Origin of the sequence: Mycolicibacterium komossense, from assembly GCF_025822605.1 — a bacterium.
Taxonomy (GTDB): domain Bacteria; phylum Actinomycetota; class Actinomycetes; order Mycobacteriales; family Mycobacteriaceae; genus Mycobacterium; species Mycobacterium komossense.
The window spans coordinates 1-54,981 of sequence record NZ_JACKTY010000050.1; the positions used below are offsets into that span (position 1 = coordinate 1).

Sequence of the window (54,981 nt, forward strand, 5' to 3'; positions counted from 1 at the left end):
TGATCGACACGACGAACACGTGATCGACACGACGAACACGGGGTGGATACTTTTATCTGGCCAAAACTGGATACCTCGACTTGGCCACCAGTGGATACCTTTTCATGGCCACGGACAGGAGGCAGACGGCAAATTGGTCTTCGGACTACCCAAGGATTACGAACGCCGCTCTGTGCCGTTCTCTGACTTCTTAGGCGACGAACTCGCGGCGATGATGGAAGGGCAAGGCACCGGATGAACTCGTGTTCACCGCGCCCGCTGGGGGAGTTCTACGCGTCTCTACGTGGCGACCGAGGATCTTCGACAAGGCCCGCGACGGGATAGAGGATTTCCCCGCGATCACGCCACACGACCTACGGCACACCTGCGCATCGCTCGTGGTGTCCGAGGGCGGGAACGTCCTAGCCCTGGCGCGCATGCTGGGCCACGAGGACCCGAGTGTGACGCTCAAGACCTACGCAGATTTGTTCGATACCGATCTCGACGCGCTAGCCGATGTGCTCGGAACAGCGCGTACCAAGGCGCTCACTCAACCGTCATCGACCGACACCGACAGTGATCCGGCCGGGAAAAACGTACCGGGTACGCAGAAGGCCCCGGCCGGATAATCCGGTCAGGGCCTCTACTTGCACTTACGCGAGTCGGGGTGGCGGGATTCGAACCCACGACCTCTTCGTCCCGAACTCCACGTCCTGGGCGTTTGCAGATGCAAACTGCGTTGGTTGAAGTGAATAACTCCAGCTCAATACGTTGTTGGTGTTGGCTAGTAAGGGGGAGTCGTGAAAGTGCTGCGGGCCAACTGCGGGCGATTGGGTTGCTTCTGCCCGGCTTGTGACCCTGACGTGAATCGTGAGGCGGCGGGCAGAGCATTGCGATTGCCGACACCATTAGCGCTGTAGCCCTAACATGTTGCGGACCGGTCAAAGCGAACCAGGGGGAGCGATGGGGCCGACGATGCGAATCGCCATATGTTGAGGAGTGGGGCCTGGTCGTTGTGAGCGCAGATGGCGGACAGGCGCTCGAAGTGGGTGGTGATGATTTCGACCCATCAAACGTCGCGGCGGTGACTCCCGCAGTTCAGGCGATGCGGGAGATTATCGCGGCGGAGGTCGTGCACAAGGACTCTCTTCAGGCGCACGCCCTCACGGCCGAGTATGCAGAGGTTCACGGCCGTTACCTCGTATATGCCGGCGCCACATTCATCGATTGTCACGCGACAGACGAGGCCACCCCGGACCTGGCCGAGGACCGCTTCCACTACCTGCTGACCCGGATTGGCAACATGGTGAACCTGCTAGCTGACCGTGCTGGTGCTGATGAAGCGACCGTGTTGCTCGATGTCTTGTCATTTCTGGACCGGGCCTCCAAACACGTTGGCGAGCCCGGCGCGACGGCGCTCCGAGCCGCCCAGACTTGCCTTGTATCGCACTCCCTCGTCAGGCGTGGACGGACCCCCTGGGGCATCCAGCGGAGCCTCAATCGCACCGATATGCTTGTTGCTAATCGAGCTCTCGGCAATGTTCTGGTCATTGTCGCGTGCACCAGTGACCCTGAGTGTTGGGTCGACGTCGTTGCAGTGCTACTCCAAGAAGCCGGGCACATTCTGCGCGGGCAGGCCCGTGCTGCAGCCGTGAGTATCGAACACCTGGTCGAGCAATATTTTCTTGCGCTAGCTGCGCGCGAAGCTTGTGGCACCTAGCTAATCGGCGGCCCGGGAATCGCACTGGCGCTCTTGTCACGATTGACAGTAGTATCGTACGTACGATCTTAGATTGGAGTGATTATGCCTGCCACGTGCGCCCGGATATACCAAGCATCCGACCTCGCCGGTAGCGCCAGGAAGGAGTTCATTGCGGACGCCCTCCGTAACCGCGCGCGCCTACGGAGTACAGACGGCGACTCGCTCGTCATGCTTCGCGAAGCCCGCCTGGAACACGTAGCAGCGATCCGGGACTACGCCGTCGCGTACCTCACGCTCGACACCGCCATGAAGCGTGCACGGGGTGAGCGGCGCACCAGCGACTACGGCCCATGGGCGTTCATCAGCGTTTTCGATGACGACGACATCGACGAGTTCCTGCAAGAAATCAACGATGCGATCGTGCGTGCCGCTTCGGGAGAAGACCACTCAACTGTTGATGAGCTGATCCACCAGTGGCAAATGGGTGCACGCACACTGTCAGACCCCGTTGCGCGGGAGATCCTGTCAGGAACGACTGACACTTCCGACTGGCTTGAGGTTGAGGATCAGGACTGACCTAAGTTGTCCGACCCCAAACCGAAGGCCTACCGCCCGTTTGTCGCTGCCCGGTACCCGGCTGAGGGCCGGCCAACGGAGCGGCCAAAATGGCGCCTCCTCGTGCACCGGAAGCACGTCGATGAGTGGAACCGGATCTGCGAGGTGTGCGGGGAGAGCAACGCAACAGAGCTTTGGAGGCATCTATCGATGCAACCTGACCAACCGCCACAGCTGGGGACGGTCACTCCAATGAAAGGCGGTCATGTCGGTGCCAGCGGCGGGATGTCGCGTGTCTACCATTACGAAATCACCGGCGGTGCACGACTCGACTACCGATATAACGCCGAATACAAAACCGGTGCCGGAGGCGATGCCCACCAAGTGGTGCAAGTAGTCAGCATCGACCTTGGTGGACACTGAATATTGCTCCGAGGTTATCGGCGTCACGAAACCGCGAACCCCTCGAACAGTTCGTGTTTGATACGCATTATTAGTCCGCTAAGCCATTCGTGGCTGCTGGGCTAAGTGACAGCCACGGATTTATGGCCTACAACTGACAGATCGGCCCGCCAACGCAATCTCCACGTTGGCGGGCTTCGAAATCCAGGTATCGAACGTGCACCTCTGTGATAGGCAAAGTCCCTTCAAGCTGGGTAAATCATGGGCCGGGGGTTCTAGTGTCAGATGAGGTCGACAACGGCGGTAGACCGCCAAGGTTCTCCCAGCGTCACGGGTACACCGAGTACTCGACTGCGATACAGCATCGAAGCCTCGACGAGCGGACCCGGACAGACTTGTGGAACGTCATCGAATTGATGTTCCTAGACGGGAGCGGCCAGTTTGCGGCCCTGGTCGACGGTCAGAAGGTATGGACAAATTACCTCGGGAAGATATGGACCGGGTACTCCTCGCAGCGGTATCGGGATGCGTTGTGGCGCACAATTTTCGATGAAGAGTGGTACCGCGTTTGCGACTTGATCGAGGCGTTGGTGCAGATGACGAGTGGTGACTCTCAAGGCTTGTTTGTCGAGTTCGCGAACCGTCAACTGAAACTCAACAGGGCCGGTTGCCGAATCGTCGGCGAGTACGTCACCGAAATAACCGACGACGCCGAAATCACGTCCGTCGAGACGGCCATCGAGCAGTCATCCACCGAAGCCCGCACCCATCTGCGCAATGCCATTTCTCTACTGGCCAACCGCGACGATCCCAACTTCGGGAAGTCCATCAGCGAATCGATGGCCGCTGCGGAGGCAGCTGCCCGCGAGATGGTCGGAAACCCAAAAGCTCAACTCAACGAAGCGCTTAAGAAGATTTCGCGAGCCGAGACGCCTGGCGGGTTTCACCGGGCTCTGGTCGACGGATGGATCAGTCTGTACGGATTTGCAGGCGACGAAGGCGGCATCCGTCACGCAATTCGAGAAGGGTCCGTCACCCCATCACAGGAACTGGCGCAGTACTTCCTGGTCATCTGTTCGGCGTTCGTCAATTTCGTCACAACAACCATCGCCGAAGGACGCCGCGCTTGACCGGGAGTGGCGACCGGGCAGTTCACTGCCATTTCTTGGACGGATAGACCTTGTGTGAGTGGTCCCCACCAGAGCACAAAGAACTCGGTCCGATCGTCAGACAGCAGACCGTACAGCCGCACCAGGTTGCCGACGGCTACGCGGGCGATCTCCGTTGCGTCATCGAGCTCAAGTTCTTCGAGCCGGCGGCGGGATTCCTGCGTCGGCAGATCCTCGACCCGATAGACGACCCCCACTGACTCACCCGGCGTGAACACCTCACCGGCAGTCATCGTCTCCAGGCCCGACAGCCGTTCCAGAAGAGTCGTCAGAAGGTGCTGGTAGCGACAGTGCCGACTCGATCGGCGAGCCGTTTGTCGACCCACTCATGCAGGCCGGGGAGTGCGGCCGTGATCGCGTCGTATATGGGTTCGATTTGGTGGTTGTACTCGGGGTCTTCGATATCGAGGTCGTCCGGTGATTGTGGGTCGAACGAGCGCAGAAGCCTGAGCCGTTCAGCCGGTACGCCCAGCCGTGTGAGAGTGCCGACGTGATTCCCGGCCGCCGCGACGACCAGGTCGGCGCCGAGATGGTCGGCATTAAGTTTGGTCGCGCAGTGCCTTGTTGGGTAGCCGTGAGACAGCAGTAGGCGAGCGGTCGTCGTCTCGATTGCCCTGCCGATGCCCTTGGTGCCCCAGCGGGGATCGTCGAACGTGCCGGCGCTGGACACCCTGACCTGATCGGACAGGCCTCGCTCATGGATCTGGTGGGCGAAGATGTTCGCGGCCATGGGTGAGCGGACGAAGTTGTTGGTGCAGACGAACGTCACGTGCAGCGGTGGTACGAAATCTATGGCATTTTCACGGAGGAGCCCAACATCACCCCAGCGATAGTCCGGAGACGTTGTACGCGCGTCCCAGTCGGCCAGGGTGAACCGCGGCTCCGCAGCTTCGACAGGCACCCCATATCGGCACTGCAGCTCGATCTCCATAAAGCGGTCGGGCGGCCCGTCACAAACCCAAAGGCGTCTGATGGTCGCCTCTGAGCCTCTGATCTCATCGACATAGCGATCGAACGGATCCTTCTGAAACATTGGGCTTTTGACCTCGACGCGCCCCACGACGAGGCGGAGCTCAGAGCTGGGTTTGTAGACCTGTGGGATCAACTTTCCTTGGTATAGCAAGTCGAGTAGGTTTCTGCTGGCGTGGACCCCGCACCGACAATCCGTTTGGGGGACAACATGTTCAGCATCCATGGGGCAGAAAGCAACGTATCGCTGGTCCTCCCAAACATGCCCGTCATCAAGAGAACCTGCGTGCGCCCATCTGAACGGGGAAATGAGCTTGTGCTGACCATTGGTGGTCGCTGGCTGCAGCCACCAGTAGCGCCACGCCTCCACGTTCATGCTGTCCGCCCCAACACGGCGAGTAGTTTGTCCCCGGCGCTCTGATCATCCCATCGGGCAGCGATCACCGGCACGTCATACTTCCGACGAAGATCCTGAACCACGCGGCCGGCTATCGCAGGACTCACCATCAGCCCACGGATGGCGAATCCCGCGGCCCGACTGGGATGTTCATCACCCCATCCCCCGCGCAGCAGAGTGTGATCATCGCAGCTGGCGTTCCGATCGGGCATGGAGTGCCCGATCGGAACGCCAACCGAAACAACGATGCGCTGATGGAGGGAACGGTAAGAGTCTCGGATTGTCGAAGATCGAAAGAACGCGGTCTTGCTGACGACGTAATGCAGACCGCAGTCACACGACGCGACCGGAGGACTATTCCCGTGCGAGCAACAGGCAGAGAAATGCTGCCCGTCGTTGTTCATCGGACCCCACCCAAAGGTGGACCCGGGATCGAGGAGTCGAACTAAGGGCCAAAGTTTCCACGCCAGCATCGAATTAAACCTCCTTCTCCCCTGGGCCATCAATCCGATAGCCCAGCGCAGCCCTGAGGTCCGACTGCGGACCCACCCGGGGGACCTCCCAGGCAACCCCGACCACCGCCCCTCAGGGTCTTCGAAGCCATCGGCGATCACGACCTCCGTAAGGGGGGAAAGAAAAAAAATGGTCGGGGGGAGTAAGCGCCTATGCCCTGAGAGGCAAGCCGTGACCCCGCAGGGGGGGCATCCCCCTGGGGCACCTTTCGACCGGCCACGGTGGGCATAGGGGCTGCCTGTCTGTACGAAACTCGAATCGTTTTGGAGCTGGGGGTTTTGCACAGTGGCACCGGCCCCACCGGGAGCCCCCGCTCGGGACCGACCCATTCGCCGCTCGGGGCACCCCAGGGGGGAGCCCCCCGAGGCCCCCGCCGCCCCGCCCCTCAGGGCATAGGCATGGCGAGAGGGAGCGTCTTTCTTTTTTTTCTGGGGTGGGCGGCGGCGTGACGCAGGTACTTCTCTGGCAGTGCTAGCAGTTGGCCGTCGTGGAAGTCCTTGCCCTGAAAGGAGTGCTATGTAAGTGGGTTTGACGCCTGCCGCCGCTGGTCTGTTAGGTAGTGGCGGGTCGCCCGGTGTCTCGGATGCGTTGGAGCGCGGCCTCGAACTCGGCGTCGGTGAGGTCGGCGAGCCATGCGTCGAAGTTGAAGCGGATCAGCTCAGTGCGTGACATGCCGGTGGGCTTGATGACTTGGGCCATGCGGGTCGTCCTTACTTGGCTTAGGCGACGAACGATCGGGTGGATCGCTTGATGGGTAGTTCGACGTCGACGGTGATGCCGAGGGCGTTGAGTTGGTCCGCGCACTGTACGAACCAGTCGGTGGTGTCTGCGGTGATGAGCTGGTCGGCGAGGCGGCGTGCTTCGCCGATGACGTCGCCGTCTGGAAGCCACGGTTGGGCTTCGTCGGCGAGGGTGAGAAGCCAGTCGACGGGCCGGTATTGGTGCGGCCAGAGGCTCTGACGATTGACGTCCTCGGGGACGAATGGCATGGCGGTTGTGCTGAACCACGCCCGGATGGCTGCCGTGGTGTTGGTCGGGCCGTGGCTGGTGGCGCGCAGATGCTGCCAGTGGGGTTCGACTGCAAGGAAGCGGTGGGTCTGTCCGATCAGGGCGAAACCGGTGCCGGAGGTGATGTCGCGGTTCTGCATCACGGCGTACTTGCGGGCCTCGGCTCGCACTTCCTCGTACCTTTGGAGTAAGCCAGTGACGAGATCCCATCGGGCGGCGCCGTCTGGCTGGTGCAGTGCGGCTTCGGCATTGGCGGGGTGGTTAACCATGATGTCGCGGTGCGTGCGTACGTCGGCGTATAAGGCGCTGAGTTCGGTGCGTAGGTAGTCGAGGGCTTCGTCGGCGCCCGCGGCCTGGATGAGCGTGAGGTCGGCGCGAGCGCGCTCGGCGGCGTCTCGGACGAGCAGCGCGAAATGCCCGCGGGATTGGCCGGCGGCGCGTTCGGTGACGTAGGCGTTGCGTAGATCATCGAGGTTGGTTGCACCTGCATCAATTGCGGCCGTGATCTTGGTGGCGTAGGCGCGGTCCAGTTCTGTTAGCCACTCGCCTTGGTTGACGAGATCCGCGGTGAAGGGGATGAGGCGGCGATGCCGTTGGATGGCTTCGGGGTAGCCGGTGATGTGGGCTAGTACGCGCTCGGCCAGGTTCGTGGCCGGACGGGTGGTGTTGCGTGCCATCAGGACCACCGCCCCTGCGTCATCTGCTCGGCGCCTTCAACGGTGATGCTCTTGCCGTGTTGCTTGTTGTAGAGGGCAGCCCCCGCTGCCAGGCTGTCGGGTTCGCCTGGCGGGTCGCCGCTGCCGGGTGTGGCGGTGGCGCCGACTTCGCTGATGAGGGAGTCGCGTTCGGCGGCAGGTAGTTCGGTGATCCATTGTCGGATGATGTTGCGTAAGACGGGGTCGGTGTCGGGCATTTATGCGCTCCTTGCTTCGGCGTACTCTTCGACGGTGCGGCGGCTGAAAAGCCAGCGGCCGGTGAGGCTTTCGCCTTCGAGGTCGGCGGCGAGGCGGCGGACGTGTCTGCTGCTGCATCCGAGGATCGTGGCGGCTATTTCGGTGTCGATCAGGTCGTCGCGGTCCTGTTTCAATGGTGCTGCAGGAGAGTCGATTCGATGTCCGCCTGTGGACATGTAGGTGAATAGGTGGCGGACCCGATCAGGGATCGGCTGGCCGGCGCGTTGTCGGCGCACCACAGCTTCCATCGCTAAGTCCCGGAGCAGACGGGCCTGCCCTTCGTCAAAGTGCAATTACGACACCTCCTCGTTGCGCGAAGCGATGCGCCACATGGACCGAGGCCCGGTGTTGGTCGACTCGATCACGGGGTCGGTGGATTTGAGGCGGGCACCTTTTAGGGCATCTCGGGTATGGCCTTCTGCGATGCCTGCGGCGTATACCTGGCTAACTGCGACCCACCCGTCTGGCCCTGCGTGGTCGCCGATGTAGGCCTGGATGAACGACAGGGCGTTCCTCTTCGGCGCGGGGCGTTCGGAGTCGTGCGACCTGCGAGTATCCAGATCAGTGACAGTACCTGCGGGTTCAGGGCTGAACTTTGGGTTCAGCCCATTTGACCTGCGATTATCGGCCCTGAACTCGGGTTCAGGGCTGAACTCCGATATCGACTCGAAATGCACACCGCCCTGCGTGACTTCGATCCGCCGAACCAGACCTTCAGACTCCAGCTCAGCTACCGCCGCTTCGAGCAGCTGCCGGTATTCCTGCTTGCCCATCCGGGCACGAAGTTCTCCGCGGGCAATGCGACCACCGGACAGCACCTTGACCACCCGCCGCTTCACGACATCGAGGCGGCGTTGGTCAACGAACTCTTCGCCCACGGCGCGGGACAGCGCCCGATCACGAACCTTCGCCCTGGCAGCCTGGCGGGCTTGCTCGACGATCCAGTCCCGCGTGCCGTCGGATACCCGCATCACTGTCTCGGACAGCTGCCAGTCGAGCTCTGAGACCACTGACCGGTGGTGCATGATCGCGATCACCGCCGCGACCTTGCAGCGCGTCAGCAGGGCGTGACCGTCCAGCGCTTCGGCCGTGCCGCGCTGGCGGGCCAGGTGGGCTTCGATGACCGTCTGCGCGATCTCGTCGGGGCCGTAGCCGATCTCGACGACACCGTTATCGCCGGCCCACATGGGCAGCGCAATGTCCAGCGGATCCGGGTCGGTCGCCCGGACTGCCGGCATGTCGGGGTCGGTGGTGGGGAACCACAGGAACCGCTGCGGTGTACCGCCGCTGGCGTCGCCGAAGATGACGTCGCAGTGCCCGGGTTGGGCGCCGACCGATAGGCAGCACCGGTAGGAGTGCGCCGGGATGATGCGGGTGGTGGCGTCACTGGCGTTCGACTGTCCGAGGAGTTCACCCATGGCCATGGACTTCAGCTGCGCCAGCAGGATTGATCCTTGCCGGGACGCAATGCCAGCCAGGGTGTCGATCTCGGGCACCGAAAAGATGGCAGCGGTGATCGGTGCGACGCCTTCTTTCTTCGGGGGTACGAACGTGGCGGCGATACCTTCACCGGAGCCGATGGGGCGTTCGATGATCGGGGCCGGCCAAGCGAGGCGGGCCACCTTGTCGGAAACGCCTTTACCGCCACCGGATGCGGACACGAACGCGCACAGCAGGTTGAGTGAGGCGCGGCCGCCGATGAGCCCGGGGAGTTGCACGTGAGGGCCGACGCTGGCGGCGACACGGAGCAGGACTGCACCGAAAACGGCCCATGGTGCGGCGTATCGGGCTCGTGCCCATTGGTAGATGAGGGTGAGTTGGTCGGTGGCGGCGAAGAAGTCTTCGTTGACTTCGGTGGTGGTGGTGGTGGTGGTGGTCAAGCTGATCTCCTGATGTAGGACTTCCCGCGGTTGGCGAGGAATCGGTGGTCGTCGCTGATCCACTTGGCGGCCTGCGAGACATCTCGCGATGCCTCTCCCAGCTGCTCTTGCACGGTGTCGTGGGCGAGTGCTTCGCGGACGCCGCCGAGGACCAGGGCGAGCAGCTTTCGAGCGTCGTCGTCGGACATGCCGCACCAACTCGGAGTGCCGGGGATTGGCAGGTTGTCCAGCACGACATCGTGATTGGTGGCGTATCGCTCTGCAAAGGTGAAGGTGGTGTACCAACTCACCTGGCGGGAGGGGGGAGTGCCCCCGCCAGGCTGGGCGGGGGACTCCTCGTCGGAACTTCGGAATTCCGAAGTTGGTTCGGCGGTCAATGGACACCTCCGTGCCGCGAGCACTTCGGCCCGATGCGGAGTGCTACTGATGCCGGGTCGGTGAGCCATGAGCCACAGACTTTGCAGCGCACCGCAATACGCTGCTCTTCGTCTTCAGGCTTCAGTTCCTCGGCGGAGGCGGTCATTGGTTCGAGTCCTCAGACTTAACCGCATCGCTGCGCTGGTTGATCGCCTCGAACGCTTCGATGAGCGCGTCGACGACACGTAGACCTATCTTCTTCGGATACCCGCCCTCCTGATCGGCGAGAAGATCCGCCAGGAACTGAGTCAGTTTCCCGGAGAGGACGTCTCGACGTTGAGCTAACAGTTCGAGGTGCCAGACCCGTAGGCAGTCAACGCAATCCAGTTCGGTCCACCACAAACCGGTCTCGGAGTCCTCGTACTCCTGGTCACGCACCTGGGCGGGTTTGATCTGACGGTCGTCTTGGCGCCGCTCGTCCCTGCCTTTCGATGCCGGGCCCGAGGGGTCACGGTCCACGGGTATTTGCTCACCGCAAAGTGCCTTCACGGTGGGCCGCCCCGCGTCCCACGCGGCTTGAGCGTCGGATCCGTAGCGGAAGTGATTCAGTTCCGGGTTGCGGGGGAAGCCTTGCCGGAACTTGGTGGCCACCTCGTCGAACTGCTGCTGATTCTTGAAGTGCCCGTGGCTGTTTCCGGTGGCGACTCTCTGCATCATCTCGGCGTGATCACGCCAGTTGTCTCCCTCGGGGAGCAGCAGCGCGTGGGTCGTAATCCGGCCGCACTCCTCACACTTGAGGTCGCCGGTTTCACGATGCCAGTCGAGGTCGATCGGCTTGGACAGCCAGTAGTTTTCGGCCCGGTGGTTACGTGGGCGCCGGCATTCCCGGACTGAACCGCAGGTGCAGCAGAGCGCCTTCATGAACGATGTGCTCACAACTGCACCGCCGTCCACTGCTCGGCGACCTGTGCCCCAGCGAGGAGCAGTGCTGCTAGCTCTCGCGCCTGGGCGACGGACAGGCCAGCACGAGCGTCGACGTCGATGTCAATCGCTCCGAGAGAACCGTCGCGGCGCTGCTCGGCGATGACGGTAACCGCGGGGCAGCGCAGAAGATCCGGGCTCGTAGCGACATGGCCGATCTGGTTGTAGACGTCGCGGACTCCGGTGGCCGTCCAGAGGCCTGGGGTGCCGCCAGTCGGGACCGGCAACTCCATGACGGTGATTTGTGGTTTCATTGTGTTAGAACTCCTCATTTGCGTGGTGGTGGTTCGAATCGCCCTCGGCGGTGTTGGCGCACCGTCCGGGGGCATTTTTTGTCGGACGTAGATCTTCGGTCTGGTCGTCGTCGACGATCCCGATATCCGCGAACTGCTCCTGCGGGTAGATCCGCATCAGGCGGCACCGCCGCGCCTGGTCGCCTGCTCCTGATCGGCGATCCAGCGCTCAACCTCACTGCGGCGGTAGACAACACGGCCTCGCCGGCCCTGTGGACCAAGGGTGAACGACGCCGGTCCCTCGTTGTTGTGGCGCCAGTAACGCATCGTCCCTGGATTGAGTGCGGGGTATTGCTCGCACACCTGGGTCGTGGTGAGTAGGTCGTCCGATCGGTCCATGGGCATCTCCTTCGTGGTGTGGTTCAGTAACGTCATGACTGAACCACAACGGGAGCAACGTTGTCAACGGTGATCCACACGTGTCACGATGGTCAACGTGGCGAAACTGAGCACGACGCACGGAGGCGGCGATTACACGAAGATCGGACCCGGACTGGCGATCGTGGTGCCATTCACCGGAACAATCGACCTGGATTCAGGCGACGCGTTCGGCGCGGAGGTAGCCCAGGTGGTCATGGACATCGACCTGGTTGAGGGGATACTTCAACCGACCAGAGTCGAGGTCATTGGTCGAGGTGGGCATCCTGTAACGGGCACAACGCTGCGTCAAGTACCGGTAAAAGGAATGGCATCCCACCTCATCCAAAATGCGATCGCAGCGCGCGAGGATATCGGTGGCGGCACCAAAGTTACCCATGGTCGCCGCAGTCCGATCGAGCTGGACGAGCAAGAAAAAGCCCGCTTGCGCACCCAAGGCCCGGTCGAAGAGTCACTGCGCGCCGTCGCGAACTTCTATGAGTTCGGTCGAGTCACCGGATATCCGCCAGCCAAGTTCGTTGAAGACAATCTCGAAATGCCGCGCACCACAGCATCGAAATGGATTCGCAGAGCACGAGAGGCAGGGCTTTTGGATGCCCCAGACACGTAACCGCCGCGCTGGCGTCGAGGACCGGTGGGCGGATCTGACGAAGCCGCGCCAGGACCGCAACGCTGATGGAACACCGATGCTCAGCGCCGACGGTGAGCCTGTTATGACAAGTCGACCTGTCAAGTACGGCAAGGGATCTCGCTGGCGCGCACGCTACGTCGATAGCAGGGGAATCGAACACGAAAAGCTGTTCGCCCGCAAGGCCGACGCGAACGCGTGGATCGAGAACATCACGTCCACCATCGTCACCGGAACATACGTCGCACCGAACGCCGGAATGGTGCCAGTCGGTGTGATTCACGAACAGTGGTTGAAAAATCAAGCGCACGTGAAGGATTCAACCAAGGCTGCGCGAGCCTCAGCGTGGTCTGTCCATGTCCGAGATCGCTGGCAGGACATCGCTGTAGCTGAAGTGCAAACCTCCGAGATTCGAGCGTGGGTCACCGAGCTATCCGAAGGTGGGGCTGCGGCCGCGACGATTGAGAACGCGCTCGGTGTGCTACGGATGGTTCTCGCTGTCGCCGTTGAAGATAAGCGGCTGCCGGCCAATCCGTGCGACAAAGTGAAGGCGCCGCGACGGGAACACTCGATACGGGCCTACCTGACCCATCAGCAGGTCGCCGAGCTGGCTGACGCGATGACCCGAGACGGCCTGGTCGTGCGGTTCCTCGCGTACACGGGCCTGCGATACGGCGAGATGGCCGCGTTGAAAGTCCAGAACTTCGACATGCTGCGTCGGCGGGTGAACATCAGGGAATCGGTGACTGAGGTCGTCGGGAAGCTCACCTGGTCGACCCCGAAAACTCACGAACGGCGATCAGTGCCTTTTCCGCGATTCCTCGCCGAAGATTTGGCCGTCCAGATGCAGGGCAAGCGGCGCACCGATCTGGTTTTCACGGCGCCGGCCGGCGGGGTGCTACGGATCAACACCTTCCGAACCCGCGTGTTCGGCCCGGCGGTCGACAAACTGCAGGGTCTAGACGACGACGGTCAACCAACCACCGACTGGCCGCGCCCCACTATGCACGACCTCCGGCACACTGCGGCGTCGCTGGCGATCAGCGCGGGGGCCAATGTGAAGGCGGTCCAGACGATGTTGGGGCACAAGTCAGCGGCTATGACACTGGACACCTACGCAGACCTGTTCCCTGATGATCTCGACGCCGTCGCGGATGCTTTTGATGCGGCAGTCGCCGCGCTGCCGAAAACTGCTGCGGGCCAACTGCGGGCCACTGGCGGTCCAGACTCGTAACAGCAAGAAGCCCCGACCATGTCGACCGTGGTCAGGGCCTTCTCACTCTGTCGGGGTGGCGGGATTCGAACCCACGACCTCTTCGTCCCGAACGAAGCACGCTACCAAGCTGCGCCACACCCCGCGTGAAGCTCCGTCAGCCTATCGCACCGCCCCGCCCGGAAGCCAAACGCGTATCCCGGCCACCTGTTGGGTAGGCAACACGCGGTACCGGGATGGATCTGGCGTGTCGGTGACGTTGTGGAGGTAGGCGATTAATTAGCATTTCATGAGGAAATGGAGACGACTATGACTGCTTTGGGAGCCACCCTGTACGTAGGGCTGTTCGCCCTGGCCGCGCTCTGGCTGTTTCTGACGGCTGAGGGCCCCGTCGGCGCCGAGAAGGGCACTGCAGGTCAAGGCCAGCGACAGGACTTTTCGAACTCGACGAATCGGTCAACCGATTCAGCGGGATCGATACCCATGCTGGCCAGCCAGTCGTCGTCGAAGTAGGTATCGGTGTAGCGGTCGCCGCTGTCGGCGAGCAGCGTGACCACCGAACCGCATCGGCCTTCGGCCACCATCTCCGTCAGCAATTCGAACGCGCCGCAGATATTCGTGCCCGTCGACGGACCCACCTTGCGGCCCAGTACCCGGCTGATGTGCCGCGCTGCCGCCACCGACGCCGCATCGGGCACCGAGATCATCCGATCGACCACACCAGGCAGGAACGATGGTTCCACCCGGGGGCGACCAATCCCTTCGATGCGTGACGAGGCCCCTGTGACCACGTCTTTACCCTGGACATAGGACGGGTAGAACGCGGAATTCTCCGGGTCCACCACGCACAGTCGTGTGCTGTGTCGGCGATATCGGATGTAGCGGCCCACAGTGGCGCTGGTGCCGCCCGTGCCCGCGCCCACCACGATCCACTCCGGTATCGGATGTTCTTCGTCGCGCATCTGCTGATAGATCGACTCGGCGATGTTGTTGTTTCCCCGCCAGTCGGTGGCACGTTCGGCGTTGGTGAACTGGTCCAGGTAATGGCCGCCGGTCTCGGTCGCCAGCCGTTCGGCTTCGGCGTAGACCAAGCTGGACTTTTCGACGAAATGGCAGCGTCCGCCCTGCGCCTCGATGAGGGCCACCTTGGAGGGGCTGGTGGATGACGGCATCACCGCGATGAATGGAAGCCCGAGCAGAGCAGCGAAATACGCCTCGGACACGGCGGTCGATCCTGATGAGGCCTCCACCACCGTGGTGGTCTCGTCAATCCAGCCGTTACACAATGCGTAGAGGAACAGGGACCGGGCCAACCGGTGCTTGAGACTTCCGGTGATGTGGGTCGTCTCGTCTTTGAGATAGAGCGCAACGCCACAGTCGCCCACCCATGACGCGGGAAGTGGGTAGCGAAGAAGGTGCGTGTCTGCGCTACGCCTGGAATCAGCCTCGATCAACCGGACGGCGTTATCGGCCCAGGCCCGTGAGCGACTGCGGTCCGTGGCCGCGGTCACCGCACCGCGGCCGTGGGGGACGAATGGCTGCGTCGGCGATCCCCTGCGTCCGGTCCGCCGATCGGGGCGGCGACGAGCGTCAGCAGGGTGGCCTCCGGACGGCAGCAGAACCGCATCGGGGCGAACGGCGACGTGCCGATACCCGCGGACACGTAGAGGCCCATATCGGCACCCCACCGCGACGGCCCCTTCACCCGAGACCGGTCCAGGCCGCAGTTGGTCACCAGGGCGCCGTAGAACGGCACGCACAGCTGACCGCCGTGCGTGTGACCGGCCATCACCAGCTGGTAGCCGTCGGCAGCGAACCGATCCAGCACCCGGGGTTCGGGGGAATGCGTCAGCCCGAGCCGAAGGTTCGCCGCCGGACTGGCCGGTCCCGCGATCGTGTCGTAGCGGTCGCGATCGATATGCGGATCGTCGACGCCGGCCGCGGCGATCGTCAGGCCGCCGACCTCGAACTCCCGCCGGGTGTGCGTCATGTCCAGCCAGCCGCGTTCGGTGAACGCCGCCCGGAGGTCCTGCCACGGCAGCGGCTCGCCGTGGATGCGGGCCTCAGGCTTGATCAGATAGTTGGCCGGGTTCTTCATCCGTGGCCCGAAGTAGTCGTTGCTGCCGAACACGAAGACGCCGGGTACCGACAGCAGGTCTCCGAGGGCCTGCACGACGGCAGGTACGGCCTTGGGATGCGACAGGTTGTCGCCACTGTTGACCACCAGGTCCGGTTCCCAGCTCGCCAGCTCCCGGATCCACGCCTGTTTGTGGCGCTGGTTGGGGCGCATGTGCAGGTCGCTGATGTGCAGCACCCGCAACGGCGTCGAGCCTGGGCTGAGCACCGGCATCGTCACCTCGCGCATCACGAACGCATTGCGCTCGATGATCGAGGCGTAGCCGATCCCGGCGATGGCAGAGCCGAGGGTGACTGCGGCGGCGCTTTTCAGAACAGGCAATGCGGCAGGCATGTGCAAAAGCCTACTGCGCCCTTCCGCCATCCAGCGCGCCTCACCCGTCCGGCGCTGCGTGACTACGGCGGCGGAGGAGGTGGCGGTGGCGGCGGCAACAGCACCGGCACTGTGATGGGGGGCAGGCCGGGGATCTCGACGACCGTCTGACCGAACTCCGGCGGAGCGCCGTCGATCGGCGGCAACCCGACGGGCGGCGGCGGTGGTGCCGGGGGGATCCCGTTGCTGATCTGAATGGTGATGATCGATCCCGGCACCGTCTGCCCGTTCGGGGAGGTGCCGACGACGGTGCCGAACGCGGAACCGCTGTTCACCGGATTGGCCTGGTCGGCGACCTGGAATCCGGCATCCTTCAGGCGCTGTCGGGCGGCGTTCTGGTCCAGCCCGGCGACGCTGGGCACCCGCGAACCGGGCGCGCCGTCGACATAGCGCGGATCGGTCGGCGGCAGGCTGACATCGCCCCAGTTGTTGGCGATCGGCGTCATCGCCGTGTACCAGGTTCGGGCCGGCTCGTTACCGCCGAACAGGTTGCCGTCTCCGCACTGGCGCAGCGGGAACGAGCAGAGCTCGCCCGGGGTGGTGGAGTCGTCGTAGATGTAGTTGGCGGCCGCATAGTGGTTGGTGAAACCGAGGAAGCCGGAGGATCGGTGCGCCTCGGTGGTCCCGGTCTTACCCGAAACCGGCAGATTCCAGCCGACCGAACCGGCCGCGCCGGCTGACGTACCCGAGCCGGTGTCGTCCTTGCTCAGCGCGTTGGCCAAGGTGTTCGCCAATCCCTGCGGAACCACCTGCTGGCAGGTCTCGGTGGTCACCGCGACCTCGTTGCCGTTGCGGTCGTAGACCTTGTCGATCGGGTTGGGCGGGCACCAGGTGCCGCCGGAGGCCAAAGTGGCAGCCACATTGGACAGCTCGAGGGCATTGACGGCGAGCGGGCCCAGCGTGAACGAGCCGAGATTCTGCCGTTTGACGAAATCGGCCAGGCTTTCGTTGTTGTCGGGGTCGTACGACCGCGCCGTCCCCGGCTGCGCGTAGGAGCGCAGGCCCAGTTTGACGGCCATATCGACCGTGCGCTGCACGCCCACCTGGGAAATCAATTTGGCGAAAGCGGTATTGGGCGACGTTGCTAGGGCGTCGGTGACGCTCATCGTGCCGCGATAGTTACCGGCGTTCTGTACACACCAGGTTTCCTTCGGGCAGCCCTTCGCGCCGCCACTGCCGAGGCCTTTCGCCTCGAACCGGGCCGGCACGTCGAGCGTCGCGTTGATGCCCATCCCCATGTCCAGCGCGGCGGCGGTGGTGAAGATCTTGAAGATCGACCCGGCGCCGTCGCCGACGAGGGAGAACGGTTGCGGTTGCATGGTCTCGCCGGCGTCGAGATTCAGGCCGTAAGTGCGGTTGCTGACCATCGCCATCACCGGGTGCGATTCCTTGCCGGGGGCGATGATGCTCATCACGCTGGCGACGCCGGAGAGGTCCGGGGCGGCGATGCTGTCCACCGCCGCCTTGGTCGAATTCTGCACGTCGGGGTCCAGGGTGGTCTTGATCAGGTAGCCGCCCTTGGCCAGTTGGTCCTTACTGATGCCGGCTCGCGCCAGATACTCCTGAACGTAGTCGCAGAAGAAGGCGCGGTCGCCGGCGGCGATACAGCCCCGTGGCAACTCGTTGGGCTGCGGGAGGATGCCGAGGGGCTGTTCCTTGGCCGCCCGCAGTGCGTCAGCATCTTGCGGGATGTTCTCGATCATGGTGTCCAGCACGACATTTCGTCGCTCCAGAGCGCCATCGGGGTTGGTATACGGGTTCAGGGTGCTCGTCGACTGGACCATGCCGGCCAGCAGCGCTGCCTGCTGCCAGTTCAGGTCGGTCGCGTTGATCCCGAAATAGGTCTGCGCCGCGTCCTGTACGCCAAAAGCGTTGTTGCCGAACGACACCAGATTGAGGTATCGGGTGAGGATCTCGGGTTTGGTGAAGGTCTTGTCGAGCGTCAGCGCCATCCGGATCTCGCGCAGCTTGCGCGCCGGGGTGGTTTCGATGGCCGCCCGCTTCTCGGCGTCGGTCTGGGCGATGACGAGTAATTGATAGTTCTTGACGTACTGCTGCTCGAGCGTGGAACCGCCGCGGGTCTGCGCATCGCCTGAGGCGTAGCCGGCCAGACCAGTCAGCGTGCCTTTCCAGTCGACACCGTTGTGTTCGGCAAACCGTTTGTCCTCGATCGAGACGATTGCCAGTTTCATCGTGTCGGCGATTTTGTCGCTCGGCACCTCGAAGCGGCGTTGCGAATACAGCCACGCGATCGTGTTGCCTTTGGCGTCGACCATCGTCGACACCGCGGGGACCTGACCTTCGACCAGCTGGGCCGAACCGTTGGCCACGACGTCCGAGGCTCGGTTGGAGACCAACCCGATCCCGCCGACCATCGGAAACAGGAATGCCGCCACAAGAACACTGGCGAGCAGGCAGCACCACGCCATCTTGATGACGGTGACTGCGACCGGGGGGCGGTCTGACATGCCCTACAGAGTAACTATGCCGTCTGCACGTCCATCGCCCATGCGGCTACGCAAAGAACTGACTGAGAACAACCTGGTAGCAGGCTGAGGAGCGCTTCACACGGTTTTTCGGGATTGACGGCACGGCCGTCCCAAAAAAGTGGGCCGGAGACTGTTGCGCAAACGACACCTGACCACCTAACTTAGACAGACAGTGCGACACAGGTAACAAAGACCTGCGCAATGTGGCGTAGATCGCATAGGCGTTCTACACCCGTGGACAGTGCCACCGGAAGGTGGCTTGAGCGAAGGGGAGCGCTGATGTCCGGTTCTCAGCCCGCACCGCGCAGAACGACCGCAGTGATGACTCAGAGTGCTGTGCAGAGTGCCGAAGCCGAGGCGCGAATCGCGTGGGTATCCCAAGCCAGATGCCGCGGTGCCGACCCGGATGAACTGTTCGTCCGCGGAGCCGCCCAGCGCAAGGCCGCGGTGATCTGCCGGCACTGCCCGGTGATCGCCGAATGCGGTGCCGACGCCCTGGACAACCGCGTCGAGTTCGGAGTCTGGGGTGGGATGACCGAACGTCAGCGTCGGGCGCTGCTCAAACAGCACCCCGATGTGGTGTCGTGGTCGGACTTCTTTTCTGCCCAACGCAAGCACCGCAGCGCTGGCTAACTTTTAGCCGAAGTAATCTGATCGGCGATGGCCCGCAGCGCGTCAAGATCAGACACGTCGAACGGCAGTGACGGCACACCGACGATGGCCACCGATGGGTTGGCGCCGGTGAAGCGTGACAGCAGCCGCACCTCACGCTTCGCCGTCAGTGCCCGATCGGCATGAACCCGCAGGACAGCCGCAGGTAGTGACTGTGGGTCCGTCGCTTCGAGAGCTTCGGCGCCGTCGACCGCGCGTTCCACCGACAACATGCACAAAGTTGGGTGGGTGCGGTTCAGGATCAGGCCCGCCAGCGGCATGCTCTCCTGCGATAACCGGTCGATGAAGAATGACGCCTCCCGCAGCGCGTCCGGCTCGGCGGCGGAGACCACGACGAACTGAGTACCGCGGCGCTTGAGCAACTCGTACGTCCGGTCGGCCTTCTCCCGGAACCCGCCGAACGTCGAATCCAACGACTGGACGAACGCCGAGGCGTCGGAGAGCATCTGGGAGCCCAGGATCGTCGACAGAGCCTTCATGGCCAGGCCGACCGCACCGGTGAGTAATTTGCCGATACCTCGACCGGGTGCCAACAGCAACCGCCACAGCCGGCCATCCATAAAACTGCCGAGCCGTTTGGGTGCGTCCAAGAAATCCAACGCATTGCGCGACGGTGGGGTGTCCACGACCACCAGGTCCCAGCGATCCTGGGCAAGTAGCTGGCCGAGTTTCTCCATAGCCATGTACTCCTGCGTTCCCGCCAAGGAGGTGGCCACGGTTTGATAGAACTGATTATCCAAAATCGCTTGTGCGCGTTCAGTTCCCGAGTATTCGGTGACCATCTCGTCGAACGTCCGGCGCATGTCGAGCATCATCGCGTGTAATTCGCCGGTCACCTCGGGGGCCAGCGGAACCCGTTGCGGTGTATTGCCGAGATCCTTGATCCCCAGGGCTTGGGCGAGGCGCCGCGCCGGGTCGATCGTCAACACCACCACCGTGCGGCCGTATTCCGCGGCACGCAATGCCATCGCGGCGGCCGTGGTGGTCTTGCCGACGCCACCTGCGCCACAACACACCACCACCCGGTTGGTGCGGTCGGCCAGGATGGACGCCATATCGAGCGTCTGCGGTGTCGTGCTCATGGCTACCTGACTCCTTGCTGGGCGAGCGCTTCCGCAAGCTCGTAAAGGCTGCCGAGATCGATCCCGTCGTTGATGGCGGGCAGTTCGAGCCGGGGTACCTTGATCTCGTCGAGCTGTTCTGCGCTCTCGGCGCGGGCGCGAACCCGCGTGGCATGCTCGATGGTCTCGGTCAGCAGGCCCGCGAATTCGTTGTCGGGCAAGGTGATTCCGGCCTGGGTCAGCCCGGCCCGGACGGCATCGGCGTCGATGTCGCCTTCGGCCGCCTTGGCCAGGTCGTCGGGCGGCAGGAACAGGGGGATGTTCCGGTTGACGATGACACTGCCGATCGGTAGGCCCAGTCCCTGGAGTTCTTCGATCGCCTCGACCGTCTCCTGAATCGGTAGCGCCTCGAGCAGAGTTACCAGGTGGATGGCGGTCTGCTCCGAATGCAGGAGTTTGACCACACCCTCGCTCTGCGAGTGGACCGGGCCACCCTTGGCCAGGTCGGCGACGGCTTTGGTGACGTCGAGGAACCGGGAGATGCGCCCGGTGGGTGGGGAATCGACCACGACCGCGTCGTAAACCGGGCTCTTGGCCCCCTTGTTCGTGCGGACCACCGACTCCTTGATCTTGCCGGTGAGTAGCACGTCGCGCAGCCCCGGCGCGATCGTCGTGGCGAACTCGATGGCCCCGACCCGCCGCATGGCGCGGCCGGCGATACCGAGGTTGTAGAACATGTCGATGTATTCGAGGAACGCCGCCTCGGTGTCGATGGCCAGCGCGTTGACTTGACCGCCACGTTCGGCAGTCGCGATCTTGACCTCTTCATAGGGCAGCGGCGGGACGTCGAAGAGCTGGGCAATGCCTTGGCGCCCTTCGACTTCCACCAAAAGGACCTTGCGTCCGCCGGCGGCCAGCGTCAGCGCGAGAGCCGCCGCGACAGTCGATTTGCCGGTGCCGCCCTTACCCGTGACGAAATGCAGCCGGGCCTTCGCCAAGCGGGAGGGCCAGCCGACATTCATCCCGCCGTTGGGTGTGGTCGCCATGTGTGCATGCTAACCGTGCGGCCCGCAAGGTTAAGCTCTGCCCATGAGCGAGCTGACCACGTGGGAATACGCCACGGTCCCACTTCTGACCCATGCGACCAAGCAAATCCTCGATCAGTGGGGTGCCGATGGCTGGGAACTGGTGACCGTGTTGCAGGGCCCGACCGGAGAGCAGCACGTCGCGTACCTGAAGCGACCCAAATGACCGTCTCGGCCCGCCTGACCGAGCTCGGTATCGAGCTACCGCCCGTCGTCAAGCCGGTGGCCGCCTACATCCCTGCCGTGCGGACCGGCAATCTCGTCTACACCTCAGGGCAGCTCCCGATGGTGGACGGCGCCCTGCCGGCCACCGGCAAGGTGGGCGCCGAAGTCAGTGCGGAGGACGCCAAGGAGTTCGCCCGCACGTGTGCCCTCAACGCGTTGGCGGCCGTGGATTCGGTGGTCGGCATCGACGCGGTGACCCGCGTCGTGAAGGTCGTCGGATTCGTGGCCTCCGCCCCGGGCTTCGGTGGGCAGCCAGGGGTGATCAACGGGGCTTCGGAGCTTTTCGGCGAGGTGTTCGGGGACGCAGGCGCCCACGCCCGATCCGCGGTCGGGGTTTCCGAGCTGCCGCTCAACGCACCGGTGGAAGTCGAGCTGATCGTCGAGGTGCAGTGACGCCACCCAGCGTCCCGACCCACCCGGCGTACGGCCTGCTCCGACCGGTCACCGAGACCGCATCGGTGCTGCTCTGCGACAACCCGGGCGTCATGACACTCGAGGGCACCAACACCTGGGTGCTGCGGGGGCCTGGCAGCGACGAGATCGTCATCGTCGACCCTGGCCCCGACGACGAGGCGCATATCGACCGGCTGGCGGCTCTGGGGCGCGTCAGCCTGGTGCTGATCAGCCATAAGCACGGCGATCACACCGATGGGATCGACATGCTGGTCGAGCGCACCGGTGCGGTGGTGCGCTCGGTGGGCAGTGGCTTCCTCCGCGGCCTGGGCGGACCACTGACCGACGGCGAGGTGATCGACGCGGCAGGACTGCGGATCACCGTGCTGGCCACCCCGGGGCATACCGCTGACTCGGTGTCGTTCCTGCTCGACGACGCGGTGTTGACCGCGGACACGGTGCTGGGCCGCGGAACCACCGTCATCGACAACGAAGACGGCAGCCTGCGTGACTATCTGGAGTCGCTGCGGCGCCTGCACGGACTCCGTGGCCGCACGGTGCTGCCCGGGCACGGCCCCGACCTTGCCGATCTGGAATCGGTCACCGCGATGTATCTCGCGCATCGCGAAGAGCGACTCAACCAGGTGCGTGACGCGCTGCGCGAGCTGGGGGAAGATGCCGCGGCCCGCACAGTTGTCGAGCACGTCTACACCGACGTCGACGAGAAGCTCTGGGACGCCGCCGAGAAATCGGTGCAGGCGCAGCTGGACTACCTGCGGGCCGAGTGATTACGGCGTGCCCATAACCGGTCAGCGGTCGTGAGCACGCCGAAATCGCAGAGTTAGCGAGCCCGCCTTGCGAGTCGCTCACTGTCGCTGATCAGCACGCTCTTACCCTCGAGCCGGATCCAGCCGCGGTGGGCGAAGTCGGCCAGCGCCTTGTTCACGGTCTCGCGGGACGCGCCGACGAGCTGCGCAATCTCTTCCTGGGTGAGGTCGTGCGTGACTCGCAGAGCCCCACCCTCCTGTGTGCCGAAGCGCTGGGCCAGTTGCAGCAGCTGCTTGGCGACGCGTCCGGGCACATCGGTGAAGATGAGGTCGGCAAGGTTGTTGTTGGTGCGGCGTAACCGACGGGCCAGCACACGCAGCAGCTGCTCGGCGATCTCGGGCCGATCGGCGATCCAGGCGCGTAACGCCTCCCGGTCCATCGATACGGCGCGGACCTCGGTGATGGTGGTCGCGCTGGAGGTGCGCGGCCCGGGATCGAAGATCGACAGCTCACCGAACATGTCCGACGGCCCCATGATGGTCAGCAGGTTCTCGCGACCATCCGGGGACTTGCGGCCGATTTTGACCTTCCCGGAAATGATGATGTACAGCCGGTCACCTGGCTCGCCTTCGGCGAATACCGTGTGCCCCCTGGGGAAGTCGACCGGTTGTAGCTGTTTCGTTAGCGCGGAAACCGCGCTGGGTTCGACTCCCTGGAAGATTCCGGCCCTCGCCAGGATCTCGTCCACGTTGCCCCTCTTACTTCTCAGATGATGTGTACGCGCTGACCAGCCTCTATATGGCTAGCGTGACAAGTGTAGAGGTACGCAGATCAACGACAGGCCAACGCTACACACGATTTGCGTGCGGAGTCTCCCGAAACTCCGGATTGGCGTTGGCGTGAGCAAAACGGCGGGTCGGCAAACCGGGTTCGCCGTCGATAGTGCCGCGCACCGTCCGAAACGCAGTACGCAGCGGCGGAACCACCGGGAAATCGTGATCTGACCGGCGGGAAATGGCACGCTGGGGGAGCTCTGGCCTGGGTGCGGCGGCGTCGATCAGCTTGGTCAATTGCTTCGCCGATTCGACGGAATCGTCGGTGATTCCTGCCTCGAGTCGTTGCAACCCGAAGGTCGCCAACATCAGCAACCCGGGGACGCACGCTGCCAGCAACCAGGACACAAGGGAAGTAAACACGGGGAAGGTCTCAGCGGGATCACAAATTGTCACCGGTCCGAACCGGCGCCGATCTGCGATCGGTCCGTCTTCGGCTCGTCTTGTCGGGGCCCATCAGTACCCTGACAGGGTGGCAGTGGCAAAGGTGGCGAGACAGCCCCTCTCCCGCAAATGGGAGCGGGAGACGCAGCTCGGTCTGACCCGTCGGGCGCGGCGGATGAATCGCACCCTCGCGCAGGCATTTCCGCACGTCTACTGCGAGCTCGATTTCACCACGCCGCTCGAGTTGACGGTGGCCACCATCCTGTCCGCTCAGAGCACGGACAAACGGGTCAACCTGACCACGCCCGCACTGTTCAAGCGCTATCGCAGCGCGGTCGACTACGCGACCGCCGACCGCGTCGAACTCGAGGAACTGATCCGCCCCACCGGCTTCTACCGGAACAAGGCCACTTCGCTGATCGGGCTTGGGCAGGCACTCGTGGACCGGTTCGGGGGTGAGGTGCCGAAGACGATGGACGAACTCGTCACGCTGCCCGGGGTCGGGCGGAAGACCGCCAACGTCGTGCTGGGCAATGCCTTTGACATCCCCGGTATCACCGTCGACACCCACTTCGGCCGGCTGGTGCGCCGTTGGGGATGGACCACCGAGGAAGACCCGGTCAAGGTCGAGAAGATCGTCGGTGAGCTGATCGAACGCAGCGAGTGGACGCTACTGAGTCACCGCGTGATCTTTCACGGCCGCCGGGTGTGTCACGCCAGGAAGCCCGCCTGCGGAGTCTGCGTGCTCGCCAAAGACTGCCCGTCGTTCGGCACCGGCCCCACCGATCCGCTGCTCGCCGCCCCACTGGTGAAAGGTCCCGAAACCGATCACCTGCTGGCCCTGGCCGGCCTGTAAAACCTCCCGCAGCGCAGATGAGCACGTCGACCCGGTGGACGATCGTTGTCGTGTCGGTGATCGCCGTGTTGGTCGCCGCGCTGCTCAATCAGCTCGGCGACGATTCGGTGCCCCGGCCGGGAGCGCCGACGGTGGCTGACCGCCAACACCGTGATGCCGACACCGTCGAAGCACTGGCCGGGCCTCGGCGCAGCGCCGATCTGGCGCCGTGCCCGGTCGGCGGGGAGAACCCCGGCCCGCCGAAGCTGCGCGGTGTCGTCGTGGAATGCGCGGCCGACGGCGCCACCGTGGACGTCGCACGTGCCCTGGCCGGGCGCCCCGTCGTACTAAACCTGTGGGCCTATTGGTGTGGGCCCTGCGCGCAGGAATTGCCGGCAATGGCCGAATATCAACGCCGGGTCGGCCCGGGCGTCCTGGTCGTGACGGTGCACCAGGACGAGAACGAGACGGCCGCGCTACTGCGGCTGGCCGAGCTCGGCGTCCACCTGCCGACGTTCCAGGACGGTCGCCGCAGCATCGCCGCCGCGCTCGGTGTACCCAACGTGATGCCCGCAACCGTGGTGCTGCGCGCGGACGGTACCGTGTCCCAGATCCTGCCGCACGCCTTCGCCACCGCCGACGAAATCGCTGCCGCGGTCGGAGGCGATCTTGAATGAGAGGGGTGTGGCCTTGAGCGCTGGGGACACCTCCCGCTCGCGGGAGACTGTTCCGCTCACGCCGGATACCGGTCCGGCCTGGCTGCAACCCCTCGTCGACAACATCGACAACGTTCCCGGCGCGTACCGGCGCCGGGTGCCCGCCGACGTGTTGGCGATGATCACCGCCGCCAACGCGCAGGCCACCCTGGTCGGCGCGAAGCGCGACGCCGCCGTCCTCGTGTTGTTCTGCGGTCCGCGGACCGGTGTCGTCAGCGGCGCACCGCCCGACGACGCGGATCTGCTGGTCACCGTCCGGGCCTCCACGCTGCGCCACCACGCCGGGCAGGCGGCCTTCCCCGGTGGCGCCGCCGACCCCGGTGATGATGGTCCGGTGGCTACGGCACTGCGGGAAGCGCGTGAGGAGACCGGTATCGACACCGACCGGCTCCAGGTTCTGGCCACGCTGGACAAGATGTTCATTCCGCCCTCGGGTTTCCACGTCGTCCCCGTGTTGGCCTATTCGCCCGACCCGGGTCCGGTGCAGGTCGTCGACGAGGCCGAGACGGCGGTCGTCGCGCGGGTGCCGTTGCGTGCCTTCATCAACCCGGACAACCGGCTGATGGTGTTCCGCAGCGAGAACACCAGCCGCTTCGCCGGTCCGGCGTTTCTGCTCAACGAGATGCTCGTGTGGGGTTTCACCGGGCAGGTCATTTCCGCGATGCTCGACGTCGCCGGCTGGAACGAGCCCTGGGATACCACGAACATCGTCGAACTCGACGATGCGATGGCCCTGGTGGGCTCGGATGGGAACCGACGATGACACCGTCGCAATGGCTCGATATCGGCGTGGTCGCGATCGCCTTCGTGGCCGCCATCTCCGGTTGGCGCTCCGGTGCGCTCGGCTCGGTGATGTCGTTCGTCGGCGTGATTCTCGGCGCGGTGGCCGGGGTACTGCTGGCTCCGCACATCGTGGGCCATGTCGACGGTCCGCGGGCCAAACTGTTCGCCACCTTGTTCCTGATCTTGGCGCTGGTGGTGATCGGTGAGATCGCCGGCGTGGTGCTCGGACGGGCGGTCCGCGGGGCCATCCACTCGCGCGGAGTGCGGACAGTCGATTCGCTGATCGGCGTCGTGCTGCAGATGGTGGTCGTGCTGGTTGCGGCGTGGCTTTTGGGCAGCGTGCTGACATCCTCGGATCAGCCGAATCTCGCCTCGGCTGTACGGGGTTCGAAGGTGCTCGCGCAGGTCGAAGGTGTGGCCCCCGACTGGTTGCGCGCCATTCCCAAGAAGCTCAAGGGCGTCGTCGACACCTCTGGGCTACCCGAAGTCCTGCAGCCGTTCGGTCGAACGCCGATCGCCGCTGTCGACGTACCCGATGCCGCCCTGGCGACCAGCCCCATCGTCGCGTCCGTGCAGCCCAGTGTGGTGAAGATCCGCGGTGTCGCACCCGGCTGCCAGAAGGTCTTGGAAGGCACCGGCTTCGTTGTCGCACCCAATCGCGTCATGTCGAACGCGCATGTGGTGGCCGGCTCTGACACCGTCACCATCGAATCCGCCGGGCAGACCTACGACGCCACAGTCATCTCCTATGACCCCAACGAAGACATCTCCTTGCTGGACGTGCCGAACCTGCCCGCCCCGGCGCTACCGTTCGCCGACAGGCCCGCGGCCACCGGAACGGACGCTCTGGTCCTCGGCTATCCCGGCGGCGGTGACTTCGCCGCCACACCTGCCCGGATCAGGGAGACCATCGAGCTCAACGGCCCGGATATCTACCGCACGACCACGGTTAACCGCGAGGTTTATACCATCAGAGGCACTGTGCGGCAGGGCAATTCGGGTGGGCCGCTGATCAACCGGGCCGGTCAGGTGCTTGGTGTGGTATTCGGTGCCGCTGTCGACGACACCGACACCGGGTTCGTGCTGACCGCCAGCGAGGTCTCCCGTCAGCTGGCTAAGGTCAACGACACTCAGAAGGTGCCCACCGGGGCCTGCGTTTCCTGACGAGGCCGCTACGCCTGCCGCGCCGGACCCGACGCGCCGTAGACGTGGGTCAGGAACCGGGTCAGGTGTTCGTTGACTTCGTCCGGAGCTTCTTCGTGGCCGTAATGCCCTGCGCCGGAAAGAGATACGAACCTGCCGTGCGGTGCGTAGCGCAGCGTCTTCTCCACGGGGTCGGCGAGTACGTACGGGTCAGCATCTCCGCGCATGTGCAGCAACGGTATCCCGACCTGCCGGTTCATCGACCGCATGAACCGGTGGCCCTCGCTGCGGAACTGGCTGCGCACCGCCCACCGCTGGTATTCCAGGGCGCAGTGCGCCGCGCCGGGGATCTGAATCGCTTGCCGAAGGTAGCCGATCGTCTCCGAAAAGTCCTCGGAAACCGGCCACTTACCGACGGTGCGATCGCGGATCATGGCCTCCAGCTCGTCGGCGCCGTGGCGGGTCAGCACGCGTTCGGGCCACATCGGCAGCTGGTAGCTCAACAACGACGGCAGCAAGGCGCGGCTCTGGTCGCGCCGGGTCAGAACGGCCCGCCGCAGCGCCGCCGGGTGTGGTGAGCTGACCAGGGCGACGGCCCGGACCAAGCGTGGGTGCAGTACCGACGTCGCCCAGCACACCAGACCGCCGTCGGCGTGCCCGACCAGAGTCGCCGAGGAATGCCCGAGCGCACGCACCAGTCCTGCGGTGTCCCCGGCCAGCGTCCAGCCGTCGTAGCCGCGGGGTGGCTTGTCGCTGCCGCCGTAACCGCGCAGATCCACCGCCACCACCCGTGCGTTCCGCAGCCCGCGCAGCTGATGGCGCCAGGACCACCAGAACGAACCGAAACCGTGCAGCAGGATGACCAGCGGGCGTGCGGTGGCCGGTTCCCGGCCCGCGGCGCCCGTCTCGGGCTCCGCCTCGACCACGTGGAACCGAATGCCGTTGGCGTGGACGTCGAGATGACGCCACGGCCCGGCGATGCGGGTGATCGACGGGTCGGGTGGGGCCATTACCAACCTGAGGGATCAGTGGGTGCCGGCGCTTTGCCAGGCACCACGGGTTCGGCCGCCCTCGCCGCACCCTGGCCGGTGAAGGCGGCCTTGGTCTCCTTGACCGACTCGATCGTCTTCCGTGGACCTCGGATGCGTCGCACCTTCAGATAGCCCAGCAGTGCCAGCGCGGCGGTGGTCAGCACCATCACCGCGAACACGATCAGGAACGCCACCCATCGCCAGAGCCAGGTGTCGAGTAGCTCTGCGACGAAGAAAAAGAAGAAGAACGTCGAGTAGAACAGCACCACCAGGGCGAGGATGAAATAGACGCTGCCAGTCAGGCCCTTTTTCACATCGCGGGTGATCTCCGCGCGTGCGAGTTCGACCTCGGCCCGGACCAGGGTGGACATCTGTGCTGTGGCGTCTTTGACCAGCTCACCGATCGACGGGTCGGCCGAAGCCGCATGCGGGTCCACCAGCGGGATCGAGGTCACGGTGGCAGGGATGCCATTCTTGCGATCGCCATTGCTCACGGACGGAGTCCTCCCGGCAGGTCAAAGTCATCGGCTGTCGTCGGGTTCATGGTGCCATGCCGCACAGGGGAGGGACGAGTCCGGCCGATCGGAGGGCCTGGGCCACGGTGAAGCAGATGTTGCTGGTGTGGTGCCGCTAGACTCGGCCGCAGCTATGACGCGGTCGGGGCGTTTGATGCAACCAATCGGACCGACCCCGAAAAGGAGGACGCCGTGCGACACCGCTGGCGCGGGATGGTCGCGGGCCTGACGGTGGCGCTGGGCGCCGTGTCGCTCGTTACTGCAGGAGCTGCCGCCGCTGACCCGGTAACGCTGGGTGGCGGCTCGGGCATCGTGGTCAACGGCGACGCCTACTGCACGCTGACCACCATCGGCAAGGACAACCGCGGCGACCTGATCGGCTTCACCTCTGCCCACTGTGGCGGTCCCGGTGCCGTGGTGGCAGCAGAGGGCGCCGAAGCAGCGGGTCCCGTCGGCACCATGGTCGCCGGCAACGATGCGCTGGACTATGCGGTGATCCGTTTCGATCCGGCCAAGGTGATACCTACCAACAACGTCGACGGTTTCGTGATCGATGGGCTGGGGCCGGACCCGCGGACCGGTGACATCGAGTGCAAACAGGGCCGCACCACGGGCAATTCGTGCGGGGTGACCTGGGGGCCGGGTCAGGACCCAGGCACCTTCATCAGCCAGGTCTGCGGTGCGCCTGGTGATTCCGGCGCCCCACTCACGGTCAACAACAAGCTCGTCGGCATGCTGCATGGCGCCTTTACCGACGACCTGCCGACGTGCGTGCTCAAGTACATCCCGTTGCACACCCCCGCGGTCACGATGTCGTTCAACACCCAGCTGGCCGACATCACTGCGAAGGACCGCCCGGGAACGGGTTTCGTTCCCTTTGGGGCCGTCGCGTAGCCTCGCGACCAGACGCAAAAGCCCCCAATTCCGCGCGGAAATGGGGGCTTTTGCGTCTGCTCGGCGAGCTACTTCGACGCGCGGATCGCCTCGAACACGCTGGGGTCCAACAGGGTTGAGGTGTCTCCGAGCTCACGACCTTCGGCGACATCACGCAGCAGCCGCCGCATGATCTTGCCGCTTCGCGTCTTGGGCAGCTCAGGTACGACGTGGATCTCACGGGGCCGGGCGATCGGCGAGATTTCGGTGGCGACCTGTTTGCGTAGTTCGTTGACCATGTCATCGCGATCTTCGTCGGCGAAGCGGGCCTTGAGGATGACGAACGCACAGATGGCCTGCCCGGTGGTGTCGTCACTGGCGCCGACGACGGCGGCCTCGGCGACTCCGGAGTGGCCGACCAGGGCGGATTCGACCTCTGCGGTCGAGATGCGGTGCCCCGACACGTTCATCACGTCGTCGATGCGGCCCAGTACCCAGATCTCACCGTCGCTGCCGTAGCGGGCGCCGTCACCGGCGAAGTACCAGCCCTGCTCGGCGAACCGCGACCAGTAGGTCTCCTTGAACCGGTCCGGGTCGCCCCAGATTCCGCGCAGCATCGACGGCCACGGCTTGTCGAGTACCAGGTAGCCGCTGACCTGTTCACCGTGCCCGGTGCCGGGTTCGAGTTGGTTTCCGTCGTCGTCGACGATCTTGGCCGAGATGCCCGGCAGCGGGGTCATCGCCGATCCTGGTTTGGTATCGGTGACGCCCGGCAGTGGCGAGATCATGATCGAGCCCGTCTCGGTCTGCCACCAGGTGTCGACGATCGGGGTGCTGTCGGCGCCGAACACGGTGCGGTACCAGCGCCACGCCTCTGGGTTGATCGGCTCGCCGACCGATCCCAGCAGCCGAAGGCTGGACAGGTCGTGCTCGGCGGGGATCTGGCGGCCGAGCTTCATGAACGTGCGGATCAGCGTTGGAGCCGTGTAATAGATTGTGACACCGTACTTTTCGATGATCTCGAAATGCCGGTGCTCGGTCGGCGAGGCCGGCGTGCCTTCGTAGACCACCTGGGTGGCGCCGTTGGACAGCGGCCCGTAGACGAGGTAGGTGTGCCCGGTGACCCAACCGATGTCGGCGGTGCACCAGTAGACATCGGTCTCGGGTTTGATGTCGAAGACGTTGTAGTGGGTGTACGACGTCTGCGTGAGATACCCGCCCGAGGTGTGGACGATGCCCTTGGGTTTCCCGGTGGTGCCCGAGGTGTAGAGCAGAAACAGCGGATGCTCGGCGTCGAACGCCGCCGGAGTGTGGTCTTCCGACGCGGCGTCGACGACATCGTGCCACCACACGTCGCGACCGTCCGACCACTCGATGTCGATACCCGTGCGGCGCACCACAACTACGTGTTCGACGGTCCCTTGGCCGGCAACAGCTTCGTCGACGGCGGTCTTCAGCGAAACCGCCTTGCCTCGGCGGTACTGCCCGTCGGTGGTGATCACCAGTTTCGCTTCGGCGTCGTCGATGCGGGCGCGTAGCGCCGAGGCGGAGTAGCCGGCGAAGACCACCGAATGCATGACGCCCAGCCGCGCGCAGGCCAGCATCGCGACGATCGCCTCGGGCACCATCGGCATGTAGATCGCGACCCGATCACCGGAGACCAGGCCCAGCTCGGTCAGGGCGTTGGCAGCCCTGGACACCTCGTCCTTGAGTTCGGCGTAGGTGATGGTGCGGGCATCGTCGACGGGTTCGCCCACCCAGTGGATGGCCACTCGATCGCCGTTGCCGGCTTCGACGTGCCGGTCGACGCAGTTGTACGACACATTGAGCTTGCCGTCGGCGAACCACTTCGCAAACGGTGCCTCCGACCAGTCCAACACCTCGGTGAACGGAGTCGCCCACGACAGCCGGTTGGCCTGCTCTGCCCAGAACGCCAGACGATCGGCTTCCGCTGTGCGGTACAGCTCTTCGGTTGCGTTGGCATTCTCGGCGAACTCCGCCGACGGCGGATAGGCTGACGAGACTTCGGTGTTCGTATCGGACATGCTTGTGAGCGTAGTCACCCAACGTTGCATAGACGTTGGCAACTCACAGTGGACGCTGCGGGGCGGCGCGTGTGGTGCGCCGAACGGTAGTCGATCACGGGGTCAGCGGTTCCACAGGACTCGATCGTGAAGGGCCGACCCCGTCGAGCCGGTAGGGTGACCGGCCGTGACCGCTGACCCGCTGGCCCCGCTGTTGAACCTGCCCGGGGTTGCCGATGCGGCCGAGCACGCCCGCGATGCGCTGGCCAAGGCCCACCGGCACCGGGCCAACCTGCGTGGCTGGCCGATCACTGCCGCGGAGGCGTCCTTGCGCGCGGCCCGGGCCTCGGCCGTCCTCGACGGTGGCGCCCTGCAGCTTGACGAGAATACGGCCAGCGATCCGGTGTTTGCCGGCGCCCTGCGCGTCGCCCAGGCACTTGAGGGAGGCGGCACCAGCCTGATCGGCGTGTGGCAGCGGGCGCCGCTGCAGGCACTGGCACGGCTGCACATGCTGGCTGCCGCAGACCTCGTCGACGATGAGGCCCAGTTGGGTCGCCCCCGTGCGGTCCCGGAGATCCACGCCCGTCTCGACCTGCTGGTCCGGCTGATCACCGGCCCGACGACGGTGCCCGCCACCGTGTTGTCCGCGGTGGCGCACGGCGAGCTTCTGACGCTCGCCCCGTTCGGCAGTGCCGACGGTGTGGTGGCCCGCGGCGTGGCGCGGTTGGTGACGATCGCCAGCGGCCTCGATCCGCATGGACTCGGGGTGCCGGAGGTGCTCTGGATGCGCCGTGGAGCCGAGTACCGCACTGCCGCGGAAGGGTTCGCCGCCGGGACGGAGCAGGGCCTGACGGACTGGTTGCTGATGTCGTGTCGCGCGCTGCAGGCCGGGGCCAGGGAAGCCGAGTCTATCGCCAACGCGAAGGATCAGGCCGGCAAGAAGTAGCGCGGTCAAACACCCGGACAGCATGAAGCGGGCGGCGTGCCGAACGTATTCGGCGCGCCGCCCGTTAGCACGGAACTCCGGTTACCATGCGTGCGACGGTGGGCTGCGTGGGTCGGCCTCGGCGATCTTGCGAAGCTTCTCGGCTCTTTCCCCGCCCAAGGGGACTCGGTAGTCGATTCGCTTATCGCAATTACGCAGGCCCGCAACACTTCTGCCATTATCGCGGCTGTGGCTCCGCGTGGGTGCCGGGATCCGTGCTGGGTTGCCGGGTTAGGGGAGGTCGAGCCTTCTCTTCCGAGTCGACCTTGGCCCTACCAAGCTTCCGTGCTTCCTTTGTACTCCGTGACCCCGGTCACATCAAGGCCTTGTTCGAAGAAGATGGCCGGCGACCCCGGATTGTTATTTCGCCGTGTCTCACACCGTGAATCGGCGCAGCAACGAGTACGTCAGCGCGCCTGCGGCCAACGCACTGATCCCGACGGCGGCGGTGGTAGCCAGCGCGGCGCTGGAGGGGGCGGTGGGCAACCGGTCGCGCAGCGACACGGGTTTGTTGAACGTCACCACCGGCCAGTCTCGACTGGCCGCCTCGCGGCGCAACCCGCGGTCCGGGTTGACGGCGGTGGGATGACCGACGGCTTCCAGCATCGGCAGGTCGGTGATCGAGTCCGAATATGCGTAGCAATGTTCGAGCGAATAGCCCTCGCGCGCAGCAAGTTCGAGGATCGCGTGCACCTTGCCTTCGCCGTAGCAGTAGAACTCGACCTCTCCGGTGTATTTCCCGTCCTCGACGACCATGCGGGTGGCCATCGCATGGGTGGCCCCCAGTGCCCGCGCAATCGGGGCGACGATCTCTTCGCCGGAGGCCGAGACCACGACGACGTCGCGGCCGCACAGTTTGTGGTCGGCGATCAGATCGGCGGCCTCGGCGAAGACCAGCGGGTCGACGATCTCATGCAGTGTTTCGCCGACGATCGACTTCACCTGCTCGACATCCCAGCCCGTGCACATCGCGGTGACATAGGACCGCATTCGGTTCATCTGATCGTGGTCGGCACCCGACATGAGAAAGAGGAACTGGGCGTAGCTGGATTTGAGTACGGCGCGCCGATTGAGCAGACCCTGGTCGAAGAAGGGTTTGCTGAAGGCGAGTGTGCTGGATTTGGCGATGACGGTCTTGTCCAGATCGAAGAACGCTGCGGTCCGCGCCGGGGCGCCGTGGGTGCCGCGACTTTGCGGTGTTGTTAGCTGCGGGGCGTCCTGATCGGATGCGGTCACGGTCCCAGGATAGGTGTGGTTGTGACACCTACCGAGATCCCCGTCAAAATGGCAGTACAAGCCACCTGTCTGAGACTGCAATTCTGTGGTGCTGTTCGACCAACTTGTTACCTCGTCAGACTTGCATCAGTGCCGGCAGTCGTGTGTATAGTGAGCATTACTCGGCTTATGCCGGGTGTGCATCAGCCCGACCCCCCGGGGCTGATACACGACGACCTCCGCCTCCTCCCCCCCTGGCGGGGGTCGTCCCTTTTGTGGGGGTAGTTCGCCAGTTCTTGGCGTCAGCGAATCAGATCTTGCGGAATCGAATTCATCCCTGTCTCTGCTCCCGTTCGAATTCATCCCCAGATCGAACGTTGTCCACATTCGCTAGAACTGCGGTGGTGTGTCGATTCCGGGCTGGTGCACCGTTGAGCGATGACGACCACAGCGGCGATCCTGGCTCTCGTATCCGACGCCGAAGTGCGGCACGAGATAGACCAGGTGGCGGCCGCTGTCGGTGTCTCGGTGGTCCATCTGGGGCCGACCGCAGCGGTCAGCCGTAAGACCTGGTCGGCGGCGGCTGCGATCGTCGTAGACCTCGAGGCCGCGGGTCGCTGCCGGGCTGCGGTACTTCCGCGCCGGTCAGCGGTTTTCCTGCTGGTGGGCGGCGAGCCGGACACCGCAGCATTCCAGGTGGCGATAACAGTTGGCGCGCAACAGGTGCTATCGATCCCGAGCCAGGCCGCGGAACTTGTCCGTGCCTTAGCGGCTGCGGCAGACCTCGGACGTGCCGAACAGCGTCACGGCGAGGTCGCGGCGGTGATCGCCGGCCGCGGGGGCGCAGGGACGTCGCTGTTCGCCGCCGCCATGGCCCAGGCGGCCGCTGATGCTCTGCTGATCGACCTCGACCCGTGGGGCGGCGGTATCGATCTCCTGCTGGGCAGTGAGAGCACGGCGGGGCTGCGCTGGCCCGATCTGGCGGTGCAGGGTGGCCGGCTGAGCTGGTCGGCGGTCCGCGATGCGCTGCCCCGGTACCGGGGTATCAGCGTGTTGTCTGGCACCAGAAGCGAGCATGAGCTGGTCGCCGGCACGGTCGACGCCGTCATCGAAGCAGGTCGGCACGGCGGTGCGACTGTTGTGTGTGATCTGCCGCGGCGCCTCACCGATGCCGTCATGACCGCACTGGACGGCGCCGACCTCGTCGTCTTGATCACCCAGTGCGACGTACGGGCATGTGCGGCCACCGCCGCGATGGCGCCCGTCCTGAGCGCGGTCAACCCGAATATCGGACTGGTCGTGCGCGGGCCGTCTCCAGGCGGGTTGAGTCCCGCCGACGTCGGTGAGATTGTCGGGTTGCCGGTACTGGCGGCGATGCGGCCGGAGCCATTACTCGCCGAGAAGCTGGAACGCGGCGGTGTGCGGATGGGGGCGCGTTCGCCGCTGGCTCTCGCCGCCCGACAGGTCCTCGCGGTGTTGCGGCAGCACCCGCACAATCGCGCGACAGTGCAGGAACCGGCCGCGTGAGCGCCTCACTGATCGAGCGTGTCAGGGAGCGCCTGGCCGCCGAATCCGCGAGCCAATCCGGCAGGCTGCGGCCCGACGTGGTGGCGGACGCCATCCGGGCGGAATCGGGGGGTGTCCTCGGTGACACTGAGGTCCTGAGCAATCTGCGGGTGCTGCAGACCGAGTTGAGTGGGGCGGGCATTCTCGAGCCACTCCTGGCCGGGCCCGGCACGACAGATGTTTTGGTGACGGCCCCGGATTCGGTCTGGGTCGATGACGGAAACGGTTTGCGGCGCAGCTCGATTCGCTTCGCTGACGACGACGCCGTGCGCAGGCTCGCCCAGCGGCTGGCGCTGGCCGCCGGGCGTCGTCTCGATGACGCGCAACCGTGGGTGGACGGCCTGTTGACCGGAATTGCGGGCGGGCGCCTGACCGTTCGATTGCACGCCATCTTGCCGCCGATCGCGGTTGCGGGTACCTGTATCTCGTTGCGCTTGTTGCGGCCCGCCACGCAGGATCTGGCCGCGTTGGTCGCTTCCGGCGCCATCGGGTCCGCGGCGGCGACGCTCTTGCGGGATGTGATGGCCGCCCGGCTGGCCTTTCTGGTGTCCGGGGGCACCGGCGCGGGCAAGACGACGCTGTTGTCGGCGCTGCTCGGCTCGATTCCTGGCCATGAGCGCATCGTGTGCGTCGAGGACGCCGCCGAGTTGGCGCCCCCGCATCCGCACCTGGTCACGCTGGTGGCGCGGGGCTCGAACGTCGAGGGCGCAGGCGAAGTCACAGTGCGTCAGCTCGTCCGCCAGGCCTTGCGCATGCGGCCGGACCGCATCGTGGTCGGTGAAGTCAGGGGTGGTGAGGTGGTAGATCTGCTGGCGGCGCTGAACACGGGTCATGACGGCGGGGCGGGCACCGTGCACGCCAACAGCCCCGCCGAGGTGCCGGCCAGGCTGGAAGCGCTCGGTGCGCTCGGCGGACTCGACCGCGCAGCGCTGCACAGCCAGCTCGCCGCCGCGGTTGACGTCGTTCTGCACGTCAGCCGCACCCCGGCAGGGCTGCGGAGTCTCTCAGAAATTGCTGTGCTGCAACGCAACCCGGAGACCGGCGAATGTCGGACCGTCACCGCCTGGCATGTCGAACGCGGTGCCGGCCCCGGCTCCGATGAGCTCCAGCGCCTGGTGCGGCGACGGATAACGCCATGAACGGCAACTGGAGCCTTTCGGGAGGGGTATGTGTCGCTGCCGTCGCGTTGGCCGGCGCCCTGCTGATCACCCCCGGCTCCTCCCGGCAACGGCTGATCCCTCAGCGACGGCGTGGCAGCGGCCGGTTACCGGCTGTCGCCGCGGCAATCGGTGGGCTCGCCGCCGCGTTATGCATCTCGCTGACAACAGGTTTGGCACTGATATTGGCCGGTGGCACGTTGCTGTTGCGGTATCGGCGGCGGGTCGCGCGGCGCCGGACCGCTGAAGAGCGCCGCCTGCTGCAGGCTGCGCTGGAGGTGCTGGTCGGCGAGCTCAATGTCGGTGCGCATCCTGTGCGGGCGTTCGCCATCGCCGCCGAGGAGACCGGTGGAGTGGTCGGCTCCGCATTCCGCTTGGTGGCCGCCCGCGCCGGCTTGGGTGCCGACGTATCAGCCGGCCTGAGGGCGATCTCGGCCCGCTCGACGCTCGCCCACGAATGGAACCGGTTGGCGGTGTTCTGGCAGCTCGCCGCACAACACGGACTGGCGATCTCCACGCTGATGCGAGCCGCGCAGTTGGATATCGTTGAGCGACAACGCTATTACGCGCGGCTGGACGCAGGTATGGCCGGCGCCAGGGCCACTGCCGTGATTCTCGCGGCGCTGCCGGTACTGGGCGTGATGCTCGGCGAGTTCATCGGCGCCGCTCCGGTCGCCTTTCTGACCGGCGGGGGATTCGGCGGTGCGCTACTGGTGATCGGTGTTGCGCTGCTCTGTGCCGGGCTGTGGTGGGCCGACCGCATTACCGATCGGCTGACGGCATGAGCGTTGCGGCATTGGCGCTGGCCCTCGCCCTGCTGATCAGCGTTGGACCGCTTGCCGTGCAACGACGAGTGAGAACGGTGCGGCCACCTGCCGGGCGGACCAGTCGAACATCTGGTCGGCTGGATCCACTCGCGGACGCGGCGAGCCTGGACGTACTTGCGGTGTGCCTGGATGCCGGGATGGCGGTGCCCGCGGCGGCACGGGCCACCGCGACGTCGGCCCCACCGCAGCTGGCTGCGCTGTTACGCAGGGCGGGTGACCTTTTGGCGCTGGGCGCAGACCCGGCGGTGGCGTGGACGGCGCGCGGCGAAGTGGGTCTCGGCGTGGGTGCAGGCGCGCTCCTGCGGCTGGCCCGCCGCTCCGCGGCATCCGGCGCCGTCCTCGCCCGCGGTGTATCGGAGCTGGCCGCCGAAACCCGACAGGACGTCAACCACAACGCGGCCGCAGCGGCCGAACGTGCGTCGGTGGTCATCGCGGGTCCACTGGGACTGTGCTTCCTGCCCGCTTTCGTCTGTCTCGGGCTGATTCCCGTGGTCGCCGGGCTGGCCTCAGATGTGCTCGGGTCGGGTCTGGTGTGACGGGCCGGATGCTTTGTCCAGTGAAGAAAGAAAGGAAAACAGTTGAGGAACAGTCTGATTCAGAAGATCAGGGCACGACTCACCGTGGTTGTCGTCGACGAGACCGGCATGTCGACGGTGGAATACGCCATCGGCACCATCGCTGCGGCGGCGTTCGGGGCCATCCTCTACACCGTGGTCACCGGCGACTCTATCGTCGGTGCGCTGACGAACATCATCACCCGTGCGCTGAACACCAGCGTCTGACCGGTGAGACCGGGGCGGGCACCGTCGAAGCGGCGCTGGCCGTCGCGACCCTGGTCTTCGTGCTGGTGTTGTGCGTCGGTGGCCTCACCGCGGTCAGTGCGCAGATCCGGTGCATCGACGCAGCTCGCGAGGCGGCCCGGCTGGCGGCGCGGGGAGATGACGGGACGTCTGCGGTACGCGCGATCGCGCCGGCAGGGGCTGTGCTGGCGCTTCGGGTCGACGGCGGGTTCGTGTCGGCGACCGTCAGCACGTCGGCCGGGATGCTCCCGGGGATCACGGTCTCGGCTCGAGCGGTGTCCGCGGTCGAGGTACCCGACTGACCGCTCGGGGGAGCGCGGCGCGGCCACCGTGCTGGCGGCGTTCCTCATTGCCGTACTGCTGGCGACCACCGTCGCCGTCCTCTCCCTCGGGTCGGTGTTGGTTGCCAGGCACCGCGCCGCAGCGGCAGCGGACCTGGCGGCGCTGGCGGCGGCGCAAAGTTTGCCAGCAGGTCGCGAGCAAGCGTGTCGGCAGGCGGCTGCCCTCGCCGCGGCAATGACCGTCGCCGTGGTGGGTTGCGATGTCGACGGCCTTGACGTGGTGGTGACGGTCGAGGTTGCGGTGCGTTTCGCCAACGGGCCGCTCGGTCCGGCCCGTGCCGGTGCCAGGGCGGGGCCACCGAGTGGCTAGCCGCAGGACTGCGCTCTGCGCTGGTCGGCCAGATCCTCTTCGGTGGGCAGACGGACCGTGATCAGACCGGCATAGATCCCCGCCTCGAGTTCGACGCGGTGCACCGTGACATGCAGTCGTGCCCAGCCGCCGTCGTCGGCGCGCAGTCGCAACAGTCGCTGGACGGTCTTCCCACTCTCGAAGTCCTGGGTCATCGAGTTGATCTGCGGTCGATCGTCGGGATGTAGCAGCGGGTTTCTGGCGGTATTGCGCCAGTCGTACAGGGGGCACGGCTCGTCGAGCCATTTCAACAGTTTCCAATGGTGGATGTCGATCAGCGCCCGGTAACTTCCAGGCTGGGCCAGCCCGTCGAGAATGCGTTGGGCCAGGTGATCGGGGTTGACCACCAGATTCTCGCGTTGGCCGCGCCAGTTCATCGCGCGGGCCAGTAGGTGCTCGCTACCGTCGTCAGCCGGCTCGAGATTGGTTCGGGCGACGAACCCGACGGCGATCTTGTCGCCCTGGCAGTCCGTGACGTCCCAGGTGTTGCAGATCGTCGCGCCGGGCTGGCTCTTGACCGCCAGCGACAACACGGTGGTCTCGCTGGGATTCAGATCGCGCCTGGGCAGGTCCTCGGCGAACGCCCGTCCGTGGGTGGCCTCGGTCAGCGGGTCCATTCCGCTGTTGGACAACGATTCCGGGGTGTCGGTGGCGACGCCGGTGGTCAGATCCCAGACCAGCGGGCCGGGGATCGCCCGCTCCGGCGGCTCGACGCCGGCCGGACCGAACCAGATGTGCACTCCATGCACTTTGCCGTCGGACATCCGGACGGGTTCGGTGCGGATGACGCGGTCCTTCTTCGAGGTGATGCTGGCCAATGCGGTACCGCCGGCGATTGTCTCAGCGATCGCCGTCTGGATTGCTGAAAGATGAGGGTTGCGACGCAGGAATGCCGACAGTGGAACCAGGTTTTTCAGTTGGCGCCCCTGGGCCACCACAGCTGGCTCGCTGCCCAGCGTCTCGACCAGAAGCCAGTCGTGGGACATATGCCGAAGTCTAGCGGCGGAGTATTCACAGCCAGCGCATAGTTTGGTTGCGACGGGGTTCATCACAACTCGACAGGCGTCAGTCCCAAGCCGCCGCGCTGGTGTTAGCTGAACAGCTTGCGCGAGACTTTCCGGCGCGGTACTTTTCGCCTGCAGCCCGACCCCGTCGGGATAGCGAACGGCTCGCGTTGTCCGACCGTTCGCCGCGTTTGTTGCTGTGTTTGCCGCGCCCAGCTGGGAGGTCGACCGTCGAGGGGTCGGTCGTCAACCCAGAGCGGCGAGCACAATGCCGAGAACCGAGATGGCTCCGGCCTTGTCGAGAGGGTCATTACCGTTGCCGCACTTGGGGGATTGCACACACGACGGGCATCCATTCGGACACTCACACGCGGTGATCGCCGCGGCCGTCGCGCCGAGCCACGTCGCCGCCTGCCGGTACCCGCGCTCCGCGAATCCCGCACCGCCGGGATGGCCGTCGTAGACGAACACCGTCGGTAGGCCTTCCGGGCCGACAACGGTGGACAGCCCGCCGATATCTCCGCGATCGCAGCTGGCCACCAGCGGCAGCAGGCCGATCGCTGCGTGTTCGGCAGCATGCAGCGAGCCCGGTATGCGGAAGTCGTCAATACCGTTGTGCTGCAAAATGTCCGGGGTCAAGGTGTACATCGCCGCCACAGTTGGCAAAGTGCTGGTAGGCATGTCGAGTTCGACGAAGTCGATGACCTCACCGGCCAGCGTTCGCCGCAGGAACCCGACCACCGTGTGAGACACCGCGACGGGGACCAGGCCGAGGCCGACCTCGCCCAGAGTGGTGCGCTCGCCGGCACCGGTCACCGAGATATCTGTCACCTCACGGGCATACGTGGTGTAGCCGGGGTCTTCGGCGTGGACGAACGCGATGCCCTCCTCGAAGTCCAGCGAATCGACCAGGTACGTCTCGCCCTGGTGCAGGTACACCGCGCCCGGGTGCACGGTCGCGGGAGCCTGACCCGCACTCACCCCGCCCAGCATTCGACCGGTGCCGGTCTCCAGAATCGCGATCTGGCCGCCGCTCGATCCGCGGATGTCGACCGCGGGATGCGGGTCGACGCCAGGGGCGGGGAAGTATCGGCCGCTTCGGCGGCGTAGTAACCCGTCGTCGACCAGCTCGGCCGCCACCTTTTCGGCATCCCAGCTGCGCACTTCCGCCTCCTCGACTGGCAGTTCGGCTGCCGCGCAGAGCAATTGGGGGCCGAGCACGTACGGGTTGGCGGGGTCGATGACGACGCGCTCGATAGGTTTGTCCAGCAGGGCGGCCGGGTGGTGTACCAGGTAGGTGTCCAGCGGGTCGTCGCGGGCGATGAGCACGATCAGCGCACCCTGGCCGCGCCGCCCCGACCGGCCGGCCTGCTGCCAGAACGACGTCACCGTGCCCGGAAAGCCCGCCAGTATGACCGCGTCCAGCCCGGCGATATCGACCCCGAGTTCGAGGGCGTTGGTGGTGGCCAGGCCCCGTATCTCGCCGTCGAGCAGGGCGCGCTCGAGGGCCCTCCGGTCCTCGGCCAGGTATCCGGCCCGGTAGGAAGCGACCTTGCCCGCGAGTTCCGGCGCGATCTCCTCGAGCCGGGCCCGCGTGCCCAGCGCGGTCAGCTCGGCGCCGCGACGCGATCGCACGAAGGTCAGGGTGCGGGCGCCCTCGACCATCAGGTCGGCCATCACGCGGGCCGCCTCGGCTCCCGCCGACCGCCGCACCGGCGCACCGTTCTCGCCGGTGATATCGGTGCGCAGCGCGGGTTCCCAGAGTGCGACCGTGCGCGCGCCCTGCGGGGAGCCGTCGTCGGTCACTTCGGCGACGCTGCTGCCGATCAGCTCCGCGGCGGTCTGACCAGGTGAGGCGGTGGTGGCGCTGGCGAAGATCACGGTTGGCCCGGCGCCGTCGGGTGAATACCGCGCCGCCAACCGCAACAGCCGTCGCAACACCATGGCTACGTTGGAGCCGAAAATCCCGCGGTAGTAATGGCATTCGTCGACCACCACGTAGCGAAGCCCGCGCAGGAAGACCGCCCAGCGGGCGTGTCTGCGCAGCATCGACAGGTGGATCATGTCCGGATTGGAGAACAGCCAGCGGGACCGCTCGCGGGCAAATCGGCGGACCTCCGAAGGGCTGTCGCCGTCATAGGATGTCGGCGCCACATCGGCGAGGGCGGGGATCGCCGCAGTCAGCGCATGGGCGGTTCGCAACTGGTCATGTCCGAGCGCCTTGGTCGGCGCGAGATAGAGCGCTCTGGCTCGGGGATCGGCGGCCAACGTCGTCAGGATCGGCAGTTGGTAGGCCAACGACTTACCCGACGCGGTGCCCGTGCTGATCACCACGTGCCGGCCCTGATATGCCAGGTCAGCGGCCTCGGATTGATGAGACCACGGCGCGCTGATTCCGCGCTCAGTGAAGGCGTGCACCACTTCGGGGTCGGCCCACTGGGGCCAGCTCTGCCTGCAGCCCTGTCGCGGCGGTAATTCGGCGATATGAAGCATCGATTGCTCGTGGGAGCCGGCGCGGTTATCGGTGCCCGAGATGGCAGCGGAGAGCAGTTCGCTGCCGAAGTTCGCCGTCACACCTGGAATTGTTCACCAGTTGGTAGCAATCAGGCTTACGCGGCAGCTCAGATCATGATTTGATGAACACGGTCGCAGCTTCTGTGTGGTGTCAAAGCTTTCGCAGGATCGACGTTGCGATCGCGGTTCCTGCGAAGGATGCGGTCGGAACGGGCCCGGTGCACCGGAAGTCGGTGGGCCGCACCCGGTATGTACAAGGTTAGGAAAGATCGAGAGATGCCACAGGGAACTGTGAAGTGGTTTAACGCGGAAAAGGGCTTCGGCTTCATTGCCCCCGAGGACGGCTCCGCTGACGTTTTCGTCCACTACACGGAAATTCAGGGCAGCGGATTCCGCACCCTGGAAGAGAACCAGAAGGTCGAGTTCGAGGTCGGCCAGAGCCCGAAAGGCCCCCAGGCCACGGGCGTTCGCGCGGTCTGACCGAGCGCTACTGAAGAAAACTCCCCCGGCGGTCCCACCAAGGGCAATACCGGGGGTGTTTTCGTCTCAGTCGCGATTTGCGCGGTGTCTTGCAGGCCTGGCGTCACGGCAGGCGGGGCCGACTGGCTTACTGTCGTGACGTGAGTCAGCTGTCCTTCTTCTCGGCTGAGTCGGTGCCTCCTGCGGTCGCCGACCTCACCGGGTTGCTCGCTGCGGCCGGTCAGGTGGTTCTCGTCGGGTCGGGTGCGCGGCTGTCGGTGGTCGTCGACCGACTGTGGCGCGCCAAGGCGCTGGCCGAGATGATCGGCGACAGCGGTCTGGTGCCTGAAATCGGTCGCACTGACGAGGACACCCCATTAATAAGGACAGCCGTCGACCCGCGATTGGTCACGGTTGCCCGGGAGTGGACCCGGGGAGCGGTGAAGACGGTCCCGCCGCACTGGCTGCCGGGTCCGCGTGAACTGCGGGCGTGGACACTGGCCGCCGGTTACCCAGAAGCCGACCGCTATCTGCTGGGCCTGGACCCGCACGCTCCCGATACGCATTCCACGCTGGCGTCGGCCCTGATGCGGGTCGGAATTGCACCAACCTTGATCGGTACCAGAGGTGCTCGTCCGGCCCTGCGTATAAGTGGTCGCCGAAGGCTATCGCGCCTGGTAGAGAACGTGGGGGAACCTCCCGACGATATCGAGGCGTTCGCTTGTTGGCCGCGGGTTTGAGGCTGATGTGGGGCCATTGTGGAGGGGAGTCAGTTTGCGTCGGCACGCGCACAATGCAAAATTGGCAGTTGCCCGCAGGCTCGGGAGGCCTAATCGGGCCTGGAACGCGGGATTGAGAAAGAGTGCTGGGAGCGTAAGCGCAGTTGGCTGACGATGACCGTAGAAGTAGTAACGGTGGCAATATCCGACGACTCGTCATAGTCGAGTCGCCCACCAAGGCGCGCAAAATCGCCGGCTACCTCGGTGCCAACTATGTCGTTGAATCCTCCCGGGGCCACATCCGGGACCTGCCCAGGGCCGCCGCCGATGTGCCGGCCAAGTACAAATCCGAACCATGGGCGCGCCTCGGGGTGAACGTCGACGCCGATTTCGAACCGCTCTATATCGTCAGCCCGGATAAAAAGGCCACCGTCGCCGAGCTCAAGGACCTGCTCAAGGGCGTCGACGAGCTCTATCTGGCGACAGACGGTGACCGTGAAGGTGAGGCCATCGCCTGGCACCTGCTGGAAACGCTGAAGCCACGCATCCCGGTCAAGCGGATGGTGTTCCACGAAATCACCGAATCGGCTATTCAGGCGGCCGCCGCCGACCCGCGTGACCTGGACATCGATCTGGTCGACGCGCAGGAGACCCGGCGGATCCTGGATCGGCTGTACGGCTACGAGGTCAGCCCGGTGCTGTGGAAGAAGGTGGCACCGAAGCTGTCCGCGGGCCGCGTGCAGTCCGTGGCCACCCGGATCATCGTCAATCGCGAGCGCGAGCGGATGGCGTTCCGCAGCGCCGACTACTGGGACATCACCGCAGAGCTCGACGCCAGCGTGTCCGACCCGAACGCCCAGCCGCCGGTTTTCACGGCGCGCTTGGTGACCGTCGACGGCCTGCGGGTGGCCACCGGCCGCGATTTCGACTCGTTGGGCGCGCTGCGCAAACCCGCCGAGGTCGTGGTGCTCACCCAGTCGAGTGCCGGTGCGCTGGCGACGGGCCTTGGCGGCCGAACCTTGTCGGTGTCCTCGGTCGAGGAAAAGCCCTACACCCGCAAGCCCTATCCGCCGTTCATGACCTCGACGCTGCAGCAGGAGGCCGGCCGCAAACTGCGCTACTCGTCGGAGCGCACGATGAGCATCGCGCAGCGACTGTACGAGAACGGCTACATCACCTATATGCGTACCGACTCGACCACGCTGTCGCAGTCGGCGATCAACGCGGCCCGTACGCAGGCCGCACAGCTCTATGGGCAGGAGTACGTCCACCCGTCGCCTCGGCAGTACACCCGCAAGGTGAAAAACGCTCAGGAGGCCCATGAGGCCATCCGCCCGGCCGGTGACGTCTTCGCTACCCCCGATGGTGTGCGTCGTGAGCTCGATACCGACGAATTCCGCCTCTACGAGCTGATCTGGCAGCGGACCGTCGCCTCCCAGATGGCCGATGCCCGCGGCACGACGCTGAGCCTGCGCATTGCCGGCGACTCGAGCGACGGCCGCTCCGTGGTATTCAGCGCCAGCGGCCGGACGATCACCTTCCAGGGCTTCCTCAAGGCCTACGTCGAGACCGTCGATGAGCTGGCCGGCGGTGAGGCCGATGACGCCGAGAGCCGGCTGCCGCAGCTCACCAAGGGCCAGGCGCTGACTGCCAACGCGCTGACCCCGGATGGGCACTCGACCAATCCGCCTGCGCGGTTCACCGAGGCATCGCTGATCAAGACGCTCGAAGAGCTGGGGATCGGCCGCCCGTCGACGTATTCGTCGATCATCAAGACCATCCAGGACCGCGGCTACGTGCACAAGAAGGGCAGCGCCTTGGTGCCGTCCTGGGTCGCCTTTGCCGTGATCGGCCTGCTCGAACAACATTTCGGCCGGCTGGTCGACTACGACTTCACCGCAGCCATGGAAGACGAACTCGACGAGATCGCCTCTGGCAACGAGCGCCGGACCAACTGGCTGTCGAACTTCTACTTCGGCGGCGAGCACGGCGTCGACGGCTCGATCGCGCGCGCAGGCGGGCTGAAGAAGCTGGTCGGCGGCAACCTCGAAGAGATCGACGCCCGCCTGGTCAATTCGATCAAGTTGTTCGACGACGAAGAGGGCCGCCCGATCAACGTCCGGGTCGGCCGCAACGGCCCCTACCTGGAACGGATGATCGTCGACCCGGACGCCCCGGATGGCGAGCTCAAGCCGCAACGCGCCAACCTCAACGACGAGCTGACGCCCGACGAGCTGACGTTGGAGCTGGCCGAGAAGCTGTTCTCCACCCCGCAGGAGGGGCGCCCGCTCGGCGTCGACCCGGTCTCCGGCCACCAGATCGTCGCCAAGGACGGGCGGTACGGCCCGTACGTCACCGAGATCCTGCCCGAACCGCCTGACGACGGGGAGGCCGGCACTCCGGCCAAGAAGGGCAAGAAGCCCGTCGGACCCAAGCCGCGGACCGGATCGCTGCTGCGTTCCATGGACCTCGAGACGGTCACCCTCGAGGATGCGCTGAAGCTGCTGTCGTTGCCGCGGGTCGTCGGCGTGGACCCCAGTAACGGCGAAGAGATCACCGCCCAGAACGGGCGGTACGGCCCATACCTGAAGCGCGGCACCGACTCTCGATCGTTGGCCAACGAGGATCAGATGTTCACCATCGATCTGGACGAGGCACTCAAGATTTATGCTGAGCCGAAACGCCGTGGCGGACAGGGCGCTTCGGCCCCGCCGCTGCGCGAGCTCGGCACTGATCCGATTTCCGAGAAGCCGATGGTGATCAAAGACGGCCGGTTCGGTCCGTATGTCACCGACGGGGAGACCAACGCCAGCCTGCGCAAGGGTGACGACGTCCTGTCGATCACCGACGCCAGGGCGTCGGAGCTGCTGGCCGACCGTCGCGCCCGCGGGCCGGCGAAGAAGACCACACGGAAGGCGCCGGCCAAGAAGGCGGCCGTCAAGAAGGCACCTGCCAAAAAAGCGCCGGCCAAGAAGGCCGCGAAGAAGGCCTAGCTCGTTCGACGACCGATGCAGAGCGCGGAGCTTGCGGAGCGCGATGAGGAGGAGTCGGACAATCTGACCTGATTGCTGTTAGGTCTGCCGCGAAAACTCGCTGGGCACAGCTAGATTCATCGGCCGAGCCAACTGGGTGGGGGAGGTGCGACCGCGCAGGTCGACGATCTCGCCGACGTTCCAGCACAGCGCCTCGGAATCCAGTGCGTCGCTGACGGCATTCGCCGATGCCAGGACATGGCCGTTCTCCAGCTTGGCCAGCTCGGTGAGGCGGGCGGCCTCGTTGACCGGGTCACCGATCACGGTGTATTCGAAGCGGGCTTGCGCCCCGATATGCCCGGCGATCGCTCGGCCGGAGGACACCCCGATCCCGAATTCCGCACCGCCGAGCACCGGAAGCAGCTCGTCGTGCAGTTCGCGGGCGGCGGCCAGCGCGGCCCCGGCGCCGTCGGGATGTTCGATGGGGGCGCCGAAGATGGCCAGGGCGGCGTCACCCTGGAATTTGTTGACGAATCCGCCGTGGCGGGCCACCGTGTCCACCACCACCCGGAAGAACTCATTGAGCAGGACGACGACCTCGGCGGGATCCCGGGTGGAGGCCAGCCGGGTAGAGCCGACCAGGTCGACGAACAAAACGGCCACGTTGCGTTCCTGCCCGCCCAGTTCGGTGCCGCGTTCCAGCGCCCGACGGGCCACATCCTCGCCCACATAGCGGCCGAACAGGTCGCGCAGCCGTTGCCGCTCGGACAGATCGCGGACCATGTCGTTGAAGCCGGCCTGTAGCAGGCCCAACTCGCTGGCATCGTAGATCTGCATGTGGGCGTTGTAGTTGCCGCGCTGGACCTCACCGAGGGCCCAGCGCAGCTGTCGCAGCGGGTCGGCGATCGACATGGCGACCAGCACGGTCCCCGCCAGCCCGATCCCGAGCGCCGCCAGGGCCATCAGCAGGATCGGGGTCAGTGTCTTGTCGGCGTTGGCCTCGAACAGCGAGAGCTTGCTGGCCAGTACCGACAGCACGATCGCCAGCAACGGCACCCCGGTGCTCAGCACCCAGGTCAGGACCTGGCGCAGGATCACCCCCGGCGCCCGGAAGCTCTCCGGCACGCCGCCACGCAGCGCCGCGACTGCGACGGGTCGCAGTACCCGTTCGGACTGCAGGTAACCGATGATCGCGGTGGCCGTGGCGCCCAGGCCGGTCGCGATAGCCAGCACGGGCGCGATCCGGCTGCCGACCGACCAGCTGGCGAGGATGAAGACGGTGCCGCCGATAAACCAGTTGACCAGGCTGATCGTCGTCCGATAGATCGGCATTCGCAGCGCGCGGGTGCGTGCCACAGCGGTCGCGGCGGGGTCCGGATCGGCGAGTAGCCCGTCGCGGCGCTGCCAGCGCAGTACCGGCACCAGCAGTCGCAGGCTGACCAGCGAGCCGACGAGGAAGGAGACCAGCAGCACCGCGATGAAAATCGCCAGGTTGGCTGCGGGCAGATCCTGGAGCTGGAGCCGGTCCTCCGGGGGCAGCCCGAAGCGCAGGAAACCCAGGACGAACAGCGCGCCGATGATATCGGCCTGCAGCATGCCGAGGGTGAACACCGGCCAGGGCGTGCGAACCAACCAGCGGACGAATGCGTTCGCTCGTCCCCTCGGTGCCGCCGCGGTGTTCACATCGATAACCGTATCGGTCGACACGGACCAAACTGAACCTTCGCGAACAGCTGGTGACCGGCGGTGTCACCGCTGACCACTAGTCTTGCGACGGTGTCAGGGGTTTTCACGCGGTTGGTGGGGCAGCATGCCGTCGAGGAGCAGCTGGTGGCTGCCGCGGTCGCGGCGCGCGGTGACGGTGCTCACAGTGGCGTGACGTCGGGTTCCATGACGCATGCCTGGCTGGTGACGGGCCCACCCGGCTCGGGCCGCTCCGTTGCCGCGTTGTGCTTTGCCGCGGCCCTGCAGTGCACCTCCGAGGGGGTGCCGGGCTGCGGCGAATGTCGGGCGTGCACCACCACGATGGCGGGCACACACGCCGACGTTCGCCGGATCATCCCAGAAGGGCTGTCCATCGGTGTCGATGAGATGCGGGCCATCGTGCAGATCGCGTCGCGGCGACCCAGCACGGGCCGCTGGCAGATCGTCGTGGTCGAGGATGCGGACCGGTTGACTGAAGGCGCGGCGAACGCCCTGCTGAAGGTCGTCGAAGAGCCCCCGGCGTCCACGGTGTTCCTGTTGTGTGCGCCGTCGGTCGATCCCGAGGACATCTCGGTGACGCTGCGGTCGCGCTGTCGGCACGTCGCCCTGGTGACACCGGGTGCAGACGCCATCGCCCGGGTGCTGATCGAATCGGACGGGATCAGCGCAGAGGAGGCGCACTGGGCGGCATCCGTCAGCGGCGGCCACGTCGGGCGGGCGCGTCGGCTGGCGACCGATCCCGAGGCCAGGGAACGGCGCAAGCGGGCACTCGGGCTGGCGCGGGATGCGGCCACCCCTTCGCGCACCTACGCCGCCGCAGAGGAACTCGTCGCTTCGGCGGATGTCGAGGCGAAGGCGCTGACCGAGGGCCGCAACGAGTCCGAGGCGGAGGAATTGCGGACCGCGCTCGGTGCCGGCGGGACCGGTAAGGGTACGGCCGGCACGATGCGTGGCGCCGCCGGTGCGATCAAAGACCTTGAGAAGCGGCAGAAGTCGCGACAGACCAGGGCGTCGCGCGATGCCCTGGACCGGGCCTTGATCGATTTGGCCACGTATTTCCGGGATGCGCTGTTCGTCTCTGCGGGCGCAGGCGCGGTGGCCCCGAATCATCCGGACATGGCGGAGAAGGTGGCGGCGATGGCGGCGCATGCCTCCCCGGAGAAGCTGCTGCGTTGTATCGAGGCGGTGCTGGAATGCCGGGAGGCGCTCGCTGTCAACGTCAAGCCGAAATTCGCCGTCGACGCAATGGTCGCGACCGTCGGGCAGGCTCTGCTCGACTGAGTTTGGGCGGGCCGATGGGCCTGCCGTAGACTCGTGCCGCCTGGATGTGATGAGCGCTTGCGTGAAGAGCGTTGATGTAGCCGGGTACGCCGCCCTAGCTCAGTCGGTAGAGCATCTCACTCGTAATGAGAAGGTCAGGGGTTCGATTCCCCTGGGCGGCTCTCACGTTCTCCGCGATTTGGGTTAGTTGTCGCCCGGAATTGCGGTCGCGGGAGTCGGTGCTTTGACCGTCGGGGTGAACTTGTTGCCGCCAGTGGGGTCGAGGCCCTTCTCCGTCGGCGTCGCCGACGGAGAAGTCGTGGTCGATGTCGACGTGGGCGGCGTCGGTTTCTCTTCCTTGGAGCAGGCGGAGAGCGCTCCCGTGGCAACGGTTGCGACGGCAGCCAGTACGGCCACCGTTCGGCGCCCAGCGGTGTGACGAGTCGTCATGATTCGGTCGCTTTCTCCAAGTGTCTATGTCTGGCCGGGATCGATGCCGCAGCGGTCGCGGAAATCGGTCAGTGGTTGGCGGATGGCGTGCAGCTCGTCGCGGGCCTGCGGGTTGGCGTCGAGATAGTCCTGCACCATCGGCCTGATCTGATCAACGGGCTGCCCTTTGAGGCCGGTGAAGAAGGCGTTGATATCTGGATGGGTGAACAGGTAGATAGACATTGACGCGGATACGCTTGCGGCCACCTGAGCCCGGTCGCCGGCGGTGCAGTTGGGCGGCGGATCGGCCGGCACGGGCGCCGCAAGAGCGAGCAGTGCGGCACCCGCGACCATGGCACCGCAGATCGTGCGACGGGCTAGCGGGACTGTGAACGTCATCGTCGACTCCTTTGACTCAGGTCGAGTTCACTTCGGGGCTGCCTAGCCTCGGCCGGGCCGGCCGCCGCCGCCGATTATCGGGCCACCACCGCCACCGCCACCGCCACCGCCCGGCTGACCTGGCCTGATGGGAGGAAGGTCGATGTAGATCTGGGGATCCCAATCGTCGTAGTAGGCGCATAGTGGGTCGTTGTAGCTGCAGGGGTACGGATCGAAGGTCGGGGCGGGCGCTGAGCCGCCGCGCACGGTGCCGGTGCTGGAGCACAAGCTGCTGCCGCCGCTGTAGTTGCAGTCGGCGGCAGCCGGCGGCGCGGTGACGGTGACCAGGGCGGCGGCTGCGGTCAGCGCTGGAATCAGATATCCGAGTCGCCCGTACATGACTGGCCTCCCACCGCAGGTGTCTTGGGATCGTACTCATCCTGGAGCAAAAATTGACGAAGATACGGAAAAATGGGGTTGGCTTTCGATATCGCGGTGCCGCGGGCCGAAACAGCTAGCAAAGGCGAGGGATTTTTGAATTCAAAAAGACTGTCCTGCAACGCTATTGATGGCACAACAATCTCCGACCTGGAGCGCGGCGCGGTGTTAATGTTCGGCTGTTCACGGATTCCGGGGATGGAGAGTAATGGCGTCTGAATCTGCGTGGAGCAAACCGGCGGCGATGGCGCTCCCGAGGGAGGGCTACTTCGAGCCGAAGCGGGGTCGATACGGGCCGATATATCCCAGAACCCCTGCCTGCTACGGCTTTTCGATCATCGCAAAGGTCAAAGAAGGTCGTGAAGACGCAGTTCGGGCTTACGGCAAGCAGATCGAACAAACCATCGCGGCGAGTCCCCAGGCTTTGGCGCCACTCAAGCTGCACTACCTGCGGTGGAATCTCTTCGACATCGGCTCTGGTCTGCACTTCCAATACATGGGCATCTTCGACACCGACTTCGACAAGTACACCGAGGACGCGATCAAGCTGTTCAGCGCCACCGGGATCACCACCGTGTTCACCAATCTCGAAGGCTTCCCGGAGGATTGGAAGACCAACCCGGAAGCGTTCATCACATTCGTCCGTGACCACCACTGCCCGAGTTTCCTGGAGTACGGCGAGTACCCGTATGTCACCGCCGACGAGATCAAGAAGGCGCTGCGGCTCAAGGACGCGTTCTCCGACATGCTCGACCAGATGCAGTAACGGCGATGCTCGAGTTCGATGACATCCAGCACATTCTGCTGACCCGCACCCCCGCGATGACGGGCCGTTACGAATTCCTGTCGTTCGACGACCCGGCCGGTGGCAGGGCGTGGCTCTCGGAGCTCATCGACCGGGTGGACTCGGCATCGACCGCGATGGCCGCCATGGACAGCACTGACCGATGGATCACCCTGGCTTTCACCTGGAATGGCCTGCGCGCCTTGGGAGTATCGCAGGAATCACTGGATTCTTTCCCGGCTGAGTTCTGTGAGGGAATGGCTTCCCGAGCCGATATCCTCGGCGACAGCGGCGCCGCCCACCCGGACAACTGGGTGGGCGGTCTGGCGGGCGACGATCTGCACGCGATCGCGATCCTGTTCGCCCGTGACGACGTCGAACATGCGCGGTGCATCGCCGAGCACGACAAGCTGATCGCCCGCTGCCGCGGTGTGCGCAGTCTGTCCGTGCTGGATCTGAACGCCACGCCGCCGTTCAACTATGCCCACGACCACTTCGGCTTCCGGGACCGGTTATCGCAGCCCGCGATCGAAGGATCCGGGGAGGAGCCGACGCCGGGATCGGGGGCAGCCCTCAAACCGGGCGAGTTCATTCTGGGTTACCCGGACGAGGAGGGCCCGCCGGCCAACCTGCCGCAACCCGAGGTGTTGTCTCGCAACGGCAGTTTCATGGCCTACCGCCGGCTCGAAGAGCATGTGGGCGTGTTCCGTGACTACCTGCGGGAGAAGGCGCCGACTCCGGAAGGACAGGACCTGCTCGCCGCGAAATTCATGGGGCGCTGGAAAAGTGGTGCGCCGCTGGTGTTGGCGCCAGACTGTGACGATCCCCAGCTGGGCGCGGATCCGATGCGCAACAACGACTTCAAATACAAAGACGACGACCCACACGGATATGCGTGTCCGCTGGGCTCGCACGCCCGCCGTCTCAATCCCCGCGACACCGCGCACAACATGAACCGCAGGCGGATGATCCGCCGCGGCGCCACCTACGGCCCAGCACTGGCCGAGGACGCCTCCGACGACGGCGTCGACCGCGGTATCGCCGCGTTCATCATCTGCGCCAGCCTGGTGCGCCAATTCGAGTTCGCCCAGAACGTGTGGATCAACGACCGTAACTTCCACGAACTGGGAAACGAGCACGACCCGATTTGCGGAACTCAGGACGGCACACTGGATTACACCGTGCCCAAGCGGCCGATCCGCACTGTGCACAGAGGCCTTCCGGCATTCACGACACTCAAAGGCGGAGCCTACTTCTTCCTACCGGGCATCAACGCCCTGCGCTACCTCGCTGCTCTGACCTAGGAAGGGACTCGCATGAGCGCGCTACCGCCGGCACGTACCTATAACCAGACGCACGTGCCTCGGAGGCGCAACGGCCATCGCCGCATCAGCATCTACTGGACGTGGAGCTATCCGTGGGAGGCGCAGCGCGGCTCAGCCACGATGGAGAACCGCTTCTCCACCATCACCGAGGTCCGCAACGCTTTGTGGCCGGCCTACGAGACCCCGGAGTACGACGAGGCCCACTTCCTGCAGGGCATCGCAGGCACCTTGGAGCTGTTTCACCGGTCCACGTTGGCTTTTCAGCAGCTGGCCGGTGATACCACCGGGCATCCCGTCGCCGTATTTCAGCGTATCGACCAGGCGGGGTACCGCCAGCTCGTAGACGAACGAATCCTCGACGACACGGACACCCTGATGGTGTTCGGACTGGACCACCTGCTCTCTGAGCAGGAAGCCGCGCCGGAAGAGATCACCGCAATTCGGGGGTGGCTGCAGCGTGAAGGTACCTGTCTGCTGCTGGCGCCACACCATGATGTCGGATTCACCGACGACTACGCGCAACGCCAAGTCGAGTACCTACATCACGGTGACCCTCTGGTTCCGCGTCAGCAACGTTTCGGCCAGTACACCCGGTCGTTGATGAAGGCGCTCGACGTCCCGGTGCACAACACGTGGGGCCTGCGTCCCGCTGTGGCCGATGGTGGTCATGAGATCGCTCCGCTGGCCGCATTCCGTGACCTCGACGGACTGCACCTGCTCGACAACGTCACCACCCTGAATTTTCACCCGCATCTGCCGCACTATGAGCTCACTGCTCCGGCCGGCGCGTCATTGCGGGTTCTGGGCCGCCAACGCGTCGACCCTGATCGTCCGCACCCCTTCACCGATGCCGGCAACACCGCCTTCAATGCGCTGATCTGGATGCCTCCGAACGGTTCCCGTTCGGGGGACATCATCTTGATCGACTCGACCCACTTCACCACCCTCTTCGGGGGAACCGAGAGCCTAAAAAATCTGTGGCACAACCTGTCCAATGCCTCGATGCGGTGAACCGTAGTGGTGTGGTCACCCTGGTCAGGGCGACCACACCGCACACACAACTGGCCCCGACGACTGTCGGGGCCAGTTCTGTCGGGCTTGGTTAGGAGTTCTCCGCAGCCTTCTGGCGGGCCTCCGCGGCTTGCTCGGCTGCCCGGGCGGCTTCAGCTTCGGCTTCCTTCTTCGCGACGTTGCGCTCTGCCTCGGCTTTGTCCTGCTGAGCGCGGCCTTCTTCGCGCAGGTCATCGTGGCCACTGACGATGCCGATGACTTCCTTCGCTTTGCCCTTGATGTCTTCTACAACGCCCTTGACGGCTTCTTCGGGTCCACTGTCGCCCATGATTTTCCTTCCGTTGATGTTGGTCGGTCGGATACCCGCTTCGCCGTGACAACAACACAATGTGACGAGAACAACGGACAGGTGGCCCTCGCTACTCTGCGCTGAGCGCCGCGCCCAGTGTCGGGTGCACCGCGATGACGGCGGTGAGTCCGGTCAGTGCCAACGGTCGCGCGGTGACGAAACCATGTGCGACGACGGCAAAGGGGATGTCCGGCTCGGTCACGTCATGTGTCGCGATCAGGACGCTCATGCCTGCCGAGGCCAGAAACGTGACTGCCGTCAGGTCGATGATCAGGCCCAGCGGGCCGGTTCGCAGTGCCGCGCCGACTGCGTCCTGCAGGGTGTCTGCGGTCAGCATGTCCAGCGTGCCCGAGACGGTCAGCACTGCGGTGCGGCCCGACCAGGACTGAGTGACGGTGCAGCCGGGCACCGCGATGACGCTGTCGGTATTGGTGCAGTGGTGTGCCATGGTGACCTCGTGATTCGGTGGTCAAGAGCGGACGGCGGGCAGCATCCGCGAACCCGGCCCGCCGTCCGGTCAAGAATCGAGCGATCGAGAAGTATTCGCGCGCATCAGAAGTAGTGGCGCCTACCGCCGACCGCGCGTCCCGTGGATCCCAAAACGGCGAGTATCGCGCCGATGGCCAGCAGGATGATGCCGATGGTCCACAGGATCGAGATTTTGAGCAGGAACCCGGCA

The 54,981-nt window shown here is 65.3% G+C and carries 64 protein-coding genes, 2 tRNA genes and 2 pseudogenes (1 of these 68 only partly in view); 35 read left to right on the top strand and 33 right to left on the bottom strand.

What is annotated here, in order from left to right:
- From H7J73_RS31140 to H7J73_RS31170, 7 genes and pseudogenes are all read left to right on the top strand, one after another.
- Positions 1-238, top strand: a pseudogene (locus H7J73_RS31140) (hypothetical protein); the annotation flags it as partial.
- 4 nt (positions 239-242) lie between these two features.
- A complete protein-coding gene (locus H7J73_RS31145) occupies positions 243-608 on the top strand; it encodes a tyrosine-type recombinase/integrase (RefSeq protein ID WP_264071699.1) in 366 nt (121 codons plus the stop codon).
- A gap of 386 nt (positions 609-994) precedes the next feature.
- A complete protein-coding gene (locus H7J73_RS31150) occupies positions 995-1,699 on the top strand; it encodes a hypothetical protein (RefSeq protein ID WP_264071700.1) in 705 nt (234 codons plus the stop codon).
- Positions 1,700-1,909: 210 nt separating this feature from the next.
- Positions 1,910-2,257 carry a hypothetical protein gene (locus H7J73_RS31155; RefSeq protein WP_264071702.1) on the top strand — a complete coding sequence of 116 codons (348 nt, stop codon included), beginning with the start codon at positions 1,910-1,912 and terminating at the stop codon, positions 2,255-2,257.
- A gap of 231 nt (positions 2,258-2,488) precedes the next feature.
- Positions 2,489-2,659 carry a hypothetical protein gene (locus tag H7J73_RS31160; RefSeq protein WP_264071703.1) on the top strand — a complete coding sequence of 57 codons (171 nt, stop codon included), beginning with the start codon at positions 2,489-2,491 and terminating at the stop codon, positions 2,657-2,659.
- A 257-nt stretch (positions 2,660-2,916) separates the two neighbouring features.
- Positions 2,917-3,768: an AbiJ-NTD4 domain-containing protein gene (locus H7J73_RS31165; RefSeq protein ID WP_264071796.1), complete on the top strand. Its 852-nt coding sequence runs from the start codon at positions 2,917-2,919 to the stop codon at positions 3,766-3,768.
- Between the two features lie 50 nt (positions 3,769-3,818).
- Complete coding sequence (locus H7J73_RS31170; protein ID WP_264071704.1) at positions 3,819-4,007, top strand: hypothetical protein; 189 nt, start codon at positions 3,819-3,821, stop codon at positions 4,005-4,007.
- A gap of 68 nt (positions 4,008-4,075) precedes the next feature.
- On the opposite strand, the gene H7J73_RS33780 is transcribed toward H7J73_RS31170, so the two are convergent.
- From H7J73_RS33780 to H7J73_RS31225, 12 genes are all read right to left on the bottom strand, one after another.
- Positions 4,076-5,152, bottom strand: coding sequence for an arsenate reductase/protein-tyrosine-phosphatase family protein (locus H7J73_RS33780; protein WP_308207456.1), 1,077 nt, complete (start codon positions 5,150-5,152; stop codon positions 4,076-4,078).
- Between the two features lie 1,086 nt (positions 5,153-6,238).
- Positions 6,239-6,385, bottom strand: a complete 147-nt coding sequence (locus H7J73_RS31180; RefSeq protein WP_264071705.1) for a hypothetical protein — start codon at positions 6,383-6,385, stop codon at positions 6,239-6,241.
- 20 nt (positions 6,386-6,405) lie between these two features.
- Entirely contained in the window at positions 6,406-7,371 is a 966-nt protein-coding gene (locus H7J73_RS31185; RefSeq protein WP_264071706.1) for a hypothetical protein, read from the bottom strand.
- Positions 7,371-7,607, bottom strand: a complete 237-nt coding sequence (locus H7J73_RS31190) for a hypothetical protein (RefSeq protein WP_264071707.1) — start codon at positions 7,605-7,607, stop codon at positions 7,371-7,373. Before H7J73_RS31190 ends, H7J73_RS31185 begins: the two co-directional genes overlap by 1 nt.
- A complete protein-coding gene (locus H7J73_RS31195; RefSeq protein WP_264071708.1) occupies positions 7,608-7,895 on the bottom strand; it encodes a helix-turn-helix domain-containing protein in 288 nt (95 codons plus the stop codon).
- Positions 7,896-7,940: 45 nt separating this feature from the next.
- On the bottom strand, positions 7,941-9,527 hold the full coding sequence (locus tag H7J73_RS31200) for a hypothetical protein (RefSeq protein WP_264071709.1): 1,587 nt from the start codon (positions 9,525-9,527) through the stop codon (positions 7,941-7,943).
- Positions 9,524-9,904, bottom strand: a complete 381-nt coding sequence (locus H7J73_RS31205) for a DUF2742 domain-containing protein (protein ID WP_264071710.1) — start codon at positions 9,902-9,904, stop codon at positions 9,524-9,526. Before H7J73_RS31205 ends, H7J73_RS31200 begins: the two co-directional genes overlap by 4 nt.
- Positions 9,901-10,050 (bottom strand): DUF6011 domain-containing protein, encoded by a 150-nt coding sequence (locus H7J73_RS33905; protein WP_353962015.1) that lies wholly within the window; start codon positions 10,048-10,050, stop codon positions 9,901-9,903. Before H7J73_RS33905 ends, H7J73_RS31205 begins: the two co-directional genes overlap by 4 nt.
- Positions 10,047-10,820, bottom strand: a complete 774-nt coding sequence (locus H7J73_RS31210; RefSeq protein WP_264071711.1) for a hypothetical protein — start codon at positions 10,818-10,820, stop codon at positions 10,047-10,049. The genes H7J73_RS33905 and H7J73_RS31210 overlap by 4 nt, the downstream gene beginning before the upstream one ends.
- Positions 10,817-11,119 carry a hypothetical protein gene (locus H7J73_RS31215; RefSeq protein WP_264071712.1) on the bottom strand — a complete coding sequence of 101 codons (303 nt, stop codon included), beginning with the start codon at positions 11,117-11,119 and terminating at the stop codon, positions 10,817-10,819. The genes H7J73_RS31210 and H7J73_RS31215 overlap by 4 nt, the downstream gene beginning before the upstream one ends.
- A gap of 4 nt (positions 11,120-11,123) precedes the next feature.
- A complete protein-coding gene (locus tag H7J73_RS31220; RefSeq protein WP_264071713.1) occupies positions 11,124-11,276 on the bottom strand; it encodes a hypothetical protein in 153 nt (50 codons plus the stop codon).
- Positions 11,276-11,497 carry a helix-turn-helix domain-containing protein gene (locus H7J73_RS31225; protein WP_264071715.1) on the bottom strand — a complete coding sequence of 74 codons (222 nt, stop codon included), beginning with the start codon at positions 11,495-11,497 and terminating at the stop codon, positions 11,276-11,278. Before H7J73_RS31225 ends, H7J73_RS31220 begins: the two co-directional genes overlap by 1 nt.
- A gap of 97 nt (positions 11,498-11,594) precedes the next feature.
- On the opposite strand from H7J73_RS31225, the gene H7J73_RS31230 reads away from it, so the two are divergent.
- Both H7J73_RS31230 and H7J73_RS31235 read left to right on the top strand, forming a co-directional pair.
- Entirely contained in the window at positions 11,595-12,146 is a 552-nt protein-coding gene (locus H7J73_RS31230) for a hypothetical protein (protein ID WP_264071716.1), read from the top strand.
- Between the two features lie 103 nt (positions 12,147-12,249).
- The gene (locus H7J73_RS31235) at positions 12,250-13,398 is read left to right on the top strand and encodes a tyrosine-type recombinase/integrase (RefSeq protein ID WP_264071718.1); all 1,149 of its coding nucleotides are present in this window, start codon (positions 12,250-12,252) and stop codon (positions 13,396-13,398) included.
- A 50-nt stretch (positions 13,399-13,448) separates the two neighbouring features.
- Here the strand turns inward: H7J73_RS31235 and H7J73_RS31240 are convergent.
- The 4 genes from H7J73_RS31240 to ponA2 form a co-directional block, all read right to left on the bottom strand.
- Positions 13,449-13,522: transfer RNA gene (locus H7J73_RS31240), tRNA-Pro, on the bottom strand.
- Positions 13,523-13,793: 271 nt separating this feature from the next.
- Positions 13,794-14,888: an L-cysteine desulfhydrase Cds1 gene (gene cds1 / locus H7J73_RS31245; protein WP_264071720.1), complete on the bottom strand. Its 1,095-nt coding sequence runs from the start codon at positions 14,886-14,888 to the stop codon at positions 13,794-13,796.
- Positions 14,885-15,847 carry a metallophosphoesterase gene (locus H7J73_RS31250; protein WP_264071721.1) on the bottom strand — a complete coding sequence of 321 codons (963 nt, stop codon included), beginning with the start codon at positions 15,845-15,847 and terminating at the stop codon, positions 14,885-14,887. Before H7J73_RS31250 ends, cds1 begins: the two co-directional genes overlap by 4 nt.
- A 62-nt stretch (positions 15,848-15,909) precedes the next feature.
- A complete protein-coding gene (gene ponA2, locus H7J73_RS31255) occupies positions 15,910-18,354 on the bottom strand; it encodes a transglycosylase/D,D-transpeptidase PonA2 (protein WP_264071722.1) in 2,445 nt (814 codons plus the stop codon).
- A gap of 300 nt (positions 18,355-18,654) precedes the next feature.
- On the opposite strand from ponA2, the gene H7J73_RS31260 reads away from it, so the two are divergent.
- Positions 18,655-19,008, top strand: coding sequence for a WhiB family transcriptional regulator (locus H7J73_RS31260; RefSeq protein WP_276032006.1), 354 nt, complete (start codon positions 18,655-18,657; stop codon positions 19,006-19,008).
- Here the strand turns inward: H7J73_RS31260 and bagB are convergent.
- Complete coding sequence (gene bagB, locus H7J73_RS31265; protein WP_264071724.1) at positions 19,005-20,129, bottom strand: ATPase BagB; 1,125 nt, start codon at positions 20,127-20,129, stop codon at positions 19,005-19,007. The genes H7J73_RS31260 and bagB overlap by 4 nt on opposite strands.
- 2 nt (positions 20,130-20,131) lie before the next feature.
- Positions 20,132-21,154, bottom strand: a complete 1,023-nt coding sequence (gene bagA, locus H7J73_RS31270; RefSeq protein ID WP_264071725.1) for an ATPase BagA — start codon at positions 21,152-21,154, stop codon at positions 20,132-20,134.
- A 43-nt stretch (positions 21,155-21,197) separates the two neighbouring features.
- Between bagA and sp36 the strand changes: the two genes are divergently transcribed.
- The 3 genes from sp36 to H7J73_RS31285 are packed head-to-tail and all read left to right on the top strand — an operon-like array spanning position 21,198 to position 22,599.
- Entirely contained in the window at positions 21,198-21,359 is a 162-nt protein-coding gene (sp36, locus tag H7J73_RS31275) for a Sp36 family protein (RefSeq protein WP_264071726.1), read from the top strand.
- A complete protein-coding gene (locus H7J73_RS31280) occupies positions 21,356-21,811 on the top strand; it encodes a RidA family protein (protein WP_264071727.1) in 456 nt (151 codons plus the stop codon). The genes sp36 and H7J73_RS31280 overlap by 4 nt, the downstream gene beginning before the upstream one ends.
- Positions 21,808-22,599, top strand: a complete 792-nt coding sequence (locus tag H7J73_RS31285) for an MBL fold metallo-hydrolase (RefSeq protein WP_264071728.1) — start codon at positions 21,808-21,810, stop codon at positions 22,597-22,599. The genes H7J73_RS31280 and H7J73_RS31285 overlap by 4 nt, the downstream gene beginning before the upstream one ends.
- 53 nt (positions 22,600-22,652) lie before the next feature.
- Here H7J73_RS31285 and crp read toward each other — a convergent pair whose 3' ends face one another.
- Both crp and H7J73_RS34050 read right to left on the bottom strand, forming a co-directional pair.
- On the bottom strand, positions 22,653-23,327 hold the full coding sequence (gene crp, locus H7J73_RS31290) for a cAMP-activated global transcriptional regulator CRP (protein ID WP_264071729.1): 675 nt from the start codon (positions 23,325-23,327) through the stop codon (positions 22,653-22,655).
- Between the two features lie 357 nt (positions 23,328-23,684).
- A pseudogene (locus tag H7J73_RS34050) lies at positions 23,685-23,775 on the bottom strand (hypothetical protein); the annotation flags it as partial.
- A gap of 196 nt (positions 23,776-23,971) precedes the next feature.
- Here H7J73_RS34050 and nth point away from each other — a divergent pair.
- Genes nth through marP form a run of 4 tightly spaced genes read left to right on the top strand, consistent with a single transcriptional unit; the run spans position 23,972 to position 27,294 of the window.
- Complete coding sequence (gene nth / locus H7J73_RS31300) at positions 23,972-24,652, top strand: endonuclease III (RefSeq protein WP_264071798.1); 681 nt, start codon at positions 23,972-23,974, stop codon at positions 24,650-24,652.
- Positions 24,653-24,669: 17 nt separating this feature from the next.
- Entirely contained in the window at positions 24,670-25,308 is a 639-nt protein-coding gene (locus H7J73_RS31305) for a TlpA disulfide reductase family protein (RefSeq protein ID WP_264071731.1), read from the top strand.
- A gap of 7 nt (positions 25,309-25,315) precedes the next feature.
- Complete coding sequence (locus H7J73_RS31310; RefSeq protein ID WP_435405612.1) at positions 25,316-26,110, top strand: NUDIX hydrolase; 795 nt, start codon at positions 25,316-25,318, stop codon at positions 26,108-26,110.
- Complete coding sequence (gene marP / locus H7J73_RS31315; protein WP_264071732.1) at positions 26,107-27,294, top strand: acid resistance serine protease MarP; 1,188 nt, start codon at positions 26,107-26,109, stop codon at positions 27,292-27,294. Before H7J73_RS31310 ends, marP begins: the two co-directional genes overlap by 4 nt.
- Positions 27,295-27,302: 8 nt before the next feature.
- Here the strand turns inward: marP and H7J73_RS31320 are convergent, their stop codons facing one another.
- Together H7J73_RS31320 and H7J73_RS31325 are read right to left on the bottom strand one after the other, a co-directional pair.
- Positions 27,303-28,283 carry an alpha/beta fold hydrolase gene (locus tag H7J73_RS31320; RefSeq protein ID WP_264071733.1) on the bottom strand — a complete coding sequence of 327 codons (981 nt, stop codon included), beginning with the start codon at positions 28,281-28,283 and terminating at the stop codon, positions 27,303-27,305.
- Positions 28,283-28,798, bottom strand: a complete 516-nt coding sequence (locus tag H7J73_RS31325) for a phage holin family protein (protein WP_264071734.1) — start codon at positions 28,796-28,798, stop codon at positions 28,283-28,285. Before H7J73_RS31325 ends, H7J73_RS31320 begins: the two co-directional genes overlap by 1 nt.
- A gap of 234 nt (positions 28,799-29,032) precedes the next feature.
- On the opposite strand from H7J73_RS31325, the gene H7J73_RS31330 reads away from it, so the two are divergent.
- Positions 29,033-29,713 (top strand): chymotrypsin family serine protease, encoded by a 681-nt coding sequence (locus H7J73_RS31330; RefSeq protein ID WP_264071800.1) that lies wholly within the window; start codon positions 29,033-29,035, stop codon positions 29,711-29,713.
- 68 nt (positions 29,714-29,781) lie between these two features.
- Here H7J73_RS31330 and acs read toward each other — a convergent pair whose 3' ends face one another.
- Positions 29,782-31,767: an acetate--CoA ligase gene (gene acs, locus H7J73_RS31335; RefSeq protein ID WP_435405613.1), complete on the bottom strand. Its 1,986-nt coding sequence runs from the start codon at positions 31,765-31,767 to the stop codon at positions 29,782-29,784.
- A gap of 136 nt (positions 31,768-31,903) precedes the next feature.
- Here acs and H7J73_RS31340 point away from each other — a divergent pair, with 136 nt between their 5' ends.
- Entirely contained in the window at positions 31,904-32,662 is a 759-nt protein-coding gene (locus H7J73_RS31340; protein WP_264071736.1) for a Fic family protein, read from the top strand.
- 414 nt (positions 32,663-33,076) lie between these two features.
- Here the strand turns inward: H7J73_RS31340 and H7J73_RS31345 are convergent, their stop codons facing one another.
- Positions 33,077-33,937 (bottom strand): HAD-IB family hydrolase, encoded by an 861-nt coding sequence (locus H7J73_RS31345; protein WP_264071737.1) that lies wholly within the window; start codon positions 33,935-33,937, stop codon positions 33,077-33,079.
- A gap of 417 nt (positions 33,938-34,354) precedes the next feature.
- Between H7J73_RS31345 and ssd the strand changes: the two genes are divergently transcribed.
- The 7 genes from ssd to H7J73_RS31380 are packed head-to-tail and all read left to right on the top strand — an operon-like array spanning position 34,355 to position 38,917.
- Positions 34,355-35,443, top strand: a complete 1,089-nt coding sequence (ssd, locus tag H7J73_RS31350; RefSeq protein WP_264071738.1) for a septum site-determining protein Ssd — start codon at positions 34,355-34,357, stop codon at positions 35,441-35,443.
- Complete coding sequence (locus tag H7J73_RS31355) at positions 35,440-36,621, top strand: TadA family conjugal transfer-associated ATPase (protein WP_264071739.1); 1,182 nt, start codon at positions 35,440-35,442, stop codon at positions 36,619-36,621. Before ssd ends, H7J73_RS31355 begins: the two co-directional genes overlap by 4 nt.
- Entirely contained in the window at positions 36,618-37,424 is an 807-nt protein-coding gene (locus tag H7J73_RS31360) for a type II secretion system F family protein (protein ID WP_264071740.1), read from the top strand. Before H7J73_RS31355 ends, H7J73_RS31360 begins: the two co-directional genes overlap by 4 nt.
- A complete protein-coding gene (locus tag H7J73_RS31365) occupies positions 37,421-38,002 on the top strand; it encodes a type II secretion system F family protein (protein WP_264071741.1) in 582 nt (193 codons plus the stop codon). The genes H7J73_RS31360 and H7J73_RS31365 overlap by 4 nt, the downstream gene beginning before the upstream one ends.
- Positions 38,003-38,059: 57 nt before the next feature.
- Positions 38,060-38,248 carry a DUF4244 domain-containing protein gene (locus H7J73_RS31370; protein WP_435405616.1) on the top strand — a complete coding sequence of 63 codons (189 nt, stop codon included), beginning with the start codon at positions 38,060-38,062 and terminating at the stop codon, positions 38,246-38,248.
- Entirely contained in the window at positions 38,245-38,568 is a 324-nt protein-coding gene (locus H7J73_RS31375) for a TadE family type IV pilus minor pilin (protein ID WP_264071802.1), read from the top strand. Before H7J73_RS31370 ends, H7J73_RS31375 begins: the two co-directional genes overlap by 4 nt.
- A 28-nt stretch (positions 38,569-38,596) precedes the next feature.
- A complete protein-coding gene (locus H7J73_RS31380; RefSeq protein WP_264071742.1) occupies positions 38,597-38,917 on the top strand; it encodes an Rv3654c family TadE-like protein in 321 nt (106 codons plus the stop codon).
- Here H7J73_RS31380 and H7J73_RS31385 read toward each other — a convergent pair.
- Together H7J73_RS31385 and H7J73_RS31390 are read right to left on the bottom strand one after the other, a co-directional pair.
- Positions 38,914-39,942: a PAS domain-containing protein gene (locus H7J73_RS31385; protein ID WP_264071743.1), complete on the bottom strand. Its 1,029-nt coding sequence runs from the start codon at positions 39,940-39,942 to the stop codon at positions 38,914-38,916. The genes H7J73_RS31380 and H7J73_RS31385 overlap by 4 nt on opposite strands.
- Positions 39,943-40,206: 264 nt before the next feature.
- Positions 40,207-42,534 carry a DNA 3'-5' helicase SftH gene (locus tag H7J73_RS31390; protein ID WP_264071744.1) on the bottom strand — a complete coding sequence of 776 codons (2,328 nt, stop codon included), beginning with the start codon at positions 42,532-42,534 and terminating at the stop codon, positions 40,207-40,209.
- A 216-nt stretch (positions 42,535-42,750) separates the two neighbouring features.
- On the opposite strand from H7J73_RS31390, the gene H7J73_RS31395 reads away from it, so the two are divergent.
- From H7J73_RS31395 to topA, 3 genes are all read left to right on the top strand, one after another.
- Positions 42,751-42,954, top strand: coding sequence for a cold-shock protein (locus H7J73_RS31395; RefSeq protein WP_006243848.1), 204 nt, complete (start codon positions 42,751-42,753; stop codon positions 42,952-42,954).
- A 140-nt stretch (positions 42,955-43,094) separates the two neighbouring features.
- Positions 43,095-43,673: a hypothetical protein gene (locus tag H7J73_RS31400; RefSeq protein WP_264071745.1), complete on the top strand. Its 579-nt coding sequence runs from the start codon at positions 43,095-43,097 to the stop codon at positions 43,671-43,673.
- Positions 43,674-43,816: 143 nt separating this feature from the next.
- Positions 43,817-46,645, top strand: a complete 2,829-nt coding sequence (topA, locus tag H7J73_RS31405) for a type I DNA topoisomerase (protein WP_264071746.1) — start codon at positions 43,817-43,819, stop codon at positions 46,643-46,645.
- 78 nt (positions 46,646-46,723) lie between these two features.
- Here topA and H7J73_RS31410 read toward each other — a convergent pair whose 3' ends face one another.
- The gene (locus H7J73_RS31410; protein ID WP_264071747.1) at positions 46,724-48,331 is read right to left on the bottom strand and encodes an adenylate/guanylate cyclase domain-containing protein; all 1,608 of its coding nucleotides are present in this window, start codon (positions 48,329-48,331) and stop codon (positions 46,724-46,726) included.
- A 69-nt stretch (positions 48,332-48,400) separates the two neighbouring features.
- On the opposite strand from H7J73_RS31410, the gene H7J73_RS31415 reads away from it, so the two are divergent.
- Positions 48,401-49,609 (top strand): DNA polymerase III subunit delta', encoded by a 1,209-nt coding sequence (locus H7J73_RS31415; protein ID WP_264071748.1) that lies wholly within the window; start codon positions 48,401-48,403, stop codon positions 49,607-49,609.
- A gap of 88 nt (positions 49,610-49,697) precedes the next feature.
- Positions 49,698-49,770, top strand: a tRNA-Thr gene (locus H7J73_RS31420).
- Positions 49,771-49,792: 22 nt separating this feature from the next.
- Here H7J73_RS31420 and H7J73_RS31425 read toward each other — a convergent pair.
- From H7J73_RS31425 to H7J73_RS31435, 3 genes are read right to left on the bottom strand one after another with little or no spacing between them, the layout of a single operon-like run.
- On the bottom strand, positions 49,793-50,038 hold the full coding sequence (locus tag H7J73_RS31425) for a hypothetical protein (protein ID WP_264071749.1): 246 nt from the start codon (positions 50,036-50,038) through the stop codon (positions 49,793-49,795).
- 24 nt (positions 50,039-50,062) lie between these two features.
- A complete protein-coding gene (locus tag H7J73_RS31430) occupies positions 50,063-50,416 on the bottom strand; it encodes a heme-binding protein (protein ID WP_435405614.1) in 354 nt (117 codons plus the stop codon).
- 42 nt (positions 50,417-50,458) lie between these two features.
- Entirely contained in the window at positions 50,459-50,794 is a 336-nt protein-coding gene (locus H7J73_RS31435; RefSeq protein WP_264071750.1) for a hypothetical protein, read from the bottom strand.
- 72 nt (positions 50,795-50,866) lie between these two features.
- Here H7J73_RS31435 and H7J73_RS31440 point away from each other — a divergent pair, with 72 nt between their 5' ends.
- From H7J73_RS31440 to H7J73_RS31455, 4 genes are read left to right on the top strand one after another with little or no spacing between them, the layout of a single operon-like run.
- Positions 50,867-51,052: a hypothetical protein gene (locus H7J73_RS31440; protein ID WP_264071751.1), complete on the top strand. Its 186-nt coding sequence runs from the start codon at positions 50,867-50,869 to the stop codon at positions 51,050-51,052.
- Positions 51,042-51,599 (top strand): hypothetical protein, encoded by a 558-nt coding sequence (locus tag H7J73_RS31445; protein WP_264071752.1) that lies wholly within the window; start codon positions 51,042-51,044, stop codon positions 51,597-51,599. The genes H7J73_RS31440 and H7J73_RS31445 overlap by 11 nt, the downstream gene beginning before the upstream one ends.
- Before the next feature lie 5 nt (positions 51,600-51,604).
- Positions 51,605-52,921, top strand: coding sequence for a Dyp-type peroxidase (locus tag H7J73_RS31450; protein WP_264071753.1), 1,317 nt, complete (start codon positions 51,605-51,607; stop codon positions 52,919-52,921).
- A gap of 12 nt (positions 52,922-52,933) precedes the next feature.
- Entirely contained in the window at positions 52,934-53,953 is a 1,020-nt protein-coding gene (locus H7J73_RS31455) for a hypothetical protein (RefSeq protein ID WP_264071754.1), read from the top strand.
- A 91-nt stretch (positions 53,954-54,044) separates the two neighbouring features.
- On the opposite strand, the gene mbp1 is transcribed toward H7J73_RS31455, so the two are convergent.
- From mbp1 to H7J73_RS31470, 3 genes are all read right to left on the bottom strand, one after another.
- The gene (gene mbp1 / locus H7J73_RS31460) at positions 54,045-54,281 is read right to left on the bottom strand and encodes a microaggregate-binding protein 1 (RefSeq protein WP_264071755.1); all 237 of its coding nucleotides are present in this window, start codon (positions 54,279-54,281) and stop codon (positions 54,045-54,047) included.
- 91 nt (positions 54,282-54,372) lie between these two features.
- Entirely contained in the window at positions 54,373-54,750 is a 378-nt protein-coding gene (locus H7J73_RS31465) for an STAS domain-containing protein (RefSeq protein ID WP_264071756.1), read from the bottom strand.
- Positions 54,751-54,854: 104 nt separating this feature from the next.
- Positions 54,855-54,981 carry the 3' portion of a DUF6131 family protein gene (locus H7J73_RS31470; protein WP_264071757.1) on the bottom strand. The gene runs 29 nt beyond the window's last position, so only the last 127 of its 156 coding nucleotides appear in the window; its start codon lies off the right edge, out of view — the gene reads right to left on this strand; it ends in the stop codon at positions 54,855-54,857.

What these genes read in the sequence shown, in the direction of transcription:
- H7J73_RS31155 (WP_264071702.1), top strand. Translation starts at nt 1,910, where the DNA reads ATGCTTCGCGAAGCCCGCCTGGAACACGTAGCAGCGATCCGGGACTAC.
- H7J73_RS31160 (WP_264071703.1), top strand. Translation starts at nt 2,489, where the DNA reads ATGAAAGGCGGTCATGTCGGTGCCAGCGGCGGGATGTCGCGTGTCTAC.
- H7J73_RS33780 (WP_308207456.1), bottom strand. Translation starts at nt 5,152, where the DNA reads ATGAACGTGGAGGCGTGGCGCTACTGGTGGCTGCAGCCAGCGACCACC.
- H7J73_RS31180 (WP_264071705.1), bottom strand. Translation starts at nt 6,385, where the DNA reads ATGGCCCAAGTCATCAAGCCCACCGGCATGTCACGCACTGAGCTGATC.
- H7J73_RS31185 (WP_264071706.1), bottom strand. Translation starts at nt 7,371, where the DNA reads ATGGCACGCAACACCACCCGTCCGGCCACGAACCTGGCCGAGCGCGTA.
- H7J73_RS31190 (WP_264071707.1), bottom strand. Translation starts at nt 7,607, where the DNA reads ATGCCCGACACCGACCCCGTCTTACGCAACATCATCCGACAATGGATC.
- H7J73_RS31195 (WP_264071708.1), bottom strand. Translation starts at nt 7,895, where the DNA reads ATGGAAGCTGTGGTGCGCCGACAACGCGCCGGCCAGCCGATCCCTGAT.
- H7J73_RS33905 (WP_353962015.1), bottom strand. Translation starts at nt 10,050, where the DNA reads ATGACCGCCTCCGCCGAGGAACTGAAGCCTGAAGACGAAGAGCAGCGT.
- H7J73_RS31215 (WP_264071712.1), bottom strand. Translation starts at nt 11,119, where the DNA reads ATGAAACCACAAATCACCGTCATGGAGTTGCCGGTCCCGACTGGCGGC.
- H7J73_RS31220 (WP_264071713.1), bottom strand. Translation starts at nt 11,276, where the DNA reads ATGCGGATCTACCCGCAGGAGCAGTTCGCGGATATCGGGATCGTCGAC.
- H7J73_RS31225 (WP_264071715.1), bottom strand. Translation starts at nt 11,497, where the DNA reads ATGGACCGATCGGACGACCTACTCACCACGACCCAGGTGTGCGAGCAA.
- H7J73_RS31235 (WP_264071718.1), top strand. Translation starts at nt 12,250, where the DNA reads ATGACAAGTCGACCTGTCAAGTACGGCAAGGGATCTCGCTGGCGCGCA.
- H7J73_RS31250 (WP_264071721.1), bottom strand. Translation starts at nt 15,847, where the DNA reads ATGCCTGCCGCATTGCCTGTTCTGAAAAGCGCCGCCGCAGTCACCCTC.
- ponA2 (WP_264071722.1), bottom strand. Translation starts at nt 18,354, where the DNA reads ATGTCAGACCGCCCCCCGGTCGCAGTCACCGTCATCAAGATGGCGTGG.
- H7J73_RS31260 (WP_276032006.1), top strand. Translation starts at nt 18,655, where the DNA reads ATGTCCGGTTCTCAGCCCGCACCGCGCAGAACGACCGCAGTGATGACT.
- bagB (WP_264071724.1), bottom strand. Translation starts at nt 20,129, where the DNA reads ATGAGCACGACACCGCAGACGCTCGATATGGCGTCCATCCTGGCCGAC.
- bagA (WP_264071725.1), bottom strand. Translation starts at nt 21,154, where the DNA reads ATGGCGACCACACCCAACGGCGGGATGAATGTCGGCTGGCCCTCCCGC.
- sp36 (WP_264071726.1), top strand. Translation starts at nt 21,198, where the DNA reads ATGAGCGAGCTGACCACGTGGGAATACGCCACGGTCCCACTTCTGACC.
- H7J73_RS31280 (WP_264071727.1), top strand. Translation starts at nt 21,356, where the DNA reads ATGACCGTCTCGGCCCGCCTGACCGAGCTCGGTATCGAGCTACCGCCC.
- nth (WP_264071798.1), top strand. Translation starts at nt 23,972, where the DNA reads ATGAATCGCACCCTCGCGCAGGCATTTCCGCACGTCTACTGCGAGCTC.
- H7J73_RS31305 (WP_264071731.1), top strand. Translation starts at nt 24,670, where the DNA reads ATGAGCACGTCGACCCGGTGGACGATCGTTGTCGTGTCGGTGATCGCC.
- marP (WP_264071732.1), top strand. Translation starts at nt 26,107, where the DNA reads ATGACACCGTCGCAATGGCTCGATATCGGCGTGGTCGCGATCGCCTTC.
- H7J73_RS31320 (WP_264071733.1), bottom strand. Translation starts at nt 28,283, where the DNA reads ATGGCCCCACCCGACCCGTCGATCACCCGCATCGCCGGGCCGTGGCGT.
- H7J73_RS31330 (WP_264071800.1), top strand. Translation starts at nt 29,033, where the DNA reads ATGGTCGCGGGCCTGACGGTGGCGCTGGGCGCCGTGTCGCTCGTTACT.
- acs (WP_435405613.1), bottom strand. Translation starts at nt 31,767, where the DNA reads ATGCAACGTTGGGTGACTACGCTCACAAGCATGTCCGATACGAACACC.
- ssd (WP_264071738.1), top strand. Translation starts at nt 34,355, where the DNA reads ATGACGACCACAGCGGCGATCCTGGCTCTCGTATCCGACGCCGAAGTG.
- H7J73_RS31360 (WP_264071740.1), top strand. Translation starts at nt 36,618, where the DNA reads ATGAACGGCAACTGGAGCCTTTCGGGAGGGGTATGTGTCGCTGCCGTC.
- H7J73_RS31365 (WP_264071741.1), top strand. Translation starts at nt 37,421, where the DNA reads ATGAGCGTTGCGGCATTGGCGCTGGCCCTCGCCCTGCTGATCAGCGTT.
- H7J73_RS31385 (WP_264071743.1), bottom strand. Translation starts at nt 39,942, where the DNA reads ATGTCCCACGACTGGCTTCTGGTCGAGACGCTGGGCAGCGAGCCAGCT.
- H7J73_RS31395 (WP_006243848.1), top strand. Translation starts at nt 42,751, where the DNA reads ATGCCACAGGGAACTGTGAAGTGGTTTAACGCGGAAAAGGGCTTCGGC.
- H7J73_RS31425 (WP_264071749.1), bottom strand. Translation starts at nt 50,038, where the DNA reads ATGACGACTCGTCACACCGCTGGGCGCCGAACGGTGGCCGTACTGGCT.
- H7J73_RS31430 (WP_435405614.1), bottom strand. Translation starts at nt 50,416, where the DNA reads ATGACGTTCACAGTCCCGCTAGCCCGTCGCACGATCTGCGGTGCCATG.
- H7J73_RS31435 (WP_264071750.1), bottom strand. Translation starts at nt 50,794, where the DNA reads ATGTACGGGCGACTCGGATATCTGATTCCAGCGCTGACCGCAGCCGCC.
- H7J73_RS31440 (WP_264071751.1), top strand. Translation starts at nt 50,867, where the DNA reads ATGGGGTTGGCTTTCGATATCGCGGTGCCGCGGGCCGAAACAGCTAGC.
- H7J73_RS31445 (WP_264071752.1), top strand. Translation starts at nt 51,042, where the DNA reads ATGGCGTCTGAATCTGCGTGGAGCAAACCGGCGGCGATGGCGCTCCCG.
- H7J73_RS31450 (WP_264071753.1), top strand. Translation starts at nt 51,605, where the DNA reads ATGCTCGAGTTCGATGACATCCAGCACATTCTGCTGACCCGCACCCCC.
- H7J73_RS31455 (WP_264071754.1), top strand. Translation starts at nt 52,934, where the DNA reads ATGAGCGCGCTACCGCCGGCACGTACCTATAACCAGACGCACGTGCCT.
- mbp1 (WP_264071755.1), bottom strand. Translation starts at nt 54,281, where the DNA reads ATGGGCGACAGTGGACCCGAAGAAGCCGTCAAGGGCGTTGTAGAAGAC.
- H7J73_RS31465 (WP_264071756.1), bottom strand. Translation starts at nt 54,750, where the DNA reads ATGGCACACCACTGCACCAATACCGACAGCGTCATCGCGGTGCCCGGC.